Source organism: Modestobacter lacusdianchii (assembly GCF_054177765.1).
In genome coordinates, this window is record NZ_JBJJTJ010000027.1 from 1 (window position 1) to 55,355 (window position 55,355).

General features: G+C 73.6%; 56 protein-coding genes, 2 tRNA genes and 1 pseudogene (1 of these 59 running past the window's edge). 21 read left to right on the top strand and 38 right to left on the bottom strand.

Annotated features, from left to right (window positions below):
- Window positions 1-130 precede the first annotated feature (130 nt).
- Window positions 131-769, top strand: a pseudogene (locus tag ACJTNH_RS16720) (IS3 family transposase); the annotation flags it as partial.
- 473 nt (window positions 770-1,242) lie between these two features.
- Here the strand turns inward: ACJTNH_RS16720 and ACJTNH_RS16725 are convergent.
- From ACJTNH_RS16725 to ACJTNH_RS16740, 4 genes are all read right to left on the bottom strand, one after another.
- On the bottom strand, window positions 1,243-2,355 hold the full coding sequence (locus ACJTNH_RS16725; protein WP_458177654.1) for a YihY/virulence factor BrkB family protein: 1,113 nt from the start codon (window positions 2,353-2,355) through the stop codon (window positions 1,243-1,245).
- 66 nt (window positions 2,356-2,421) lie between these two features.
- On the bottom strand, window positions 2,422-2,985 hold the full coding sequence (locus ACJTNH_RS16730; protein ID WP_458177656.1) for a DUF3618 domain-containing protein: 564 nt from the start codon (window positions 2,983-2,985) through the stop codon (window positions 2,422-2,424).
- Between the two features lie 603 nt (window positions 2,986-3,588).
- Entirely contained in the window at window positions 3,589-4,347 is a 759-nt protein-coding gene (locus ACJTNH_RS16735; RefSeq protein ID WP_113831231.1) for a hypothetical protein, read from the bottom strand.
- Window positions 4,344-4,523, bottom strand: a complete 180-nt coding sequence (locus ACJTNH_RS16740) for a hypothetical protein (RefSeq protein WP_147252390.1) — start codon at window positions 4,521-4,523, stop codon at window positions 4,344-4,346. The genes ACJTNH_RS16735 and ACJTNH_RS16740 overlap by 4 nt, the downstream gene beginning before the upstream one ends.
- Window positions 4,524-4,790: 267 nt before the next feature.
- Between ACJTNH_RS16740 and ACJTNH_RS16745 the strand changes: the two genes are divergently transcribed.
- Window positions 4,791-5,936 carry a site-specific integrase gene (locus ACJTNH_RS16745; RefSeq protein ID WP_113831233.1) on the top strand — a complete coding sequence of 382 codons (1,146 nt, stop codon included), beginning with the start codon at window positions 4,791-4,793 and terminating at the stop codon, window positions 5,934-5,936.
- A 294-nt stretch (window positions 5,937-6,230) separates the two neighbouring features.
- Here the strand turns inward: ACJTNH_RS16745 and ACJTNH_RS16750 are convergent.
- Window positions 6,231-6,303, bottom strand: a tRNA-Asn gene (locus ACJTNH_RS16750).
- 93 nt (window positions 6,304-6,396) lie between these two features.
- Between ACJTNH_RS16750 and ACJTNH_RS16755 the strand changes: the two genes are divergently transcribed.
- Together ACJTNH_RS16755 and ACJTNH_RS16760 are read left to right on the top strand one after the other, a co-directional pair.
- Window positions 6,397-7,521, top strand: a complete 1,125-nt coding sequence (locus ACJTNH_RS16755) for a diguanylate cyclase (RefSeq protein ID WP_458177659.1) — start codon at window positions 6,397-6,399, stop codon at window positions 7,519-7,521.
- A 74-nt stretch (window positions 7,522-7,595) separates the two neighbouring features.
- Window positions 7,596-7,808, top strand: coding sequence for a hypothetical protein (locus ACJTNH_RS16760; protein ID WP_222193290.1), 213 nt, complete (start codon window positions 7,596-7,598; stop codon window positions 7,806-7,808).
- A gap of 21 nt (window positions 7,809-7,829) precedes the next feature.
- On the opposite strand, the gene ACJTNH_RS16765 is transcribed toward ACJTNH_RS16760, so the two are convergent.
- From ACJTNH_RS16765 to dusB, 6 genes are all read right to left on the bottom strand, one after another.
- On the bottom strand, window positions 7,830-8,396 hold the full coding sequence (locus ACJTNH_RS16765; RefSeq protein WP_458177661.1) for a hypothetical protein: 567 nt from the start codon (window positions 8,394-8,396) through the stop codon (window positions 7,830-7,832).
- Window positions 8,393-11,224 carry a DNA primase gene (gene dnaG / locus ACJTNH_RS16770; protein WP_458177663.1) on the bottom strand — a complete coding sequence of 944 codons (2,832 nt, stop codon included), beginning with the start codon at window positions 11,222-11,224 and terminating at the stop codon, window positions 8,393-8,395. The genes ACJTNH_RS16765 and dnaG overlap by 4 nt, the downstream gene beginning before the upstream one ends.
- On the bottom strand, window positions 11,224-11,733 hold the full coding sequence (locus ACJTNH_RS16775; protein ID WP_458177665.1) for a hypothetical protein: 510 nt from the start codon (window positions 11,731-11,733) through the stop codon (window positions 11,224-11,226). Before ACJTNH_RS16775 ends, dnaG begins: the two co-directional genes overlap by 1 nt.
- Window positions 11,734-11,744: 11 nt before the next feature.
- Window positions 11,745-12,365 carry a YdcF family protein gene (locus ACJTNH_RS16780; RefSeq protein WP_458177757.1) on the bottom strand — a complete coding sequence of 207 codons (621 nt, stop codon included), beginning with the start codon at window positions 12,363-12,365 and terminating at the stop codon, window positions 11,745-11,747.
- Window positions 12,366-12,432: 67 nt separating this feature from the next.
- On the bottom strand, window positions 12,433-12,891 hold the full coding sequence (locus ACJTNH_RS16785; RefSeq protein ID WP_458177667.1) for an Rv0361 family membrane protein: 459 nt from the start codon (window positions 12,889-12,891) through the stop codon (window positions 12,433-12,435).
- Window positions 12,892-12,916: 25 nt separating this feature from the next.
- On the bottom strand, window positions 12,917-14,074 hold the full coding sequence (gene dusB, locus ACJTNH_RS16790) for a tRNA dihydrouridine synthase DusB (protein WP_458177669.1): 1,158 nt from the start codon (window positions 14,072-14,074) through the stop codon (window positions 12,917-12,919).
- 362 nt (window positions 14,075-14,436) lie between these two features.
- Between dusB and ACJTNH_RS16795 the strand changes: the two genes are divergently transcribed.
- Window positions 14,437-15,507 (top strand): type IV toxin-antitoxin system AbiEi family antitoxin domain-containing protein, encoded by a 1,071-nt coding sequence (locus tag ACJTNH_RS16795; RefSeq protein WP_458177671.1) that lies wholly within the window; start codon window positions 14,437-14,439, stop codon window positions 15,505-15,507.
- A gap of 99 nt (window positions 15,508-15,606) precedes the next feature.
- On the opposite strand, the gene ACJTNH_RS16800 is transcribed toward ACJTNH_RS16795, so the two are convergent.
- Window positions 15,607-17,019 carry a glycine--tRNA ligase gene (locus tag ACJTNH_RS16800; protein ID WP_458177673.1) on the bottom strand — a complete coding sequence of 471 codons (1,413 nt, stop codon included), beginning with the start codon at window positions 17,017-17,019 and terminating at the stop codon, window positions 15,607-15,609.
- A 143-nt stretch (window positions 17,020-17,162) separates the two neighbouring features.
- Here ACJTNH_RS16800 and ACJTNH_RS16805 point away from each other — a divergent pair, with 143 nt between their 5' ends.
- Together ACJTNH_RS16805 and ACJTNH_RS16810 are read left to right on the top strand one after the other, a co-directional pair.
- A complete protein-coding gene (locus ACJTNH_RS16805; protein WP_458177675.1) occupies window positions 17,163-17,675 on the top strand; it encodes a hypothetical protein in 513 nt (170 codons plus the stop codon).
- Window positions 17,676-17,796: 121 nt separating this feature from the next.
- Window positions 17,797-19,770 (top strand): methyl-accepting chemotaxis protein, encoded by a 1,974-nt coding sequence (locus ACJTNH_RS16810; protein ID WP_458177677.1) that lies wholly within the window; start codon window positions 17,797-17,799, stop codon window positions 19,768-19,770.
- 3 nt (window positions 19,771-19,773) lie between these two features.
- On the opposite strand, the gene ACJTNH_RS16815 is transcribed toward ACJTNH_RS16810, so the two are convergent.
- Entirely contained in the window at window positions 19,774-20,052 is a 279-nt protein-coding gene (locus tag ACJTNH_RS16815) for an antibiotic biosynthesis monooxygenase family protein (protein WP_458177679.1), read from the bottom strand.
- Window positions 20,053-20,117: 65 nt separating this feature from the next.
- On the opposite strand from ACJTNH_RS16815, the gene ACJTNH_RS16820 reads away from it, so the two are divergent.
- Entirely contained in the window at window positions 20,118-20,459 is a 342-nt protein-coding gene (locus ACJTNH_RS16820) for an ArsR/SmtB family transcription factor (RefSeq protein ID WP_458177681.1), read from the top strand.
- Window positions 20,460-20,490: 31 nt separating this feature from the next.
- On the opposite strand, the gene ACJTNH_RS16825 is transcribed toward ACJTNH_RS16820, so the two are convergent.
- The 3 genes from ACJTNH_RS16825 to era are packed head-to-tail and all read right to left on the bottom strand — an operon-like array spanning window position 20,491 to window position 22,968.
- A complete protein-coding gene (locus tag ACJTNH_RS16825) occupies window positions 20,491-21,261 on the bottom strand; it encodes an isoprenyl transferase (protein WP_458177683.1) in 771 nt (256 codons plus the stop codon).
- Window positions 21,258-22,004, bottom strand: coding sequence for a DNA repair protein RecO (gene recO / locus ACJTNH_RS16830; RefSeq protein WP_458177685.1), 747 nt, complete (start codon window positions 22,002-22,004; stop codon window positions 21,258-21,260). Before recO ends, ACJTNH_RS16825 begins: the two co-directional genes overlap by 4 nt.
- Before the next feature lie 46 nt (window positions 22,005-22,050).
- Complete coding sequence (gene era / locus ACJTNH_RS16835; protein ID WP_458177687.1) at window positions 22,051-22,968, bottom strand: GTPase Era; 918 nt, start codon at window positions 22,966-22,968, stop codon at window positions 22,051-22,053.
- A gap of 75 nt (window positions 22,969-23,043) precedes the next feature.
- Here era and ACJTNH_RS16840 point away from each other — a divergent pair, with 75 nt between their 5' ends.
- Window positions 23,044-23,646 carry a hypothetical protein gene (locus ACJTNH_RS16840; protein ID WP_458177689.1) on the top strand — a complete coding sequence of 201 codons (603 nt, stop codon included), beginning with the start codon at window positions 23,044-23,046 and terminating at the stop codon, window positions 23,644-23,646.
- Window positions 23,647-23,820: 174 nt separating this feature from the next.
- Here the strand turns inward: ACJTNH_RS16840 and ACJTNH_RS16845 are convergent, their stop codons facing one another.
- From ACJTNH_RS16845 to ACJTNH_RS16865, 5 genes are all read right to left on the bottom strand, one after another.
- Window positions 23,821-24,159, bottom strand: a complete 339-nt coding sequence (locus ACJTNH_RS16845; RefSeq protein WP_458177691.1) for a cytidine deaminase — start codon at window positions 24,157-24,159, stop codon at window positions 23,821-23,823.
- A gap of 6 nt (window positions 24,160-24,165) precedes the next feature.
- Complete coding sequence (locus ACJTNH_RS16850) at window positions 24,166-25,506, bottom strand: hemolysin family protein (RefSeq protein ID WP_458177693.1); 1,341 nt, start codon at window positions 25,504-25,506, stop codon at window positions 24,166-24,168.
- Window positions 25,503-26,000: an rRNA maturation RNase YbeY gene (gene ybeY, locus ACJTNH_RS16855; protein WP_458177695.1), complete on the bottom strand. Its 498-nt coding sequence runs from the start codon at window positions 25,998-26,000 to the stop codon at window positions 25,503-25,505. Before ybeY ends, ACJTNH_RS16850 begins: the two co-directional genes overlap by 4 nt.
- A gap of 2 nt (window positions 26,001-26,002) precedes the next feature.
- Complete coding sequence (locus ACJTNH_RS16860; RefSeq protein WP_458177697.1) at window positions 26,003-27,133, bottom strand: PhoH family protein; 1,131 nt, start codon at window positions 27,131-27,133, stop codon at window positions 26,003-26,005.
- A 102-nt stretch (window positions 27,134-27,235) separates the two neighbouring features.
- Complete coding sequence (locus ACJTNH_RS16865; protein ID WP_458177699.1) at window positions 27,236-27,607, bottom strand: histidine triad nucleotide-binding protein; 372 nt, start codon at window positions 27,605-27,607, stop codon at window positions 27,236-27,238.
- Between the two features lie 139 nt (window positions 27,608-27,746).
- Here ACJTNH_RS16865 and ACJTNH_RS16870 point away from each other — a divergent pair, with 139 nt between their 5' ends.
- The 4 genes from ACJTNH_RS16870 (at window position 27,747) to ACJTNH_RS16885 (ending at window position 32,744) form a co-directional block, all read left to right on the top strand.
- Window positions 27,747-29,306 (top strand): GAF domain-containing protein, encoded by a 1,560-nt coding sequence (locus ACJTNH_RS16870; RefSeq protein WP_458177701.1) that lies wholly within the window; start codon window positions 27,747-27,749, stop codon window positions 29,304-29,306.
- A gap of 125 nt (window positions 29,307-29,431) precedes the next feature.
- Window positions 29,432-30,400 carry a putative selenate ABC transporter substrate-binding protein gene (locus ACJTNH_RS16875; RefSeq protein ID WP_458177703.1) on the top strand — a complete coding sequence of 323 codons (969 nt, stop codon included), beginning with the start codon at window positions 29,432-29,434 and terminating at the stop codon, window positions 30,398-30,400.
- A 14-nt stretch (window positions 30,401-30,414) separates the two neighbouring features.
- Window positions 30,415-31,143, top strand: a complete 729-nt coding sequence (locus ACJTNH_RS16880) for a phosphonate ABC transporter ATP-binding protein (RefSeq protein WP_458177759.1) — start codon at window positions 30,415-30,417, stop codon at window positions 31,141-31,143.
- The gene (locus ACJTNH_RS16885; protein WP_458177705.1) at window positions 31,140-32,744 is read left to right on the top strand and encodes a PhnE/PtxC family ABC transporter permease; all 1,605 of its coding nucleotides are present in this window, start codon (window positions 31,140-31,142) and stop codon (window positions 32,742-32,744) included. The genes ACJTNH_RS16880 and ACJTNH_RS16885 overlap by 4 nt, the downstream gene beginning before the upstream one ends.
- A gap of 104 nt (window positions 32,745-32,848) precedes the next feature.
- Here the strand turns inward: ACJTNH_RS16885 and ACJTNH_RS16890 are convergent, their stop codons facing one another.
- The 3 genes from ACJTNH_RS16890 to hrcA are packed head-to-tail and all read right to left on the bottom strand — an operon-like array spanning window position 32,849 to window position 35,776.
- Complete coding sequence (locus ACJTNH_RS16890; protein WP_458177707.1) at window positions 32,849-33,601, bottom strand: 16S rRNA (uracil(1498)-N(3))-methyltransferase; 753 nt, start codon at window positions 33,599-33,601, stop codon at window positions 32,849-32,851.
- Window positions 33,598-34,737 (bottom strand): molecular chaperone DnaJ, encoded by a 1,140-nt coding sequence (dnaJ, locus tag ACJTNH_RS16895; RefSeq protein WP_458177709.1) that lies wholly within the window; start codon window positions 34,735-34,737, stop codon window positions 33,598-33,600. The genes ACJTNH_RS16890 and dnaJ overlap by 4 nt, the downstream gene beginning before the upstream one ends.
- Before the next feature lie 16 nt (window positions 34,738-34,753).
- Entirely contained in the window at window positions 34,754-35,776 is a 1,023-nt protein-coding gene (gene hrcA, locus ACJTNH_RS16900; protein ID WP_458177711.1) for a heat-inducible transcriptional repressor HrcA, read from the bottom strand.
- 169 nt (window positions 35,777-35,945) lie between these two features.
- Between hrcA and ACJTNH_RS16905 the strand changes: the two genes are divergently transcribed.
- Complete coding sequence (locus ACJTNH_RS16905) at window positions 35,946-36,191, top strand: hypothetical protein (protein WP_458177713.1); 246 nt, start codon at window positions 35,946-35,948, stop codon at window positions 36,189-36,191.
- Window positions 36,188-36,529, top strand: a complete 342-nt coding sequence (locus ACJTNH_RS16910) for a type II toxin-antitoxin system PemK/MazF family toxin (protein WP_458177715.1) — start codon at window positions 36,188-36,190, stop codon at window positions 36,527-36,529. Before ACJTNH_RS16905 ends, ACJTNH_RS16910 begins: the two co-directional genes overlap by 4 nt.
- Window positions 36,530-37,298: 769 nt before the next feature.
- Here ACJTNH_RS16910 and ACJTNH_RS16915 read toward each other — a convergent pair.
- The 3 genes from ACJTNH_RS16915 to ACJTNH_RS16925 all read right to left on the bottom strand — a co-directional run bounded on the left by ACJTNH_RS16915 (window position 37,299) and on the right by ACJTNH_RS16925 (window position 38,776).
- Window positions 37,299-37,580, bottom strand: coding sequence for a hypothetical protein (locus ACJTNH_RS16915; protein ID WP_458177717.1), 282 nt, complete (start codon window positions 37,578-37,580; stop codon window positions 37,299-37,301).
- 21 nt (window positions 37,581-37,601) lie between these two features.
- The gene (locus tag ACJTNH_RS16920; protein ID WP_458177719.1) at window positions 37,602-38,222 is read right to left on the bottom strand and encodes a hypothetical protein; all 621 of its coding nucleotides are present in this window, start codon (window positions 38,220-38,222) and stop codon (window positions 37,602-37,604) included.
- Between the two features lie 161 nt (window positions 38,223-38,383).
- Entirely contained in the window at window positions 38,384-38,776 is a 393-nt protein-coding gene (locus ACJTNH_RS16925; RefSeq protein ID WP_458177721.1) for a hypothetical protein, read from the bottom strand.
- A 205-nt stretch (window positions 38,777-38,981) separates the two neighbouring features.
- Here ACJTNH_RS16925 and ACJTNH_RS16930 point away from each other — a divergent pair, with 205 nt between their 5' ends.
- Entirely contained in the window at window positions 38,982-39,314 is a 333-nt protein-coding gene (locus tag ACJTNH_RS16930) for a type II toxin-antitoxin system VapB family antitoxin (protein WP_458177761.1), read from the top strand.
- A 79-nt stretch (window positions 39,315-39,393) separates the two neighbouring features.
- Here the strand turns inward: ACJTNH_RS16930 and ACJTNH_RS16935 are convergent, their stop codons facing one another.
- The 4 genes from ACJTNH_RS16935 to ACJTNH_RS16950 all read right to left on the bottom strand — a co-directional run bounded on the left by ACJTNH_RS16935 (window position 39,394) and on the right by ACJTNH_RS16950 (window position 42,846).
- Window positions 39,394-40,002 (bottom strand): response regulator, encoded by a 609-nt coding sequence (locus tag ACJTNH_RS16935; protein ID WP_458177723.1) that lies wholly within the window; start codon window positions 40,000-40,002, stop codon window positions 39,394-39,396.
- Window positions 39,999-41,126, bottom strand: a complete 1,128-nt coding sequence (locus ACJTNH_RS16940; RefSeq protein ID WP_458177725.1) for a sensor histidine kinase — start codon at window positions 41,124-41,126, stop codon at window positions 39,999-40,001. Before ACJTNH_RS16940 ends, ACJTNH_RS16935 begins: the two co-directional genes overlap by 4 nt.
- Before the next feature lie 83 nt (window positions 41,127-41,209).
- A complete protein-coding gene (locus ACJTNH_RS16945; RefSeq protein ID WP_458177727.1) occupies window positions 41,210-41,950 on the bottom strand; it encodes an ABC transporter permease in 741 nt (246 codons plus the stop codon).
- On the bottom strand, window positions 41,947-42,846 hold the full coding sequence (locus tag ACJTNH_RS16950) for an ATP-binding cassette domain-containing protein (protein WP_458177729.1): 900 nt from the start codon (window positions 42,844-42,846) through the stop codon (window positions 41,947-41,949). The genes ACJTNH_RS16945 and ACJTNH_RS16950 overlap by 4 nt, the downstream gene beginning before the upstream one ends.
- A gap of 105 nt (window positions 42,847-42,951) precedes the next feature.
- Between ACJTNH_RS16950 and recQ the strand changes: the two genes are divergently transcribed.
- Window positions 42,952-44,808: a DNA helicase RecQ gene (gene recQ / locus ACJTNH_RS16955; protein ID WP_458177731.1), complete on the top strand. Its 1,857-nt coding sequence runs from the start codon at window positions 42,952-42,954 to the stop codon at window positions 44,806-44,808.
- Between the two features lie 76 nt (window positions 44,809-44,884).
- On the opposite strand, the gene hemW is transcribed toward recQ, so the two are convergent.
- Window positions 44,885-46,117 (bottom strand): radical SAM family heme chaperone HemW, encoded by a 1,233-nt coding sequence (gene hemW, locus ACJTNH_RS16960; protein ID WP_458177733.1) that lies wholly within the window; start codon window positions 46,115-46,117, stop codon window positions 44,885-44,887.
- A gap of 39 nt (window positions 46,118-46,156) precedes the next feature.
- Here hemW and ACJTNH_RS16965 point away from each other — a divergent pair, with 39 nt between their 5' ends.
- Window positions 46,157-46,942, top strand: a complete 786-nt coding sequence (locus tag ACJTNH_RS16965; RefSeq protein ID WP_458177735.1) for an enoyl-CoA hydratase-related protein — start codon at window positions 46,157-46,159, stop codon at window positions 46,940-46,942.
- A 46-nt stretch (window positions 46,943-46,988) separates the two neighbouring features.
- The gene (locus ACJTNH_RS16970; RefSeq protein ID WP_458177737.1) at window positions 46,989-47,144 is read left to right on the top strand and encodes a hypothetical protein; all 156 of its coding nucleotides are present in this window, start codon (window positions 46,989-46,991) and stop codon (window positions 47,142-47,144) included.
- Between the two features lie 30 nt (window positions 47,145-47,174).
- On the opposite strand, the gene ACJTNH_RS16975 is transcribed toward ACJTNH_RS16970, so the two are convergent.
- The 4 genes from ACJTNH_RS16975 to ACJTNH_RS16990 all read right to left on the bottom strand — a co-directional run bounded on the left by ACJTNH_RS16975 (window position 47,175) and on the right by ACJTNH_RS16990 (window position 50,838).
- A complete protein-coding gene (locus tag ACJTNH_RS16975) occupies window positions 47,175-47,549 on the bottom strand; it encodes a PH domain-containing protein (RefSeq protein ID WP_458177739.1) in 375 nt (124 codons plus the stop codon).
- 48 nt (window positions 47,550-47,597) lie between these two features.
- Window positions 47,598-49,343 (bottom strand): selenocysteine-specific translation elongation factor, encoded by a 1,746-nt coding sequence (gene selB, locus ACJTNH_RS16980; RefSeq protein ID WP_458177741.1) that lies wholly within the window; start codon window positions 49,341-49,343, stop codon window positions 47,598-47,600.
- Complete coding sequence (selA, locus tag ACJTNH_RS16985; RefSeq protein ID WP_458177743.1) at window positions 49,334-50,644, bottom strand: L-seryl-tRNA(Sec) selenium transferase; 1,311 nt, start codon at window positions 50,642-50,644, stop codon at window positions 49,334-49,336. Before selA ends, selB begins: the two co-directional genes overlap by 10 nt.
- 98 nt (window positions 50,645-50,742) lie before the next feature.
- A tRNA-OTHER gene (locus ACJTNH_RS16990) sits at window positions 50,743-50,838 on the bottom strand.
- 57 nt (window positions 50,839-50,895) lie between these two features.
- Between ACJTNH_RS16990 and selD the strand changes: the two genes are divergently transcribed.
- Window positions 50,896-51,903, top strand: a complete 1,008-nt coding sequence (selD, locus tag ACJTNH_RS16995) for a selenide, water dikinase SelD (protein WP_458177745.1) — start codon at window positions 50,896-50,898, stop codon at window positions 51,901-51,903.
- 10 nt (window positions 51,904-51,913) lie between these two features.
- Window positions 51,914-52,924, top strand: a complete 1,011-nt coding sequence (locus ACJTNH_RS17000) for a zinc-binding dehydrogenase (RefSeq protein WP_458177747.1) — start codon at window positions 51,914-51,916, stop codon at window positions 52,922-52,924.
- Window positions 52,925-52,930: 6 nt separating this feature from the next.
- Here ACJTNH_RS17000 and ACJTNH_RS17005 read toward each other — a convergent pair whose 3' ends face one another.
- Together ACJTNH_RS17005 and lepA are read right to left on the bottom strand one after the other, a co-directional pair.
- Window positions 52,931-53,557 (bottom strand): MOSC domain-containing protein, encoded by a 627-nt coding sequence (locus ACJTNH_RS17005; protein WP_458177749.1) that lies wholly within the window; start codon window positions 53,555-53,557, stop codon window positions 52,931-52,933.
- Between the two features lie 26 nt (window positions 53,558-53,583).
- Window positions 53,584-55,355, bottom strand: partial view of a translation elongation factor 4 gene (gene lepA, locus ACJTNH_RS17010; RefSeq protein ID WP_458177751.1) — the 3' portion only. The gene runs 58 nt beyond the window's last position; 1,772 of the gene's 1,830 nt are visible here — the last part of the coding sequence; the start codon falls outside the window, past its right edge — the gene reads right to left on this strand; the stop codon is at window positions 53,584-53,586.

Sequence of the window (55,355 nt, forward strand, 5' to 3'; positions counted from 1 at the left end):
GCCTGCACGGCGAGATCGGCCTCGTTCCACCGGCCGAGCACGAGGACACCTTCTACCGGCACAACATCGCGGCGGCTACCGTCGCCGCGTCAGTTCCGAGTCTCCACTGAACCCGGGGCGGGACAGCTGGTGGTCGGCGTTCGGCAAGCCCCGCCGCGGCAAGGCGAAGAAGGCCGGCCCGCCGGTGCACGATGACCTGCTGGCCACCGTCGATGCCCACGGGGTGACCCGTCACCGGTTTATCGCCGCTGCGGCCAACACGGTGTGGTTGACCGACATCTCCGAGCACAAGACCGGCGAGGGCAAGCTCTACCTGTGCGCGGTCAAGGACCTGCACTCCAACCGCATCGTCGGGTACTCCATCGACTCGAGGATGAAGTCCCGGCTCGCGGTCACCGCGCTGGCCAACGCGGTCGCGATGCGCCGTGCCGCCGGCGAGACGGTGGCCGGCTGCATCGTGCACTCGGACCGAGGATCGCAGTTCCGGAGCCGGAAGTTCGTCCGTGCGCTGAGCCGCCACCAGCTGGTCGGCTCGATGGGCCGGGTCGGCGCCTGCGGGGACAACGCCGCCATGGAGTCCTTCTTCAGCCTGCTCCAGAAGAACGTCCTAGACCGGCAGACCTGGACCACCCGCCAGCAGCTACGGATTGCGATCGTCACCTGGATTGAGAAGACCTACCACCGCCGACGACGGCAAGCCGCCCTCGGCCGCCTCACGCCCATCGAATACGAGATGATCGACCCCACACAGGCAACTCAGGCTGCCTGACCCAACCTGTCACCTGTCCGTGCAGCAGTCCCGCTCTCCTGTCGCCCTCGAGCAGCGGGCTGCGGATCGACGCCACGGAGTCCTCCTCGTGGTGGATGACATGCCGCCTCTATGAACGAGCGAGGCATCGACCGTCGCTTGCAAATACCCCCGTCGCCCGAGCGAGGAAACCAGTCTGGCCGGCCCTCGGTCCGGAGAATTGGTGACCTCGCTAGTGCCGACTCATGCACTGGCGTTCACCGTGCCCCGGCCGGACGCTCGATGGGCATCCAGGCAGGCACTGCCCCGCACCGGTCCCCGCGAGGTGGTGGCACCTCACCGTGCCCGCTGAGTCCAGCGGCCGCTCACCGACACCCGACGGAGTTCCATCTGAGTCCAGCCGCCGCTCACCGGCACCCGACGGAGTTCCATGTAGTGAGCGGCTCTGGCATACGGGCCGCGCTGGTCGTGGAAGCGGGTCGGGGCGGGGTCCTTCAATCCTTGGTGGGCTCAGCCGGGTCGGGGAGCGTGTCGGCCATCGTGGCGTCGCGCGAACCCATGGGTTGGGGATCGCCGGTGGTGGTGTCAGCAGCCGTCTGGTGCTCGGCCTCGGAGTTGATCTCCGCGCCGAGCAAGATCAGGTAGCACGTCAGGTACAGCCACAGCATCAGGACGATGACGCCGGCGATGGTGCCGTAGGTCTTGTCGTAGCTGCCGAAGTTGTTGACATAGAGGCTGAACAGCAGGCTGACAACCGCCCAAATGACCGTGACCACAATCGAGCCGAGGCTCACCCACCGCAGCCGCGGGGCATCGCGGTCCGGCGCGACCCGGTACAGCACCGCCAGCGACCCGGCCATGACGAAGAGCAGCAGCCCCCAGCGCACGATCTGCGCGAGCACCGTGCCGAACGGGCCGAGGGGCAGGGCATCGAGCAGCTGCGGGACGACGGCAACCAGCGTGAACGTCAGCAGCACGAACACGATCGCGCCGAGCGTCAGGGCCAGGGAGATCAGCCGCAGCCTGATGAAGCCACGGGTCTCCACCTCATCATAAGCCAGGTTGACCGCGGTGATCAGGCTGTTGACACCACCGGAGGCGCTCCACAGCGCACCTAGCACCGAGGCGACGAGGCTAAAGGTCAGCGCCCCGCCGCTGCTGTCGACGATGTCGCTCAGCTGCTGCTCGATCAGGCTTGCAGCGCTCTGCGGTAGTTGGGCGGAGAGCTCCTCGACCTGGCGGGCCACCGTCTCCGCGGAAGCGACGAGGCCGTAGATCGAGATCATCGCGAGTAAGGCCGGGAAGATCGCCAGGAAGCCGAAGAAGGCGACGCCGCCGGCGATGATCGGCATGTTGTCGGCCTTGTTCTCGGCCCACGCCCGCTTGACGATCTGCTTCCAGCCGCGCCACGGGATGTCGGTCGGCTTCGCCGCTGTGATGCCCGGCAGTCGCTCGGGGCCCGGCGCGCCGGGCGGCGGAGCGTGCGGATCGCTCTGTCGAGGCGGCGCCGCAGCGGTCCCCTTCGCCGCCGCCCGCCGGGCGGCCTTCTCCTCCACCCGTTGACGAATGCGGTCGACGGCGCTCTCTCGGTGATGGGTGCCGGCCATGGATCCTCCTGAAGTGGTGACCGCAACGGCTCGAAGTGGCCGCTTCGGCCCGGGCGCAGATGGCGGTCAGTCGCCCAGCCACGTGCCGTTGAGCTTGCTGAAGCCACGGCCTCCGGCGCGGTCGCTGGGCCTTGGTGGCGGCGAAGATCGCGGCCTGAACGGCCCGGCCAGCACGACCTCCCGCCTCCAACACTCGCTCTGCAGGGCGCCGGGGGCGTCCTCCTGGTCCGCCACCCGTTTCCTGACCTGCTTGAAGATGACTCCGGACACGGTGCCACCAGGACGCCGCCCCGCAGATCTGGCGGCCAGTTCGTCCACGGTGCGGGCCAGCTGCTCGCGGGTGGGCTCGATCTCGGCCTTGATCTGGTCCGGGTCCGCCAGCGCACCGCTCCTCCCCCGATCACCGGCCGGCCGGCTGCGCGAGGCGCTCACCATCGCATCGCCTCCTTGACAGTGGCGATATCGGCCTGGACGGCGACGATCGCTCGGACGGCACCGGCGGCCGTCCCGTTCGCTGACGTCCTTCTTGCCCGGGAGGGCGAGGACGCCGGCAACGGCGCACAGGACGACCGCGCTCGGCTCGAGCTCGGTCAGCACGTACTCGGTCAGCGGGATCCGGGGCTGCTCCACCCGGGCCGGGACCCGACCGCGAGCGGCCGGTCGTCGAGGTGTGGCACCGAGGTCGCCGGCGGCGCCCACTCCAGCCACCGCTCGACCTCGCGCAGCGCCTCCCGGACCCGCTCGACCGGCCCCTCGGTCGATCCTGGTGCTCTGCTTCACCGGAGCATCCCGCTGCCGGTCGTACCGATGAGTCACCGCTCCCCCGTCGTCCCTCTTACAGCGGGGCCGAGACGTCGGCGAGCACGGTGTCCGCCTAGCCCCACGACAGCGCTCCCTGCGTACCGCCGATGGCCGTCGACCACCCGCCGACGCACCACCGGACGACTGCGGACGGCCCACCTGCCCGGCACCCCGAGCGCACGCACCCGCCTGGGCGACCCACAGACTCACCGGACCGCACCGCTACACCTCCAGCAGACCGCCCTCAAGCGACTCCCCCCGAGCCGTCAGTAGCGGCATGAGCCGCTACTGACGGTAGATCAAGATCATGCGCCTCACACCTCGTGCACGCTGGGAGGTGAACCCGGTCGCGGGGCATGGAGTCGGACGAGTCCGCAGCTTCGCCTCTACTCGCGGCCGGTGGGTCGGTGGGTCGGTGGGTCGTCTACCGCGTTACAGCTCACGCAGACGGTCGCGGTTGCCTTGGGGGGCCACCGCGCCGTCGCGTAGATGGATCTCGTAACCCAGCGCCGTCAGCGCTGCGATGGCTTCGCTGGGCGCGTCTCGCACGACGGCTGCGGTCTGCATGCGGCGCCACCGCTCGCGCCCATCCGCGAGCGCGTCTCGCCATGCATGCTCATGATCCACGCCGAGCTCCCGGACCAGCATGTCGAGGACGTCTTCCAGGCAGGGACGGAAGCGGGTTCCACCTACCGGGAAGTGCAGGTCCGACATGCGAGGTACCGCGGCGCCTTGGGCGACCCGTCCGGCCAGTTGCTGACCCCGAGGTGATCCACTACCGGCTCGTGTCATCACGAATGCGAGAGCGTCCCGGTGCCCGTGGATCTGGACGTGGGCTCCGGGAACATCACCTGTCGTCGCGCGGATGTACTCGTACCGAAACAGCGGCTCGCCGGCTGCCTTCGCACCGGCATAGACCTTGACGGCGGACTCGTCGACTGCCAGGAACTGCCCCGGGCTGTCCCAGACGCAGTAGTACTCCGCCGTGAGGTTCAGAAGCGGAGCTCCATTGACGGTCAACGGGATCCCGGTGCGCGGTTCCTGGTGGACGCTGACGTGGTCGAGGCCGGGATGGTGAAGCGCCCGCGCACGAAAAGCTTCGACGTGGTCACCGACCACGGCCCGGACTGTGACGGTCAGGTCAGTGGCGAAGCGCTGCGCTTCGGCTACGAGGGCGTCGCCGGTGGTCACTCCGACAGGAGGAAGTCGAGCTCATCGAGCTCGGTCAGAGCGGCGAGCTCCTCGGCGTTGAGCATGTATCGGGCGGCGCGTTCGCGGAGGTCGCACTCGTCTCCACCCACGGAGGCGAGGACCTCGTCGCGGCGACGTCTCGCCTCCTCCACGGACAGCGTCTCGACGACCGGCATCCCGCTCTCCTCCCTCATTCAGCGTTCACCCCAGTGGACGTCTCCACTATGCCCATCGGCACTGACAGTTTCGTCCTGAAGCGGAGCCCACGGCCTCCAGCTCCCATGAGATCCGTCGACGGGAGTCCGGTCAGGTGCATGTCCACAGGCCCGGGGACGTCCACAGGGCTGGGCCGAAGCGGGACAGCGGATCGCATACTGCGGCGAGAATGCCTGGTCTGACAGCAAGGTGGGCGATTGCGCGCATGCCAGAGCGGAAGGAGTCGCATGGGAAGGCCGCCGCTGCCGGTCGGCACCTTCGGCAAGATCGACTTTCTCGTGCTCGGCAAGAACCGGGTGCGGGCACGCGCGAGCTTTCGGGATTACGACGGCCACCGTCGTCTGGTCACCCGCTACGGATCCAGCCGCGCGCACGCCGAGCGGCGGCTCCGCGAGGCGCTGCGTGACCGCGGCACCGGGGACGATCCGGTCGCCAGCGCTACCAGTCGGCTCAGCGAGGTGGCGGCCCTCTGGCTCGCCGAGGTGGACGACAGCGACCTGGCCTGGGGCACCAAGCGGCTGTACCGGTTCACCGTCGAGTCCTACATCCTGCCCGGACTGGGCGAGCTGCGACTGCGCGAGGTGACCGTCCCCGCCGTCAACCGGCTACTCGCCGCGGTGAGCAGCAGCCACGGGGCCGCCGCGGCCAAGTCCACCCGCAGCGTCCTGTCCGGCGTCCTCGGCCTGGCCGTGCGCCACGGGCTGCTGCCCGCCAACCCGGTCCGGGAAGCCGCGAGCCGGCGCGCACCCCGCACGTCCCGCGGCCCCCGGGCGCTGACCGTCGAGGAGACCCGCCAACTGCGGGCCCGACTGGCCGCCGACCCCGACGCGGTGCGCCGGGACCTGCCGGACCTGGTCGACTTCATGCTCGGCACCGGCGTGCGCATCGGCGAGGCGTGCGCTGTCCAGCCCTCCGCGGTCGACCTCGAAGCGGCCACCCTCACGGTCGATGCCACCGTCATCCGTATCCGCGGGCTGGGACTGGTTATCCAGGACTCCCCCAAGTCCACCGCGGGCCGCCGCACCCTCGTGCTTCCGTCAGCCGTTGTCGACCTGCTCCGCCGCCGACTCGCCGTCCACCCGAGACCTGACGCGGACCCTTTGGTCATCTTTCCCAGCCCGCAGGGCCGATTGCGCGATCCGAGCAACACCAGCGGCGACCTGCGCGCGGCTCTCGACCGCGCCGAGTTCCCGTGGGTCACCTCGCACGTGTTCCGCAAGACGGTCGCGACCCGGCTTGACGACGCCGGCCTGTCCGCTCGGCAGATCGCCGACCACCTCGGGCACAGCCGGCCCAGCCTCACCCAGGACGTCTACCTGGGGCGCGGTCACGCGAGCCCCGAGGCCGCTGCAGCGCTCCAGCGGTCCCGCTAGCAGGCCCGTCCCCCGGTCTTCCAACCGAGCGCCTTCCGGACGACCTGTCAGGCAATTCGCGCCACCTCACCGTGCTCACGGTGAGACCACGTGCCGCCGTCTCCGGGGACCGTGGCGGTCCGGCGTGCCAGAACAACGGCCCCCGTCTGCAAGCGCGTCCCGACACCGTCCCGGGGGTCCTGATCAAGGATCGACAGCAACCCGCCGACCGGTCGTGGCAAACGTATCTTGGTCGTTCTTTGGACATTTTATCCGCACGGGTTGACCAGACTTGTCGGCTGACCTGCGCTTTTGCTCCCCCGACTGGACTTGAACCAGTAACCCTGCGATTAACAGTCGCATGCTCTGCCAATTGAGCTACGGGGGAACGGCGGGTGGTGTGCCCGCGCGCTCGTAGAGGTTACCCCACCGCCGGCGGTGCTCCCGGCGGGGGTCTCCGGGCGCGTCGTCCCCCACCAGGGTGACGACGCTCCAGTCACGACTCACCGGTGCCGACGTCCTCTCCATGGGGACGGCGTGGCGATCGGTGGTGGCGAGGGCCACCGCCCACGCGGAGTGGGGTGCCGCCACCCTGTTCGCCATCTGCCTCACCGCCGCGCTGCCGCTGTACGCGCTCAGCGCCTACCGGTGGTCGGTCGGGGCACTCGGCGACGCCCGCCTCGGCGCCGCCGGCGCGACGGTGTGGACGGCGATGGCCGGCTACGTGGCGCTGCGCCGCCGGCTCGGCCCCCGGGACAGCGGCACGCTGATCGCCCTGGCCACCACCGTGATGGTCGTCCTGGGCATCGGCCTCGACGACCTCAACGTCCGCTGGATGTGCGCCGCCGCCCTGGTCGTCGTCCCGGTGGCCTCGGCCATGCTGCTGCGGGCCCGCGGCGTGGCCCTCACCACCGCGGTCGCCGTCGCGGGTGTGGTCGTCATCAGCCTCAGCCTCCCGGCACCGCCGGTGCTGCGCGTCTACGCGGCGCTGACCATGGTCGCCATGGTGGTCGCGCCGATCAGCGTCGTCACCATCCTGGTCCGCCGCATGCAGGCCGCCCGCGACCTGGCCCGCACCCTCGCCGTCACCGACCCGCTCACCGGGCTGGCCAACCGGCGTGGGATCGAGGAGCGCGCCGGCGCCCTCCTGCGCGCGGCCGCCGCGGTGGGCGAGCCGGTGACCGTGATGGCCATCGACCTGGACCACTTCAAGAACGTGAACGACACCCACGGCCACGCGGTCGGCGACCGGGTGCTCACCGCCGTCGCCCAGACGCTGACCCGGGTGGCCCGCGCCGACGACCTGCTGGTCCGGCTCGGTGGCGAGGAGCTCGGCTGGGTCGCGCACTTCCCGGCCGCCGCGGACGTCGTCGCCGCCGCCGAGCGGCTGCGCACCGCGGTGCACGAGACCACCGGGCCCGACCTGCCCGCGGTCTCGGTCAGCGTCGGGGTGGCCACCGCCCACCTGCCCACCGACTCCGACCCGGCGGCCGCTGTCCTCGGGCTGCTCAGCACCGCCGACCGGGCGCTGTACGCGGCCAAGCGCGCCGGGCGCGACCGCGTCGTCCACGCCCGACGAGACCGTGATGCGGCGCTCGCCCGGTGACCTGCGGGCTCACCGGGTGACCTCCGGGGCCGGCCGGTAGCGTCATCGCTTCCCCCGAACCCAGGAGGTCCCCCGTGGCCAAGCTGTCCTTCCTCGCCGGCTTCGGTGCCGGCTACGTCCTCGGCGCCCGGGCCGGCCGCGAGCGCTACGAGCAGATCCGCCGCGTCTACCAGCACGCCAAGGACGACCCGCGCCTGCAGACCGCCGCCGGCATGGCCCAGGCCCGCGCCGACGCCGCGGTCGACTCGGTCAAGACCCGGCTGGGCAACGAGACCGGCCCCCGCTGACCCGCTGAGGCGGCCCGGGGGTCAGCGGGTGGGGTCGTCGGCGTCGACCGCCGCGGCCAGCCGCTGCCGGGCCGCCTCGCGGGCCGCCGGGTCGTCCCGGTCGGCGTCGTCGTCGAACACGACCGTCCACTCCCGGGCCGCCTGACCCGGCACCCGCCGGGCCACCAGCAGCACCGCGCCACCGCCGGGCAACGGGTGCCGCTGGCTGGTCACCACGGTGCGGTCGACCCGGGTGCGCAGCACGCCGGGCAGCTCACCGGCGGTGCGCAGCACGTGCCGCTGCGCCGGCTGCCGGGCCTGCACCCCCAGCTCCACCTCGGTCAGCGGCACCACCGTGAACGTGCCGCCCGCCCCGGCCGCCGCCCACCGCGCGGTGCCGATCTCGTGCCACCCCAGCACCGGGACGTCGGAGTGCTCGGCCCCCGCTGGCGGGACGACGCGCAGCCCCCGCGAGGTGGCGACCGTCCAGCCGCCGTCCACCCGCTCCCCCCAGGCCAGCACCCGCTCGTCGGCGGCCGCGTCGACGGCGGCGCGCACCGGCTCGGGCGGGCGGGCGAACCGCGCGCGCACCAGCCCGAGCAGGCTCACGGCGTCAGGCCGCCGGCCGCGCGCTTGCGCAGCGAGATGGCCAGCTGCTCGAGGTCCATCAGCTTCTTGAACGCCCGCATGTACTCGTCCTGGGCCTCGATCGGGTTGGTGCGCTGCAGCTTGCCCTTCAGCGCCGCGATCTCCCGGACCGTCGCCATCTCGTGCAGCCGGGCCATCAGCGCGTTCACGTAGGTGGGGTCGTTCTCCCCCACCGCGTGCAGCGGCTCGACCGCCAGCGCGGTGAGCATCGCCTTCGCCGACTCCCGGTCACAGTGCGCCGACACCTCGTCCAGCCAGGCCGGCCCGGTCGCCGTCGCCCCGGCCGCTCCCCCGGCGGCCTGCACCGCCGCGGCCACCGCCGCGTAGTCGGGGTGGGTGTAGGAGCCCGGCTCCACGGCGTCGAAGGACGGCCCCGCGATCTCCGGGCACTGCAGCGCAGCCTTCACCGCCTCGCGCTCCACCTCCACCGCCGCGTCGTCCGGGGTGCGCTGCGGGGTGCGCGGCCGCTGCTTGGGGCGGCTGCCGCCGGTGTCCCCCGTCAGTGCCCGCACCCGCGCCACGACCTCGCTCTCGTCGGGCAGGCCGAGCAGGCCGGCCAGCCGGCGGGCGTAGGCCGGGCGCAGCGCGTGGTCCTTGATCTGGGCCAGCAGCGGGGCGGTCTTCTCCAGCGCGGCGACCCGGCCCTCCACGGTGTCCAGGTCGTACTCGCCCAGCATCGTCCGCAGCACGAACTCGATCAGCGGGGTGCGCCGGGCGATCAGGTCGCGCACCGCGGCGTCGCCGTGCGCCTGGCGCAGCTCGCATGGGTCGCGGCCCTCCTGCTCGACCGCGACGAAGGTCTGCGCGACGAAGCGCTGGTCCTCCTTGAACGACTTCATCGCCGCCGCCTGGCCGGCCGCGTCGCCGTCGAAGGTGTAGACCACCTCCCCGCGGAACTCGTCCTGGTCCATCAGCAGCCGGCGCAGCACGTTGATGTGCTCCGGGCCGAACGCGGTGCCGCAGGAGGCGACCGCGGTGGTCACCCCGGCCACGTGGCAGGCCATCACGTCGGTGTAGCCCTCGACGACCACGGCCTGGTGGTTGCGGGCGATGTCGCGCTTGGCGCGCTCCACGCCGTAGAGCACCGAGCTCTTCTTGTAGAGCGGCGTCTCCGGGGTGTTGAGGTACTTCGGGCCCGGGTCGTCGTCCATCAGCTTGCGGGCGCCGAACCCGATCACGTCACCGGTGAGGTCGCGGATCGGCCAGATCAGCCGGCGGTGGAACCGGTCGATCAGCGTGCCCCGCGACGACTCCTTGGCCAGCCCGCCGGTGACCAGCTCCTCCTGCGTGTAGCCCAGCCCGCGCAGGTGCCGGGTCAGGGTGTCCCAGCCGCCGGGGGCGTAGCCGCAGTGGAAGTCCAGCGCCACCTGCCGGTCGAAGCCCCGGTCGGCGAGGAAGCTGCGCGCCGGCGCGGCCTCGGGGGTCATCAGCTGCGCGGCGTAGAACTCAGCGGCCGCGGTGTTCGCCGCGACCAGCCGGGCTCGCTGCCCGGCGTGCGCCCGGTCCGGGCCGGCGGTGGCGCGGCCACCGTCGTCCTCGTACTTCAGCTGCACCCCGGCCCGGCCGGCCAGCATCTCGACCGCCTCGGAGAAGGACAGGTGGTCGATCTCCTGCACGAACCGGATGACGTCGCCACCGACCCCGCACCCGAAGCAGTTGCCGGTGAGCAGGTTGTCCTCGAGCGTGAAGGCGTGCGTGCCGGGCACCTCGGCGCAGTAGACCTCCTCGACCCGGTCGCTCCACTCGACCGACTGGACGACCCAGTTCTTCCGCTCGTACTTCTTGTCCCAGGCCAGGTGCCGCTCGCGGTGCTGGTCGATCAGGAAGAACGACTCGGGCAAGCCCTTGGTCATGAAGCGCAAGTTGTAGATGTCGCTCGGGACGCCGTCGATGCCGACCCGGTTCTGCTTCGCGATGCCGAAGGTCCCGATGCCCAGCCGGGTGCACAGCCGCCGCACGTACTCCAGGTCGTCCGGGTTCGCGGAGTTGAGGATCGCGTCGCCGTCCTCGGCCACGCAGCCGTCGGCCGCGAAGTAGCCGGCCAGCCAGCCGAGCAGGTACGAGGTGTCGTCGTCCAGGGACGGACGCTCGTCCTTGAAGTAGGCGGGCAGCCCGTAGAAGCGGGTGCCCCGCTCGTCGGACCAGCTTCGGCAGCCATCGAAGAAGTGCGCGAGCTGTGCGTCCTTGTCGCCGTAGAGAACGGCGATCGAACCTCGTCCGTCACGGGTGCCGTCGCCGTAGACCAGCCCACGCGCCACGCCGAACGGCGAAGGCCGGGTGGCCGGGTTGAGCACGCGGCTGACCGGGAACGAGTGCGAGAGGCGGTCGCCTGGCCGCAGGTCCTTGGTGAGCTTCTCGCAGCGCTGCTGTCGCAGGCCGCCCGACGGGACGAACCACCGGTGCTCGTCCGTCGCGTGCACGACCTTCGTCCGGCCGTTGCGGGTCAGCGTCAGGCGCATCAACCGCTGGACGCCGTAGCTACGGAACGGCGCCTCGACCCAGCCACCGTCGCCGTTCAGCACCCGCACGGTCTTGCCGGCGAGCTCGCGGATCGGGATGGTGCCGTCCTCGGTGAGCACCCCGGTCTCGCCCGCCAGGCAGTGGTAGAGCCCTCTCGACGGGGTGACCTGGAAGGACGGCGACTTCTCGTCGTGGAACGGGCACAGCCCCTTCAAGCTGCCGCCGCCGGCGCGCTTGAGCTGCAGGTGCTCGCCGATGATCTCGTCGATCTTGGTGCGCTCGCGGACCAGCGCGATGTCCGCAGCGCGGATGCGTCCCCGGCCGGCCATCAGCTGGTCCCGCCGATGACCGCCGCGGACGTCGCGCCGAGGACGACGGCGTTGTTCCGCCGGGTGACCACCAGCTCGATCCAGAGCAGGAACACCCGGGTGGCCAGCGGCAGGTCGTCGTCCGCGGTGAGCGTGGGCCGGGGCGACCAGCCACCGGTGGTGCCGCTCTCGGCCACGGTGCGCCCGCCGGCGGTGTAGCGGTGCGTGCCCCGCCACCACGAGCTGCTGGTCATCTCCACGGTCGCGCCGTCGAGCTCCAGCTGCCAGGTGCCCTTCCACAGCGACGTCTGCCGCGCGCGCAGCCGCACGGCGTCGTCCGGCTCGGCCTCCCAGCGGGCCGTCAGCTCACGCCCCTGCTTGCCGAACACCCAGGTGCGGTCGCCGATGACGGCGGTCGCGGCCTCCTTCCAGTTGGCCGCCCGCAGCGTCGCCACCACGGCCTCGCCCTCCAGCACCGGCACGGTGCCCTTCGCGGCGCCGTGCGACCCGCTCTTGCCCAGCTCCAGCACGGTCCTCCTCCTCAGCCGATCCCCGGCGCCCCGGCGACGCTCTCGCCGGTGGCGCGGTAGAGCAGGTACGCGGCGGTCTCGCGCAGGATGTACCTGAACTGCGTCGTGCGGGTGTGCACCGCCGGGCCCTGCCGGGTCGGCGAGCTGCTGGCGGTGATGCCGGCGTCCTCGGCCATCCGTTCGGCGCGCATGACGTGCCACGGGTCGGTCACCAGCACGGCGGTCTGCCAGCCGCGGTCGTCGAACTCCGCGCCCACCGCCCGCATGCTCTCCAGCGTGTCGACGCCCTCCTCGACGGCGAGCAGGGCGTCGTCGTCCACCCCCGCCTCGGCCAGGTACTGCCGGCCGGCCTCGGCCTCGCTGAACTCGTCACCGGCGGCGCGGCCGCCCACGGTGACGATCCGCGGCGCGACGCCGTCCTCGAACAGCCGCAGGGCGTGCTCCAGCCGGGCCTCGAAGATCGACGAGGGGACGCCGTTGTACTGGGCCGAGCCGAGCACCACGATCGCGTCGGACCCCGGGCGGGCGTCCTGCCGCGCCGTCCACCAGATGGCCAGCGCCGTGGACCCGGTCAGCAGCACCGCCGCCGTCACCAACGCCCCCAGCACCCGGACGGCCAGCCGCCCCGCCATCCCTGCCACCCGTCATGGGTACCACGCCCGGCTGACGTCGGTGCCGGGCCTGGGGACGGCGTGCCGCTCAGCCCGCCGCGCTCGTGCCGCAGACCTTCGTGCCGCCCTCGGGGACGACGGTCAGCTCGGTCGTCGTGACCGCCCCACCGTCGTCCCAGCGCACCTGGACCAGCTGCGCCGGCTCGCCGTCGACCTCGGTCTCGCGCGACCCGGTCACCTCCGGGGTGCCCGGCTGCAGGAACTCCTCCACCAGCTGGTCGGGGGCCACCCGGGCCCGGACGTCGTCGCAGATCAGCCCGTAGGCGGTCTCGACGTCACCCTGGGACAGCGCGGCGGCGAAGACCCCGGCCACCTCGCGCGACTGGTCCTCCCCCGACCCCTTGTAGAGGGTCATGCCGCCCACCATGAGCACCGCGATCAGCACCGTGGCGCCGAGCAGTGCCAGCAGCGTGCCGTTGCGGTTGCGCGGCGTGCCGGTGTGCAGCGGCGCCGGGTCGTCGTCGTAGAGGAAGGGGCCCTGCGTCACTGGTCGGCTCCTGTCCCGGTGGGGGTCATCCGCCGCCCACCAGCAGTTCGGCCCCGGCCGGTGGGCGCGGGTCGTCGCGGTCGTCCAGCCAGCCCTCGGGCAGCGCCACCGGCCGCGGCGGGCTGGTGCGCCCGCGCGGGGCACCGAGCACCGCCTCCGGGTAGGGCTGGTCGGGGATGCGGCCGAGCAGCTCGGCCAGCTCGTCCAGCCCGGACACCATGGCCAGCGCCCGCCGGACGTCGGAGCCGACCGAGAACCCCTTGAGGTACCAGGCGACGTGCTTGCGGAAGTCGGTGCAGCCGTGCACCTCGCCCTGGTCGGCGGCCAGCAGCGTGGCGTGCCGGTGCATGATCGCGGCGACCTCGCGGAAGGTCGGCAGCGTGCGGCGCGCCGAGCCGGCGAACGCGGCCGCCAGGTCGCCGAACAGCCACGGCCGACCCAGGCAGCCGCGGCCGACCACGACGCCGGCGCAGCCGGTCTCGGCCACCATCCGCAGCGCGTCGTCGGCCTCCCAGAGGTCACCGTTGCCGAGCACCGGGATGTCGACGGTCTCGACCAGCCGGGCGATGGGTGCCCAGTCGGCGGTGCCGCTGTAGAGCTGGTCGGCGGTGCGGCCGTGCAGGGTGATCGCGGCGGCGCCCTCGTCCTGGGCGATCCGGCCGGCGTCGAGGTAGGTGACGTGGTCGGCGTCGATCCCGATCCGGGTCTTGATCGTCACCGGGACGTCGCGGGCGGCCCCGACCGCGGCACGGACGATGTCGCGCAGCAGCACGCGGTGCCAGGGCAGCGCCGAGCCGCCGCCCTTGCGGGTCACCTTGGGCACCGGGCAGCCGAAGTTCAGGTCGATGTGCGCCGGACGGGTGCCGGCGACGTGCTCGTCGACCAGCATCTCCACGGCGCGCCCCACGGTGGCCGGGTCGACGCCGTAGAGCTGCACGCTGAACGCGTCGGCCTCACCGGGCGCGGCCTGCACCATCTGCAGGGTCTTCTCGTTGCGCTCCACCAGCGCCCGCGTGGTGATCATCTCGCAGACGTAGAGGCCGGCGCCGAACTCCCGGCACAACGTGCGGAACGCCGGGTTGGTGATGCCGGCCATCGGCGCGAGCACCACCGCCGGGTCGACGGTGAGCCCGCCGAGCTGCAGCGGGGGCAGCGCCGCCGTGCGCTCGAGGGTGCTGGTCACGCCGTCCAGGGTAGGTGGCTGCGCCGTGTGCCCGGGCTCACGGCCGGGCCGGCTCGGCTAGGCGGGTCAACCCGGGCGACCTGAGGTTGAGCCGTGCCGTGGCACGGCTCCACCTCAGGTGCAGAGGGTTGACCCGGTCGGCGGCTCATGGCTGGGGTCCAGGACGGCGGGGCGGGTCAACCCGGCTGGCCTGGCCTCGAGCCGTGCCGTGGCGCGGCTCGACATCAGGTGCAGAGGGTCGACCCGGTCGACGGCTAGCAGGCCGACGGCCGAGGCGCCCGCCGATGTCCCCGGGTGAGCGGCCCGTCCACCGGTGGTCCCGAGCACCCGTCCCGCACGCTGCGGCCGGTCAGGCTGCCGGGATGACCGTGCCGGTGCCCGTCCCGATGGCCGTCGACGAGCCCGGACGCCGTCGGTTGGGCATATTCACCACCGCCGATCTCGCTGGCGCGGGGATCGCGGAGAGCGAGGTCCGGACGGCGGTGCGGGCCGGGGCGTGGGTGCGGCTGCGCACCGGGGTCTTCGTCACCGCGCACGACCTGGCCGAGGTGGAGCGGACAGCACGGCGTCCCGGGCTCGACGCCCTGGCAGTCACCGCGGGCCTGGCCCGGCCGTCCGCCGTCCTGAGTGGTGCGACGGCTGCGTGGGTCTGGGGCCTGCCCCGTCCGAGGTCCGTCCCGCCGACGGTCGAGCTGACCGACCCGCACCGGTGGCGCCGGGGGCGTGGGTGGCTGATGACCCGGGCCGAGCTGCCTGCCGACGAGGTCACCGTGCGCGGCGCCTACCGGGTCACGACCCCGGCGCGCACCGTCGTCGACCTCGCCCGGGACTGGCCGGAGCTGTACGCCGTCGCCGCCGTCGACGCCGCCCTGCTGCGCGGGCTGACCACGAGGGACGAGCTGGCCCGGGTGCTGGAGCGGCAGGCGTGCGTGCCCGGCGTGCCACGGAGCGTTCGGGCAGTCGCGCTCGCCGACGGCCGGGCCGAGTCGTGGTTGGAGACCCACGGCCGGTTGACCATCGCTGCGCTCGGCCTGCCGCCGTACGTCCCGCAGGTGGAGCTGCACGTCGACGGCAGGCTGGTGAAGGTCGTCGACGGCTGGTACCCCGAGCAGGCCGTGGCCCTCGAATTCGACGGCCGGGTGAAGTACCGCCGTCCGGCGTTCGGGCGGACCCCGAACGACGAGCTCTGGCAGGAGAAGCGGGCCGAGGACGAGCTCCGGTCCCGGGGCATCCGGTTCGTCCGTGCCGCCGCCGTCGACCTGGACAGCCGGCGCGCAGACTTCGACCGCCTGGTCCGGCGGATGCTGTCCACCCCCGGTCCACCGACTCGGGACTGGACCGAGGTCCCGCGACCCACCGGCCGGCACCGGAACCCGTCGGACGGGGACGACGGTTGGCTGATCCGGGCCGACGACCTGGTCGGGGGGGGGTGAGCCGGTCGACCTGACGTTGAGCCGCGCCGCGGCACGGCTCAACGTCAGGTCAGCCGGGTTGACCCGGGCGGCAGCAGCCCAGCCCGGGCGGCGACCCGGTCAGCAGCCGGGGAGGCGGGACCCCAGGTAGCTGACGACCTGGGAGAGGGCGACCCGCTCCTGGGACATCGTGTCGCGCTCGCGGATGGTCACCGCGTCGTCCTCGAGGGTGTCGAAGTCGACGGTGATGCAGAAGGGCGTGCCGACCTCGTCCTGGCGACGGTAGCGGCGGCCGATCGCGCCGGCGTCGTCGAAGTCGACGTTCCAGTTCGCGCGCAGCTCGGCGGCCAGGCCGCGGGCCTTCGGCGAGAGGTCGGCGTTGCGCGACAGCGGCAGGACGGCGGCCTTCACCGGCGCCAGTCGCGGGTCGAGCTTGAGCACCGTGCGGGTGTCGACGCCGCCCTTGGCGTTGGGCGCCTCGTCCTCGGTGTAGGCCTCGACCAGGAAGGCCATCAGCGAGCGGGTCAGCCCGGCCGCCGGCTCGATGACGTACGGCGTCCAGCGCTCACCGGAGGCCTGGTCGAAGTAGGACAGGTCGGTGCCCGAGTGCTCCGAGTGGGTCTTCAGGTCGAAGTCCGTGCGGTTGGCGATGCCCTCGAGCTCGCCCCACTCCGAGCCGGTGAAGCCGAACCGGTACTCGATGTCGACGGTGCGCGTCGAGTAGTGGCTCAGCTTCTCCTTCGGGTGCTCGTAGTGCCGCAGGTTGTCCGGGGAGATGCCCAGGTCGGTGTACCAGCGGGTGCGCTCGTCGATCCAGTACTGGTGCCACTCGGCGTCCTCGCCGGGCTTGACGAAGAACTCCATCTCCATCTGCTCGAACTCGCGGGTGCGGAAGATGAAGTTGCCGGGGGTGATCTCGTTGCGGAAGGACTTGCCGATCTGGCCGATGCCGAACGGTGGCTTCTTCCGGGCCGCGCCCATCACGTTGGCGAAGCTGACGAAGATGCCCTGCGCGGTCTCCGGGCGCAGGTAGTGCAGCCCCGACTCGTCCTCGACCGGGCCGAGGTGGGTCTTCAGCATCATGTTGAAGTCGCGCGGCTCGGTCCACTGGCCCTTGACCCCGCAGTTGGGGCAGGTGATGTCGGCCAGGCCGTTCTCCGGGGTGCGGCCCTTCTTCTCCTCGAACTCCTCCTCGAGGTGGTCGGCCCGGAAGCGCTTGTGGCAGTTCTGGCACTCGGTCAGCGGGTCGGTGAACACCCCGACGTGACCGGAGGCCACCCACACCTGGCGGGGCAGGATCACCGAGGAGTCCAGGCCCACGACGTCGTCCCGGCTCTGGACGACGGTGCGCCACCACTGCTTCTTGATGTTCTCCTTCAGCTCCACGCCCAGCGGCCCGTAGTCCCAGGCGGAGCGGGTGCCGCCGTAGATCTCACCGGAGGGGAAGACGAACCCCCGGCGCTTGCAGAGGTTGACCACCTTCTCCAGGCGGGCGGGGTCGGCGGTACGGGCGGGGGCGGTGTCGCTGGGCACGGGGGCTCCATCCGGCTGGGGTGTCGGCGAGTGACCCCCAGACGGTAGTCGGCGCCCCGGCCCGGGTCCCGGCCGCACCGGCCACCGGGAGTTCACCGGGATGCGGTGGCCGTCGACCTCGCGGCGTCCCTACCGTCCGGCGCGTGACCGCCACCGGGACGACCGTCCTCCCCACCTCCCGTCCGGCAGCCGTCGACCAGCGGCTGGCCCGGGCCACCGCGGAGCTCTGCCGTGACCACCCGGGCACCGCCGCGGCGGTGCGCGGGGTGCTCGCCCCGCTGCGCGACCGGCTCCGCCGGGTGCACGTGCAGTGCCAGGAGGCGGAGGCCGCTGCCTGGGCCGTGTACACCGCCGACCTGGACCGCGGCCTGGACGAGCTGTCGGTGGAGATCGGCCGGGCGGCCGAACAGCCCGGCCGCGTGGTCGACGAGGTGCTGGTCACCGCCGCCGTCCGCCTGGAGCTGCGGGCGTTGCAGCTGCGGCTGCGCACCCTGCGCGGCGAGGGCCGGGAGGTGCGCGAGGCGGAGCAGCTGGCCGACTCGCTGGACCAGCGACTGGCCGGGTCGAACGACGTCACCACCGCGCTGGCCGACGACCTGACCGCCCTCCGGCAGGCCGTCACCACCGTCGAGCGAGCCGAGCCGATCCGGAACTGAGTGGTCTTCTCGCAGGTCAGCTGCCTGTTCGGGTCACGCCGGGCGGGCGGACTGCCGATCTCCCGGCTGTACACCTGCGCCCGGGCTCCCGGAGCGAGGTGGCGTCCCGGAGCGAGGAACGATGATCGGCCACCGCATCACGACGGCCCTGCGACTGCGCTCCCTGCGTGTCCTGCTGGTGCTGGTCGTGCTCGCCTGTTCCACCGTCCCGCTGGCCGGCCTCGGCGTCTTCGCCTGGCAGCGCAGCGAGGGCGACTGGGTCCGCAACTCCGGCGAGCTGCTGCAGAGCGAGGCCCGCTCCACGATCGACAAGATCGACCGGAACCTGTTCGAGCGCTACGGCGACGTGCAGGCCTTCGCCTTCAACCCCGACGCCGCCGCCGACCCGGCCACCGTCGCCGCCGCGGCGGACTTCTACAGCACCAACTACGTCATCTACGACCTGCTCCTGGTGGTCGACCTGAGCGGCCGGGTGGTCGCCGGCAACAGCGTCACCGGGGACGGCGAGGCGATCGACCCGGCCGGCTACGCCGGTGCCGACCTGTCCACCCGCCCGTGGTTCGCCGAGGCGCTGGCGCTGCCCGCCGGCAAGACCTACGTGCAGGACCCCGAGGTCGACCCGCTGGTCGCCGCGGCCACCGGCCGGGACGACGCCACCCTGGTGTTCGCCGCGCCGGTCTACGGCGCCGACGGCAGCGTGCAGCGGCTGTGGGTCAACTGGGCCTCGGTGCCGCGGGTGATCGGGCAGATCATGGACGAGCAGGTCGCCGGGCTGCAGACCCGCGGCCTCGACGTGACCGCCCAGATGCTGCGCAGCGACGGCGTCGTGCTGGTCGGGCCGGGCGCCGAGGACGGGCTGGACCTCACCGCCGGCGACTCCCCCGCCGCGGCCGCGCTCGTCGCCGGGGAGTCCGGGCACGGCACCGACGACCTCGCCGACGGCACCGGCTCCGAGGTGGAGAAGGTCCGCGGCTGGTCGGCGTCCCAGGGGGCGCTCGGGTTCGCCGGCTACGGCTGGGGCGTCGTGCTGAGCGAGGACCTCGCCGACGCGGTCGCCCCGGCGTCGTCCCTGCTGCGCGCGGTGCTGCTGGTCGCCGTGCTGGTGGCCGCGGTCGTCGCCGTCGTCGCGCTGCTGGTGGCCCGTGCCCTCACCCGGCCCCTCGACCGCGCCGTCACCGCGCTCGAGCAGGTCGCCGACGGCGACCTGCGGCCCCGGCTGCCGGAGTCGGGCACCGATGAGGTGCGCACGCTCGCGGCCGCGCTGAACCGGTCGCTGGAGGACATGGCCGGCGCGCTGAACGCCGTGCGCGACCGCACCAGCGACCTCTCCGGCGCCTCCGAGCAGCTGCGCGGGCTCTCCGAGGACGTCGCCCGGGACGCCGCCCGCGGCACCGAGCTCGCCGGCACGGCCCGGGCCGCCACCGAGGCGGTCAGCGACAACGTGCGCACCGTCGCGGCCGGCGCCGAGCAGATGGGCGCCTCGATCCGGGAGATCGCGCACTCGACCTCCGAGGCCGCCCGGGTCGGCGCCTCGGCCGTGGCCGCCGCCCAGGAGACGACCGCGATGGTCGCCCGGCTCGGGGAGTCCTCCCGGCAGATCGGCGACGTGGTCGGGGCGATCACCTCGATCGCCGAGCAGACCAACCTCCTCGCCCTCAACGCGACGATCGAGGCCGCCCGCGCCGGTGAGGCGGGCAAGGGCTTCGCGGTGGTGGCCAACGAGGTCAAGGAGCTGGCCCAGGAGACCCAGCGGGCCACCGAGGACATCGTCCGGCGGGTCGAGGCGATCCAGGCCGACACGGCCGGCGCGGCGGAGTCGATCGCCGGCATCGCCGCGGTCGTCGGGCAGGTCAACGACTTCCAGCAGACCATCGCCTCGGCCGTGGAGGAGCAGAGCGCCACGACCGCGGAGATGAGCCGCAACGTCGCCGAGGCCGCCAGCGGCACCGACGGCGTCAGCGCCAACGTGCGGTCGGTGACCGAGGCGGCCCGCTCGACCGCGGACTCCACCGAGTCGACCCGGGAGACGGCAGCGGCGCTGGCGTCGATCACCGAGGAGCTGCGCGGGCTGGTCGCCCGGTTCGAGCTGCCCTGAGCCTCAGTCGGTGAGGTAGACGCCCGGCTCGTCCAGGGCGTGCACCCACACCGGCGCCCCGGCGATCTTCACCTCGGCCGCGGACAGGCCGCGGCGGTAGGCGCCGACGCCGTCCCAGGTGGTGCACAGCGCGAACAGCAACGGGTCGTCGGCGGACCGGCCCAGCTCACCGCGGACGAAGCCGGGGCGCTCGCGCAGCGCGGCCAGCAGTTCGCCGGCCGCGGTCAGGAACGCCGGGACGGCGGCCTCGTCGGACACGCGCAGACGAGTGACGGCGAACACCGCGGACAGCCTCCTCGTGGGGGACAGAGTTGACAACGGTTCTCAGCCGCTCGGACGATGGTCCCATGTCCGCGTCCGTGACCCCGTCGACCCGGCCGGGAGCCCGGACCGTGCCCGCCGACGTCCAGGCCGCCAGCGAGCTGCTCGCCGCGCTGGCCTCACCGCTGCGGATGTCGATCGTGACGCTGCTCGACGAGCACGGCTCGCGCTGCGTGCACCAGCTGGTGGACGCGCTCGGGGTGCCGCAGCCGCTGGTCTCCCAGCACCTGCGGGTGCTGCGCGACACCGGCCTGGTGACCGGGGTGCGCCGGCACCGGGAGGTCGACTACCGGCTGGTCGACGGGCACGTGGCGCACATCGTCCGCGACGCCCTCGCCCACGCCGCCCACGGCACCGAGACCACCTGAGGGAGGACCCCCTCGCAGGGCGAGGGGATCGCTAGGCGCTGCCGAAGCGGCGTTGCCGGCTGGCGTACTCCTCGCAGGCCTGCCACAGGTGCCGGCGGTCGAAGTCGGGCCACAGCGTGTCCAGGAAGACCAGCTCGGCGTAGGCCGCCTGCCAGAGCAGGAAGTTGCTGGTGCGGTTCTCCCCGGAGCTGCGCACGAACAGGTCGACGTCGGGCATGTCGGGTTCGTCGAGGAACCGGGCGACGGTCTCCTCGGTGATCTTGTCGGGCTTGATCCGCCCGGCGGCGACCTCCCGGGCGATCGCCGCGGCTGCGTCGGCGATCTCGGCCCGGCCGCCGTAGTTCACGCACATCGTGAGGGTCAGGACGTCGTTGTCCTTGGTCAGCTCCTCGGCGATCTCCAGCTCCTTGATCACGCTGCGCCAGAGCCTCGGACGACGCCCGGCCCAGCGCACCCGCACGCCGAGCTCGTGCATCTCGTCGCGGCGGCGGCGGATCACGTCACGGTTGAAGCCCATCAGGAAGCGGACCTCCTCGGGGCTGCGCCGCCAGTTCTCGGTGGAGAAGGCGTAGGCGCTGATCGCCCCGATGCCCAGCTCGATGGCGCCCTCGACGCAGTCGAACAGCGAGGCCTCGCCGGCCTCGTGCCCGGCCGTGCGCGGCAGCCCGCGCTGCTTGGCCCACCGGCCGTTGCCGTCCATCACGATCGCCACGTGGTGCGGCACCTTGTCGGCCGGGATGGCCGGCGGCCTCGCCCCCGACGGATGGGCGTTCGGCTGCTTCACCTCGCGCGCCGGGCTCACGTGCGGTCCACCAGCGGCAGCGAGCGCAGCCCGCGCTCCAGGTGCCACTGCAGCAGGGCGGCGACCAGGCCACTGCCCTCCCGCCGGTTGGTGCCGAGGCTGGCCTCGGCGTGCGCCCAGTCGCCGGACAACAGCGCCTCCATGAGCTCGATGGTGACCGGGCTCGGCATCGCCGAGCCGGTGGGCCGGCAGGACGGGCAGACGGTGCCCCCGGCCGGGACGGAGAAGTGCCGGTGCGGGCCGGCCTCGCCGCAGCGGGCGCAGTCGCCCAGCGCCGGCTCCCAGCCGGCCACCGACATCGCCCGCAGCAGGAACGCGTCGAGCACCAGCGCCGGCGGCTTCTCGCCCTCGGCCAGGGTGCGCAGCGCACCCACGACCAGCAGGAACATCCGCAGCGACGGTTCCTTCTCCTCCACCGTCAGCCGGTCGGCGGTCTCCAGCACCGCGGTACCGGCGGTGTAGGCGCGGTAGTCGCCGACGATCTCGGTGCCGTAGGCGCGAATCGACTCGGTCTGGCTGACGATGTCGAGGTTGCGGCCGGTGTAGAGCTGCAGGTCGACGTGGCTGAACGGCTCGAGCCGGGCGCCGAACTTGCTCTTGGTGCGCCGCACGCCCTTGGCCACCGCCCGCACCTTGCCGGTGCGGCGGGTGAGCACCGTGACGATCCGGTCTGCCTCACCGAGCTTCTGGGTGCGCAGCACGATGCCCTCGTCGCGGTAGAGCGACTGCGGGGTGGTGCTCATCGACGGCCCTCAGCGGTGCCGGACGCCGGAGTGCTCACCGGCCGCCTCAGTAACCCAGCCGCTGGAGCTTCTTCGGGTCGTCCTGCCACTCCCCCAGCACCGTCACGTGCAGGGCCAGGTGCACCCGGCCGCCGAGCAGCGTCTCCAGCCCGACCCGGGCCTCGGTGCCGATCGCCTTGATCGTGGCCCCGCCCTTGCCCAGCAGCATCGGCTTCTGGCTGGGGCGCTCGACGTGCAGCAGCGCGTGCACCTCGGTGAACACGGCGTCGGGGTCGCGCGGGTCGGGCCTGCGGTTGATCTCCTCGACGGTGACCGCCAGGGAGTGCGGCACCTCCTGGCGCACCTTCTCCAGCGCCGCCTCACGCACCAGCTCGGCGATCTGCCGCTCGACGTCCTCGTCGGTGGTCTGCTCCTCGGGGTACATCGGCGGACCTTCGGGCAGCAGGCCGATCAGCAGGTCCTCCAGCAGCTCGACCTGGTCGCCGGCGACCGCGCTCACCGGCACGATCTCGCGGGCCTCGACCAGCTTGCTGGCGGCGACGAGCTGCTCGGTGACCTGCTTCTTGCTGGCCGCGTCGGTCTTGGTCACCACCAGCACGACCGGGGTGGTGACCTCCTTGAGCTGCCGGGCGATGAACGCGTCACCGGTGCCCACGGGCTGGTCGGCGGGGATGCAGAAGACGATCACGTCGACCTCGGACAGCGTGTCCCGGACGACGTCGTTGAGCCGCTGCCCGAGCAGGCTCTTGGGCTTGTGCAGCCCAGGGGTGTCGACGAGCACCAGCTGGCCGGCCGGGCGGTGGACGACGCCGCGGATGGCGTGCCGGGTGGTCTGCGGCCGGTTGCTGACGATGCCGACCTTCTCGCCGACCAGGGCGTTCGTCAGCGTGGTCTTGCCGGCGTTGGGCCGGCCGACCAGGCAGGCGAAGCCGCTGCGGTACGGCGGCTGATCGGAGGAGGTCACGCCGTCCAGTCTCCCACTGCGCACCGACAGCACCGCTGCGGCAGGCACCGGGCCGCTCCTGGGATCATGAACCGCATGCCCCCCCGGTCGCGACGCAACGACGGCGAGCCCCTGGTCGTGACCGCGGCCCGGGCCCGCGAGCAGCACGTCACCCAGGTGACCAGCTACGGCTACTTCGCCGGCCGCGGGCCCAAGCGCAGCGTCACGGTCACCCCCCGGGCGTTGCGCTACTGGCAGTACGACCCGGCGGGCCCGGTCGTCGTCGGGCTCACCGTGCTCGCGGTCGCGGCGTGGCTGGGCTTCCTGGCCTGGCGGGACGGCGGCGCGGCGGTCGCCGACGAGGCCCCGATCGCGCTGGGCCTGGGCCTGCTCGTGCTGGTCGTCTCCACCGGCCGGTTCACCATCGGCGACCACGCGCTGTCCACCGACATCGCCGGACTGCGGCAGACGTCGTCCTTCGGCATCGTGCCGCTGGCGCTGGTCACCGACGTGGTCGCCGGCCCCCCGCCGTCCGGCTGGCCGAAGGCGAAGCGCCGGGGCGGCTGGCGGCCGGGCCGCCGGAAGATCAGCGTGCGGCACCTGGGCATGGACGGCCAGACCGACGAGGCCTTCACCCGCTGGGTCCGCGACCCCGCAGCCGTCGCCGACGCCCTGAACCGCCCACTCACCCGCGCCTGACCTCGCCCACCCGCGCTTGATCGCGCGAAAGCGCACGCGCTTTCGCGCGATCAAGCGCACGACCCTTCGCGCGATCAAGTGCACGAGCTCTCGCGCGATCAAGCGCAGGAGCCTTCGCGCGACAGAGCGCGGGGCTCGCGCTCTCGCGTGGCCGGGCGAGGCGGGTGGGGACGGTCAGGCGGTGGTGCGGACGGTGCCGTCGGGGCCGGCGAGCAGCACCGGCGCGGACGGCGTCAGGTCGTGCACCGCGGCCAGACCGGCCTGCTCGACCGACTCCGCGACGCTGACCACCGCCGCCGCCTCCAGGCCCTCGACCCCGCTGGAGACCGCCGCGGCCACCGCGGCCTGCAGCGCGGACAGCTGCAGCGAGGGCAGCGACACGGTCGCGGCGAGGTAGGTGCGGCCGTCGGTGTCGCGGACCGCGGCGCCCTCGGCGGCACCGGTGCGGCCGCGGGCGGAGCGGGCCAGCGTGATCAGCTTGGCGTCCTCGGGGTGCAGCTCAGCAGAGGTCACGAGGTGTCAGCCTTCCACGGCGGCCGGCTCGGGCTCCCGCGCGGCCTCCTCGGCGTCGTCCTCGTCACCGGGCTCGGGCACCCGGCAGACCAGGATGGTGTCGATCTGGTTGCGGCGCCCGCCGGTGCTCTCGGCGACCAGCCGCAGCCCACCGACCACCGCCTCGGAGCCCTCGATCGGCACCACGCCCAGCTCGCGGGCCAGCAGGCCGCCGACGGTCTCGACACCGTCGTCGTCGGGGAGCTCGACCTTGAACAGGTCGGCGAGGTCCTCGACCGGCAGCCGGGCGGTGATCCGGGCCGAGCCGTCCTCGAGCTCCTCGATCGGGGGGCGCTGCACGGTGTCGTGCTCGTCGTCGATCTCGCCGACGATCTCCTCGAGGATGTCCTCGATGGTGACCAGCCCGGCGAAGCCGCCGTACTCGTCGACCACGACGGCCATGTGGGTGCGCGAGGCCTGCATCTCCCGCAGCAGCTCGTCGACCGGCTTGGACTCGGGCACGAAGCTGGCCGGGCGGAGCAGGTCCTCCACCTTCGGCTCGGTGGCCCGGGAGTCCGAGGAGCCCTGCGAGCGGCGCACGAGGTCCTTCATGAAGACGACGCCGATGATGTCGTCGACGTTCTCGCCGATCACCGGCAGCCGGCTGAACCCGCTGCGCAGGCAGAGGGCCAGCGCCTGGCGCAGGGTCTTGCCGCGCTCGATCCAGACGACGTCGGGCCGGGGCACCATGACCTCGCGGGCGATCGTGTCGCCCAGCTCGAAGACGCCGTGGATCATGTTGCGCTCGCCGGACTCGACGACGCCGCGCTCCTCGGCCATGTCGACCAGCTCGCGCAGCTCGACCTCGCTGCTGAACGGGCCGTCGCGGTACCCCTTGCCCGGGGTGATCGCGTTGCCGATGAGGATCAGCAGGGTGGCGACCGGGCCGAGCACCCTGCCCAGCAGCCGGATCAGCGGCGCGGCGGCCAGTGCCACCGGGTAGGCGTGCTGCCGGCCGACGGTGCGGGGACCGACCCCGACCAGCACATAGCTGACCACGGTCATCACGGCGATGGCGACGATCACGCCGAGGGTGAAGCCGTCGAGCAGCACGTAGAAGATCAGCGTCACCAGCACGGTGGCCGCGCTCTCGCAGACGATCCGCAGCAGCAGGAGCAGCGCCACGTGCCGGGCGCGGTCCTCCATGACCAGCACCAGGGCGCCGGCACGCTTGGCGCCGTCCCGGCGGAGCTCGTCGACCCGGGCCTTGGACAGCCGCTGCAGGGCGGCGTCGAGCGCGGCGAAGACGCCGGCGACCAGCACCAGGACGACGGCGATCACCAGCAGGACGATCGACGTCGAGCTCATCGCTGTTCGGACTCCGCCGGCTCGCCGGTCACCGGCTCCCGCGGGGTGGAGCGCCAGCCCTCGAGCAGCTTGGACTGCAGGCCGAACATCTCCTTCTCCTCGTCGGGCTCCATGTGGTCGTAGCCCAGCAGGTGGAGCACTCCGTGGGTGGCCAGCAGCAGCAGCTCGTCGGCCATGGAGTGGCCGGCGGCGCGGGCCTGCCGGACGGCGACGGCCGGGCAGAGCACGACGTCGCCGAGCAGTGCCGGACCCGGGTCGGGGTCGTCGGGACGGCCCGTGTCCAGCTCGTCCATCGGGAAGGCGAGCACGTCGGTGGGGCCCTTCTCGCCCATCCACCGCTCGTGCAGGCTGGCCATGTAGTCGACGTCGACGCAGAGCACGGAGAGCTCGGCGAGCGGGCTGACCTCCATGGCGTCGAGCACGTACCGGCAGACCCCGGCCAGCGCGCCCTCGTCGACGGAGATCTCGGACTCGTTGACGACCTCGACGGCCACGCTCAGCTCCCCTGCTGCCGGGTCGGACGGGCGGGCCGGCCGGCGCGGGCCGGTCCGGCGCCCGGGGCGGGCTGCCGAGCGGCGTCCCAGCGCTCGTAGGCGTCGACGATGTCGCCGACCAGCCGGTGCCGGACGACGTCGGTGCTGGTCAGCGTGGCGAAGTGCACGTCGTCGATGCCCTCGAGGATCTCCCGGACGACCCGCAGGCCGCTCTGCGCACCACCGGGCAGGTCGACCTGGGTGACGTCACCGGTGACGACCATCTTGGAGCCGAAGCCGAGCCGGGTGAGGAACATCTTCATCTGCTCGGCGGTGGTGTTCTGGGCCTCGTCGAGGATGACGAACGCGTCGTTGAGCGTGCGGCCGCGCATGTAGGCCAGCGGGGCGACCTCGATGGTGCCGGCCTGCATGAGCCGCGGGATCGACTCGGGGTCGACCATGTCGTGCAGCGCGTCGTAGAGCGGGCGCAGGTAGGGGTCGATCTTCTCCGACAGCGAGCCGGGCAGGTAGCCCAGCCGCTCGCCGGCTTCCACCGCGGGGCGGGTGAGGATGATCCGGTTGACCTGCTTGGTGGTGAGCGCCTGCACGGCCTTGGCCATCGCCAGGTACGTCTTGCCGGTACCGGCCGGGCCGATGCCGAAGACCACGCTGTGGCTGTCGATGGCGTCGACGTAGCGCTTCTGGTTCAGCGTCTTGGGCCGGATGGTGCGGCCCCGGCGGCTGATGATGTCGAGGCTGAGCACCTCCGCGGGGCGCTCGGAGCCGCCGGCGCGGAGCATGCCGACCACGCGGCGCACCGAGTCCGGGCGCAGCGCCTGGCCGGTGGCCAGCAGCGCGATCAGCTCGTCGAAGACCCGGACGGCGAAGGCGTTGTCGGCCGGCTGCCCGGTGATCGCGATCTCGTTGCCGCGCACGTGCACGTCGGCGGCGAGCTCGGTCTCGACCAGGCGGAGGAGCTCGTCCCCGGAGCCCAGCAGGGCCACCATGGACACGGTCTCGGGAACGGTGATGGAGGTGCGGACGTCGGCCGGCACGGCCGGGCTGTCCGGGACGCCGGCTGCCGCGGCACGCGCGGAGAGCTCACGGGAGGACGCGATGGTCTCCGGTGCGGCGTCTGGTGAGGTGTCGGGCAAGAACGCTCGACCCTGCCTTCCTGCGACGGGGTTGTGACCTGGGCCAGCGTACCCGCGCAGGCCACCCCGATGCCCCGCTCGACCCGGCCGGGGTCGCGGGGCTCAGCCGGGCGGCCAGCCGAGGCCGCGGCCACCGAGCACGTGCAGGTGCACGTGGTGCACCGTCTGCCCGGCCTGCGGGCCGCTGTTGGCCACCAGGCGCCACCCCGGCTCGGGGCCGTCGTCGGTGACGAGCCCCTCCTGGTGGGCGACCGCGTGCGCGGCCGCGACCAGCTCGGCGGTCAGCTCCGGGTCGGCCTGGGCGAGCGCCCCGAGGGTGGGGTGGTGCTCCTTCGGGACCACCAGCACGTGGGTCGGCGCCTGCGGGTTGATGTCGCGGAAGGCGAGCGTGCGGTCGGTCTCCCGGACGACGTCCGGCGGGATCTCCCCGGCCACCATCCGGCAGAACAGACAGTCGCTCGCGGGCTCGGTCATGCCCTCGACCCTAGGCCGAGCACCGTCCGCGACGGCAGACCGGCCGGGGCCGGAACGAGACAGTCCGGTTGGATCGCGCACAATTCGATGGCTGGACTCAAGCCCTCACCGGACCGGCCGAGGAAGGAGAGGACCGGCCATGCGCTTCACCTCGTCCCGCCGCAACGACACCGGCCAGTCCGCGGAGCTGGCCGAGGCCCGGTCCGACGTCACCGCCGTCACCCGGGTGCTGGCCGCCCTCGACCGGGCCGGCACCGCCGAGGAGGTGGCCCGGGTCGCGCTGGACACCGTGCGGGACTGCTTCGGCTGGGCGTACGGCTCCTACTGGCGGATCGTGCCCGAGGACGGCCGGCTGCACTTCGCGGTCGAGTCCGGCGACGCCGGCCAGGAGTTCCGCCAGGTCACCCTGGCCGCCTCGTTCGCCGAGGGCGTCGGGCTGTCCGGCCGGGCGTGGAAGGCGCGCGGCCTGGTGTTCGTGCCCGACCTCGGCGAGCTGACCGACTGCGTGCGGGCACCGGCGGCCCAGCGCGCCGGGGTGCGCAGCGGCGTGTGCTTCCCGGTCGTCCGCCGCGGCGCCGTGGTCGGCACCATGGACTTCTTCACCACCGAGACGCTGGCCCCCTCGACCGAGCGGCTGGCCGCGCTGCGCGCGGTCGGCCAGCTGGTGTCGCAGGCGTTCGGCCGGGTGGCCGAGGCCGAGGACCAGCGCCGGGCGGCCGGGGACGTCGCGGCGATCAACAGCCTGCTCCGCGAGCTGAGCGGCGCCCGGACCGCCGAGGAGACGGTGAGCACCGCGCTGGCCACCATCCGGCGGGAGTTCGACTGGCACTACGGCTCGTACTGGACGCTGGACGACGCGGGCACGGCGCTGACCCTCTCGCTGGAGTCCGGTGACCTGGGCGCGGAGTTCAAGGCGGTCAGCCGGGAGGCCAGCTTCGCCAAGGGCGTCGGCGTGGCCGGCCGCACCTGGGCCGCCGGCGACCTGGTGTTCGTGGAGGACCTCGGCGAGGTCACCGACTGCGTCCGCGCGCCGGCCGCCCGCAACGCCGGCGTGAGGTCGGGGGTGTGCCTGCCGATCACCGTCGACGGCCGCATCGTCGGCACGATGGACTTCTTCGCCACCCGCACCCTGATCATGAGCGACAGCCGGCGCGACGCGCTGCGCAACACCGCCTTCCTGATCTCCCAGACCGTGCAGCGGCTGGCGGCGGCCGGCCGGGTGGCCGAGGCCGGCCGTGAGCTGGTCGCCTCGATCGACGAGGTCGAGCGCAACGTCGCCGAGGCGACCCGGGTGGCCGGCGACGGGCAGCGCGTCGCCGGCGAGGCGACGGAGTTCGTCGCGGGCCTCGGCCGGTCCAGCGCGGAGATCGACAAGGTGGTGAAGGTGATCACCGGCATCGCCGAGCAGACCAACCTGCTGGCCCTCAACGCGACCATCGAGGCGGCCCGGGCCGGCGAGGCCGGCAAGGGCTTCGCGGTGGTCGCCGGCGAGGTCAAGGAGCTGGCCCGGGAGACCGCCCAGGCCACCGAGGACGTCAGCAGCCGGGTCGCCACGATCCAGGGCGACGTGCAGAACGTGGTCGGCGCGCTGGCCTCGATCCGGGAGATCGTCGAGCGGATCAACGAGACCCAGCACCTGATCGGCGGGGTGCTCACCGAGCAGGCGGCGGTGACCCGCAGCATCGTCGACCTGGCCTGACCGCCGGGGGCTCTCCGGGTGGCCCCTCCCGGCCGGCCGGGGGCGTGGGCGAGGATGGGCCGGCAACCGTCGTCCGTCTCCCCGGAGGTCCCCGTGTCCGCACCCCAGCCGCACCCGAGGACGTAGTGAGCAGCCGTCGCGCCGTCCGGTCGGGTGGCTCCCCACAACAGTTCCGCTCGCTCTCCCGCCGTGGCTTCCTCACGGGCGCCGCGGCCACCGCCGCGGCCGTCCTCGCCGCCTGCGGTCGCACCTCCCCCGTGTCGTCGTCCGGGGGCCCGGCCGGCTCGTCGTCCGGCTCGCGGGGCTCGCTGACCATCGGCGCGATCCCCGACCAGGACCCCGAGGTGCTGCAGCGCCTCTACGGCACGGTCGCCGACTCGATGTCCACCGCGCTCGACCTCGACGTCAGCTACACCCCGGTCACCGACTACGGCGCCGCGGTGTCCCTGTTCCGCACCGGCGACCTCGACCTGGTCTGGTTCGGCGGCCTCACCGGCGTGCAGGCCCGGCTGCAGACCCCCGGCGCCGAGCCGATCGCCCAGCGCGACATCGACGAGTCGTTCACCTCGGTGTTCATCGTCAACACCGACACCGGGCTCGCCCCCGCCGACGACCTCACCCCGCTGGCCGGCCTCCGGTTCACCTACGGCAGCGAGACGTCGACGTCCGGGCGGCTGATGCCGGCCTTCTTCCTCACCGAGCAGGGCGTCGACCCGCAGGGCTTCCCCGGCGGGCCCGGGTTCTCCGGCTCGCACGACGCGACGATCTCGCTGGTGGCCAGCGGCAGCTACCAGGCCGGCGTGCTCAACGAGCAGGTGTGGGCCTCCCGCACCGAGGACGGCACGGTCGACCCGTCCGCCGTCGTCCAGTACGCCCGGACCCCGGAGTACCACGACTACCACTGGCTGCTCGGGCCGCAGGCCGTCGAGCGGCTGGGCGACGACCTGCCCGACCGGCTGCTGGCGTACTTCACCGGCCTGCCCGCCGGGGACGAGGTGCTGGAGCTGTTCGGTGCCGGGTCGTTCATCCCGACCGAGGCGTCGAACTACACCCAGATCGAGGCGATCGGCCGCGACCTGGGGCTGATCAGCTGACCGCCGTCCTCCGGCTGGACGGCGTCACGGTCCGCTACGGCGGTACCACCGCGCTCGCCGGCGTCGACCTGACCGTCGGCGCCGGCGAGCGGGTGGCCGTCGTCGGACCGTCGGGCGCCGGCAAGTCGACGCTGCTCGGGCTGGCCAACGGCGCGGTGCTGCCCTCGGCCGGGTCGGTGCGGGTGCTCGGTGCGGACCCCACCGCGCTGCGCGGCCGGGCGCTGCGGGAGCTGCGCGCGCGGGTGGGCACCGTGCACCAGCACCTGGAGCTGGTCGGTCAGCTGCGGGTGGTGCACAACGTCAACGCCGGCCGGCTGTCGAGCTGGCCGGCCTGGCGGGCGGCCTGGTCGCTGGCCCGGCCGCAGGGGCTGCCCGAGGTGCTCGACGCACTGGCCCGGGTGGGGCTGGCCGACCGGGTGTTCGAGCGCACCGAGCGGCTCTCCGGTGGGCAGCGGCAGCGCGTCGCGGTGGCCCGGGTGCTCGTGCAGCGACCCGAGCTGGTGCTCGCCGACGAGCCGGCCTCGGCCCTGGACCCGCTGCTCGCCGGGCGCACCCTGGAGCTGCTCGCCGGGCTGGCCGCCGAGCGCGGCGGCGCACTGGTCGCGTCGCTGCACGACCCGGTGCTGGCGCTGCGCCACTGCACCCGGGTGGTCGGCCTGGTCGACGGCCGGATCGCCCTCGATGCCCCGGCCGCATCGCTCACCGCGGGCGACCTGGCCGACTTCTACGGCGCCCCGCGGTGACCACCGTGCTCGACCGGCCGCCCGTGCTGCGCCGGGTGCGGGCCCGCTGGGGCTGGGGCCTCGGCGCACTCGCCCTGGTCCTCTGGTCGCTGGCCGGCGCGGGCGCCTTCGCCGGCGAGGTGGTCAACCCGGCCGGGACGGCGCAGTTCGGCCGGTTCGCCGCCGCCGCCCTCTCCCCCGCGCTGGACGGCGAGTTCCTGCGGGTGTTGGCCGGGTCGGTGCTGGTCACCGTCGCGTACGCCGTGCTGGGCGCCGCGCTGGCCGTCGGGCTCGGCGCGGTCGGGGCGGTGGCACTGGCCCGCACCACCTGGGGACGACGCCGACTGTGCTGGACGCTGGCCCGGGGCGCACTCGCCGTCCCGCGCGGGCTGCACGAGGCGGTGTGGGGGCTGCTGCTGGTCAACCTGCTCGGGCTGGACCCGTGGGTGGGCGTGCTGGCGATCGGCATCCCGTACGGCGCGGTGACCGCGAAGGTGTTCGCCGACCTGCTCGACGAGGTGCCCCGCGGTGCGTACTCCGCGCTGCTCGCCGCGGGCGCGGGCCGGGCGACCGCGGCGCTGTACGGGCTGCTGCCCCCGGCGTCGGGCGGGCTGCTGTCGTACTCCTTCTACCGGCTCGAGTGCGCCGTCCGGTCGGCGGTGGTGCTGGGGCTGATCGGCGCCGGCGGGCTGGGCTACCAGCTGTCGCTGTCGTTCAGCTCGCTGCGCTGGGCGCAGGTGTGGTCCTGCGTCTACGCCCTCGCCCTGCTCTGCCTGGCCGCCGACGTGGGTGGCCGGGCGGTGCGCCGGCGGGTCGCGGCACCCCGCGCGTCCGGCGACCGGCTGCGCCGCGACCCCGCGCTCACCGCCGCCGTCGCCGTCGTGCTGCTCGGAGTGGCCTGGTCGTGGTGGTATCTGGCGATCTCCCCGGCGACGCTGGTCAGCGACCGCACCGGTGCACAGCTGGCCTACGTGCTCTCGGCCGCCTGGCCCCCGGACGTCGACGGCCCGCTGCTGTCGGCGGTGGCGCGGGCCGCGGTCGACACGGTGCAGATGTCGGTGATCGCCATCGCGGTGGCCACGGTCGGCGCGGTGCTGCTGGCCGGGGTCGCCGCCCGCCCCGCCCGGGCCTCGGCGGGACGGCGGGTGGCCGGTGCCGTCGTCCGGCTGGGGTTGCTGCTGCTGCGCGCGGTGCCGCCGCCGGTGTGGGCGCTGGTGCTGCTGTTCGTGCTGCTGCCGGGCGTGCTGCCCGGCGCGCTGGCGCTGGGCGTCTACACCCTGGGCGTGCTCGGCCGGCTGGCCGCAGAGGCGACCGAGGAGCTGGACCCCCGGCCTCGGGCGGCGCTCACCGCGCTGGGCGCGGGGCCGGTGGGCAGCTGGCTGTACGGGGTGCTGCCCGCCGCGACCGGGCCGGTGCTGGCGTTCGCGCTGTACCGCTGGGAGGTGGCGATCCGGGACACCGTGCTGGTCGGCCTGCTCGGCGCCGGCGGGCTCGGGGCGCTGCTGGCCAGCCGGGTGGCCGCCTTCGACTGGGGCGGGGTGACCACGGTGCTCGCCGCCCTGGTCGTGCTGACCGCCGCCGTCGACCTGGTCAGCGCCCGTGCCCGGGCGGCCCTGCGCTGAGCCTGCCCCCGGGCCCGTTGATCATGGGCGTTGCGCCGACCGCCGCGCCGCCGTCCGGCGTGTCATCGGCAACCCGCCCATGATCGACACCGGGAGGGGGGCGGCTACGCCCAGCGGGTGCGGGCGGAGAGGGCGGCGAGGGCGGCGGCCCCGGCGGTCGACGTCCGCAGCACCTCGGGGCCGAGGCGCACCGAGTGGGCGCCGGCCGCGCGGAAGGCGACCACCTCACCGTCGGTGAGCCCGCCCTCGGGGCCGACGATCACCGCGATCCTGCCGGTGGCCGGCACATCCAGCTTCGCGAACGGCTGGCGAGCCTGCTCGTGCAGCACCAGCGCCAGGTCGACGTCGGCGAGCATGCCGCACACCTGGCGGGTGCTCATCGGCTCGGTCACCTCGGGCACCCGCGGCCGGCGCGCCTGCTTGGTGGCCGCACGGGCGGCCGAGCGCCACTTCGCCAGGCCCTTGTCGACCCGGTCCTCCCGCCACTTGGTGACGCAGCGGGCCGCCGTCCAGGGCACGATCCGGTCGACGCCGAGCTCGGTGGCGAGGTCGACGGCGAGCGGCCCGCGGTCGCCCTTGGGCAGCGCCTGCACCAGCACGAACTCCGGCTGCGGGGCCGGGACGTCGTGCCGGGCGAGCACCTGGACCCGCAGCGCCGACCCCTCGGCGGCGAGCACCGAGCCCTCGACCAGCAGCCCCTGCCCGTCGCTGACCCGCACCCGCTCCCCGGCGGCGAGCCGTAGCACGTCGACGGCGTGCCGGCCCTCGGCACCGTCCACGGTGAGCACGTCACCGTCGGGCACCTCGTCGAGCAGGAACAGCGGGGCGCCGTCGGCCTCGGGGCCGGCCGAGGTCATCGGCCGTTGAACGCGTCGCGGACCCGGGTGAACAGGCCGCCGTGGTGGGCACTGCTGCCCTCGGTGAGGTCCTCGCCGCGCAGCCCGGCCAGCTCGCGCAGCAGCTCGGACTGGCGGGCGTCGAGCCGGGTCGGGGTCTGCACGTCCAGGTGCACCATCAGGTTGCCGCGGCCGGTGCCGCGCAGCCGCGGGGCGCCGTGGGCGCGCAGGGTGAGCACGCTGCCGGACTGGGTGCCCGGCTTGATCGTCAGGTCCTCGTTGCCGTCGAGGGTCTCCAGCTTCAGCGTGGTGCCCAGCGCGGCGGCGGTCATCGGCAGGGTGACCCGGCAGTGCAGGTCCTCGCCGTCCCGGGTGAAGACGTCGTGCGGGCGCTCGTGCACCTCGACGTACAGGTCACCGGCGGGGCCACCGCCGCGCCCGACCTCGCCGTAGCCGGCGAGCCGGATCCGCATGCCGTCCTCGACGCCGGCCGGGACCTTGATCGGGATGGTGCGGCGGGCCCGCACCCGGCCGTCGCCACCGCACTGCGCGCAGGGGCTCGGGATGACCTGGCCGGTGGCCTGGCAGGTGGGGCACGGGCGGCTGGCGATGACCTGACCGAGGAAGGAGCGCTGCACGCTCTGCACCTCACCGCGGCCGTTGCAGGTCGAGCAGGTCTCCGGGTGGGTGCCCGGCGCCGTCCCCGCGCCGGTGCACACGTCGCACAGGACGGCGGTGTCGACGGTGATGTCGGTCGTCGTCCCGAAGACCGTCTCGTGCAGGTCGAGGTCGACCCGGATGAGCGCGTCCTCGCCCTCGCGGGTGCGGCTGCGCGGCCCGCGCGCGCCCCCGGCGCCGCCGAAGAAGGCGTCCATGATGTCGCCGAGGCCGCCGAAGCCCGCGGCGTTGCCGAACGGGCTGCCACCACGGCCGCCGCCGGTGTCGTAGGGGTCACCGCCGAGGTCGATGATCCGCCGCTTCTCCGGGTCGGTCAGCGCCTCGTAGGCCCGGCTGACCTCACCGAACTTCTCCTTCGCACCCGGGTCGGGGTTGACGTCGGGGTGCAGGTCGCGGGCCATCTTGCGGTAGGCGCGCTTGATCTCGGTGTCGCTGGCGCCCTGCGACAGGCCCAGCACGCCGTAGTAGTCGGTTGCCATTCGGTGGTCTCAGTCCTCAGCTCTCGGCCAGCAGGTGGCCGACGTAGCGGGCCACGGCTCGTACCGCGGCGATGTTCCCTGCGTAGTCCATCCGGGTGGGCCCGACGACACCCAGGCCGCCCAGGGCCTGGTCACCGGACCCGTAGCCCACGGAGACGAAGGACGCGGCGGTCAGCGCCTCGTGCTCGTTCTCCTCACCGATGCTCACCGTCACCGTGCTGGGCCCCACCTCGGCCATCAACCGCAGGACGACCACCTGTTCTTCCAGCGCCTCCAGCAGCGGCCGGAAGGTGCCGGGGAAGTCCAGCGCGCTGCCCTGCGCGAGGTTCGCCGTCCCGCCGATGACCAGCCGGTCCTCCGAGGGCTCGACCAGGGTCTCCAGCAGGGTCGCGCTGACCGCGGCGACCAGCGGGCGCAGGTGCGGTGCGGCGTTCTCGACCAGGCCGGCGACCTTGTCGCTGGCCTCGCCGAGCTTGGCGCCGGTGAAGGCGGCGTTGAGCGTGCTGCGCAGCTCGGCGACCGTGTCGGCCTCGGTGTCGACCGGCACCTCCACCATCCGCTGCTCGACCCGGCCGGTGTCGGTGATCAGCACCATCAGCAGCCGGGACGTCGACAGCGGCACCAGCTCGAGGTGCCGGACGGCGCTGCGCGACAGCGTCGGGTACTGGACGACGGCGACCTGGCGGGTCAGCTGGGCCAGCAGCCGGACGCTGCGGCCGAGCACGTCGTGCAGGTCGACCGCGCCGTCGAGGAACTTCTCGATCGCTTTGCGCTCGGCGGCCGACAGCGGCTTGATCGCGCTGAGCCGGTCGACGAAGAAGCGGTAGCCCTTGTCGGTGGGCACCCGGCCGGCACTGGTGTGCGGCTGGGTGATGTAGCCCTCCTCCTCCAGCACCGCCATGTCGTTGCGGATGGTGGCTGGTGAGACCCCGAGGTCGTACCGCGCGGCCAGCGCCTTGCTCCCCACCGGGTCGTTGGTGGAGACGTAGTCCTGGACGATCGCCCGCAGCACCCGCAGGCGCCGGTCGTCGTGCGCCACGGCTGACACCTCCCGTACCGGATCGACGGGCCCACGCACGGTCGGCCAGGACGCGTCCTGGCACTCACGCGAGCCGAGTGCCAGCATACGACCGGCCCCCGCGACCGTCCCCCGGCTCGCGGGCGTGGACTACTGGACGGTCGCGGTATGACTCAGTCATACTCGCCGCGTGAAGACGGCGATCTCCCTGCCCGACGACACCTTCGACCGGGCCTCGCAACGGGCCACCGAGCTGGGCATGAGCCGCTCGGAGTTCTTCGCCACCGCAGCGCGCCGCTACCTCGACGAGCTCGACGCCGAGTCCCTGACGGGCCAGATCGATGCAGCCCTCGACGTGGCACCCGAACCCGACACCTCGACCGCCGAGGCCGTCACCGCCGGACGGCGACTGCTCGACACCAGCGAGGACTGGTGATCGAACGCGGCACCATCCACTGGGCGGACCTGGGGCCGGCGACCGGCAGCCGGCCGGCCAAGCGTCGTCCGGTGCTGGTCATCCAGGCCGATGCCTACAACGCCAGCCGGCTGTCCACGGTCCTCACCGCGGTCATCACGTCGAACACCGCACTGGCCGCCATGCCGGGCAACGTGTTCCTCCCCGCCGCCGCCACCGGGCTCCCCCGCGACTCGACCGTCAACGTGACCGCACTGGCCACCCTCGACCGCCACGACCTCGACGGCCTGGTCGGCCACGTGCCCGCCGCACTCATGCAAGACGTCGACCGCGGGCTCCGCCGCGTTCTGGCCCTTTGACTCACCTGACCACTCGACGACGGCGCCCTGGCGGGTCATCTGCGCCAACAGCCGGACACTGCGAACCAGCACGTCGTGCAGGTCGACCGCGCCGTCGAGGAACTTCTCGATCGCCTTGCGCTCAGCGGTCGGCGGTGGCTTGATCGCGCTGAGCCGGTCGACGAAGAAGCGGTAGCCCTTGTCGGTGGGCACCCGGCCGGCACTGGTGTGCGGCTGGGTGATGTAGCCCTCCTCCTCCAGCACCGCCATGTCGTTGCGGATGATGGCAGGACCCACACCCCAAGGTCCTACAGGCCAGCACCCCGTCAGTGACGGAGTGACGGAGCGGTGCGGCTCGATCGATTGGAGCACCCACAGCAACCGGTCGCCGCGCGCCACCGCTGGCACCTCCGTACCCCGGGCAACGTGATCGACAGTGGCTGCAAAGGCGAATCGCCTAGCAATTGCGCAGACCAAGTGCCAACCGGCAGTGATCGAGACGGCTGGGACGATGGACCAACTCGACGCGGCGCACGTCAAGTTCCCGCAGGCCCATCCTCGCCACTCAACGCATACGGGATACCCGAGATCATTTCCCCAACTCCCACCCCTTCGCAGTCGACCAGCAGCATTCGACTGCTTTCCAAGCCCACAAAGAGCAGTTCTTCGAACTCTCCGGCGATTAGATCTCGCGCATAGCCGATGAGTGCGTCAACGGGCCCAGCGACCACGCCCGCTTCGTCCCCCAAGGCTCGACACTCGCCGTGCAACCATCGTCACTGGCCCGCTGCTACGTGCGGGTGGCCGGCGACTGGTTGGCGTCGTACCCCACGTCCAGCCGCACGCCACCGGGCAGAGACTGGCTGGTCAGCTGACCGTCGGGCCCGTAGACCGCCGAGAGGGTGCCGGCCACCGAGTCCTGCACCGACGTCACGAACCCGCGGGGCTCGATCGACCGGTCGTAGCTGGAGGACGTCGTCGTTCCGATGCTGTCGCTGACCTTCGTCGGCTTGCCGAACTGATCGAAGACGCTGGTGGTCACGCCACCGGCGGCGTCGGCGTACCGGGTCATCGCTGAGCGGCGCCCAGACGATCAGGCGATCGTCACAGCGTCGTTCGTGATCAGGTTGCAGCTGAGCGATCCAGCACTGCGTACGACCAGCGGCTCGCGCGGAGTGATGCTGACCTGTCGGAGACCGGGAGACCCAGCAAGATCCGCGAGGTCCAGCTCGCCGCCACCTACTCGATCGAGCGAGAGGACTTGGAGTCTGGGCGCCACGAGCCCTTGGAAGGTCGAGACGCTCCCCTTCGCCAACCGAAGGCGTTCCAGACCAGGCAAGCGAGCGGTGAAGTCGACGACTGTTGCAGGCCGACTCGCCAGCTGCAGGGACTTCAAGCGCTCGGCCCCCTCGAAGAAGTCCAGGTCCCGCTTGTTGCAGTACAGCTCCGCCGTCCGTAGCGCATCGCCGCGAGTGAAGTCCAGTCCTTCTCGGTCGTCGACCATCAGCACCGACAATCGGCTGGTGCCTGTCAGGTCGAGCTCGTTACGTGCTCGTGTCGTGGCATCCACGAACCGGAGACCCGGCATGCCTGCGAGAGCACCATCGTCCACGGCCGTCCGACTGGCGCGAACGCGCACGAAGACCAGCGCGTCCGCCAGCGCCAGCAGTGGGTCGCACGTACGCCCCGAGTCGCCGTCCATGTACCACTGCACTCCGTCGCACCCCCGATCCCGGGCCAGCTGGACCCACTCGTCCTGCCACGCGCCGGACACCTCGAGCACCGTGACGAGCCCGACGGCCGTCCTGGTCTTCCGGACTCGCGCAGCTCCCACGCCCCCTCTTTCCTCTGCCATCGTGGTGCCCGATCGACTGCTCAGGGGAGCTGGCCGGTGGTGGACCGGCCGGTGACCAGGAATCGCTCGAACTCGGCGGGAGTCAGCGAGTACAGGATCCGGCCTCCACGGGACTCGAGTCCGAAGACGGCGACGCCCTTCTCGACCCAGCTGCCCAGCTTCTCCAGGAGAACGGCGACCGGATGGGCCACCGGCCCCTCCCCCGGCCCGGCGTCCTCGTCCGCGTTCTCCTCGCTTGCCCGCTCGGCGGACCTCCAGAAGACCAGCGTCAGGCGGCCCTGGCGGTCCTCCCAGGGGATGAGCCCGCCGTCGGCCCCCCAGCCCCAGAGGACACCCTCTGTCCGGACGCTCTCCCGGAGCTCGCGGAGCTCCCTGCTCCTGGATCCCTCTCGCTCCGGCGCCTCGTCGGGCATCGGGCCTCCTCCCGGTCGCGGTCTGCGCACGACGATCGCAGTTAGGCCCAGGAGGCGACAGCGCCGCGCCGCAGAGGTGCCTCGATCGGGCCCCATGGGATCGATACCGCTGCGGCGGGCGTCGGCGACGGGCATCGAATCCCACTAGGGTGGTTCCGGTCGACGGACCCCACCAGGGGGCCGGGGAGCGGGAGGCTCAGCCCTGATCTTCAAGGCGGTGCGCGACGGACGCCCCTATCCCGACCACGGCTTCTCCACCCGCGACTGGGCGATGATCCCGCCCCGGCAGATCCGGATGGACACCCTCGTCACCACCAAGCGCGAGCTGGCCCTCGACGCGCTGCTGGCCGACGACTCGACCTTCTACGGCGACCTGTTCCCGCACGCGGTGCAGTGGCACGGCGAGCTGTACCTGGAGGACGGCCTGCACCGCGCGCTGCGCGCGGCCCTGCAGCAGCGCAACGTCATCCACGTCCGCGTGCTCGACCTGGACGCGCTGATGCCCGCCGAGCAGGCCACCACCGCCGAAGCGCACTGACAACCGGACCCCGCTGTACCGGCCCCCTCGCAGGGGCCCGCCCCGAGCGGAGCGAGAGGTGGGGGGCGAGGGGGTCCTTCTAGAGCCAGCCCTTCTCCTCCGCGACCCGCGCTGCTTCGACCCGGGTGCGCGCGCCGGTCTTGCCGATCGCCGAGGACAGGTAGTTCCGCACCGTCCCCTCGCTCAGGAACAGCCGGCCGGCGATGTCGGCGACCGTCGCGCCGTCCGCGGCGGCGCGCAGCACGTCGGCCTCGCGCACCGACAGCGGTGTCGCGCCCAGCGCCAGCGCCGCCGCGGCCAGGTCGCGGTCGATCACCCGCTCCCCCGCCACCACCGCGCGGATCGCCTTGGCCAGCTCCGCGACGGGTGAGTCCTTCACCAGGAACCCGGCCGCGCCGACCTCCATCGCCCGGCGCAGGAACCCCGGCCGGCCGAACGTGGTGAGGACGACGGCGCGCACCCCCGGGAGCTCGGTGGCGAGCTCGCGGGCGGCCTCGATGCCGTCCTGCCCGGGCATCTCGATGTCCAGCAGCGCGACGTCGGGCCGGTGCTCGCGGGCGGCGGCCAGCACCAGGTCACCGCGGCCGACCTCGGCGACCACCTCGATGTCGTCCTCCAGGTCCAGCAGGGTGCGCAGCGCCCCGCGCACCATCGCCTGGTCCTCGGCCAGCAGCACCCGGATCGTCACGCGCTCACCCGTCCGGCGGGCGCCTCGGCCGGCAGCAGCGGCACGGTGGCGCGCACCCGGTAGCCGCCGCCGTCCAGCGGCCCGGCTTCCAGGTCGCCGCCCAGGGCGCCGACCCGCTCGCGCAGCCCGGCCAGCCCCGACCCCGACGAGCTCCCCAGCACGGTCATCCGCTCCCCCGCTCCCGGGACGCCGTCGTCGGTCACCGTCAGCACCGCCCGGACGCCGTCCTCGGCGAGGTCGACGGTCACCGTGCCGGCCCCGCTGTGCCGCAGCACGTTGGTGGTCGCCTCGCGCACCACCCAGCCGAGTGCGGCGTCGACCCCGCCGGGCAGCGCGGGCACCCGGTCGGGCAGCCGCACGGTGATCCCGGCACCGGTCAGCGCCGCCCGCGCCTCGGCGAGGGCCTGCCCGCAGCTGACCTGCCGGTAGCCGCTGACGGCGTCCCGCACCTCGGCCAGCGCCCGCCGGGCGGCCTCCTCGACGTCGGCCATCTCCTGCTGCGCGCGGGCCGGGTCCCTCTCGGCGAGCCGGCGGGCCACCTCGCTCTTCAGTGCGATCAGGGACAGCGAGTGGCCCAGCAGGTCGTGCAGGTCGCGGGCGAAACGCAACCGCTCCTCGGCGACGGCGTTGCGGGCCAGCTCCTCGCGGGCCTCCTGCAGCTCGCGGTTGACGGTGATCAGGTAGCCGGTGCCGCGGATGCCGAACGCGGTGAGCAGGCAGATCGGCGGCAGGAAGAACAGCCCCGAGCCGTCGTCGGCGACGAGCACCGCCAGGCAGACCAGCGCCGCGGCGCCCACCGCCGGCCACACCCAGCGCCACGGCAGCGCGGCGGCGGCCGCGGCCGACACGTAGATCATCAGCCCGGCCCAGTTGGCGCCGAAGCCGACCGCGAGCGCGACGGCGAGGCCGGTCATCACCGCGAAGTCCGGCCGCAGCGCCCGCGGCCGGCCGAGCTGGCCGATCACCCGCAGGTAGACCACGGTGAAGGCCACCAGGCCCAGCCCGCCGACCCAGCGGGCCGCGGTGGGGCGGTCGGTGGTGACCAGGTCGGCGACCGGGAAGAACTGGAACAGCAGCCAGGGCACCGCCCAGAGCGCCTGACCCCACCAGCTCGACCGGTTCACCGGGTGGACGCTAGCGCCCTTCGGCCCCGCTGCCGGGAGCCCGCCGCGAGCGTGCGAGTGGTGAGGGGGAGTGGGGTCCTCCATCAGCCCACCACCGCGTGCAGCGGGCGCCGCCGGGCGACGGCCAGCGCCGCGACGGCGAACAGGACGCCGTAGGCGCCCAGCAGCGCCACCGGCGCACCGGTCGGCGTCCCGTCCGCCACGTCGCGACCGAGCTCGGCGAACCAGTAGGAGGGCAGGGTCCGCGCCACCGTCGCCATCCCGTCCGGGAACTGCTCGACCGGGAACCACAGCCCGCCCAGCGCGGCGAGCACCGTGCCGAGGATGCCGATCGCCGCACCCGCGGCCTGCGCGTCCAGCGCCAGCCCGACCGCCACGCCGAGGGCGACGAACACCACCGAGCCCGCCCACAGCGAGCCGACCAGCGCCAGCCAGGTGCCCAGACCGAACTGGACTCCGTTGACGAACCGGCCCACCAGCGCCACGACGACCAGGCTCGGCAGCACCAGCAGCGCACCGACGGCGACGTCGACGGCGAACACCGACCCGCTGGGCACCGGCGTCACCCGCAGCTGCCGCAGCCAGCCGGAGGAACGGTCGAAGGCGATCCGGATGGTCGCGCCCAGCGCCGCGCCGATCGCGCCGTAGGCCAGCATCGAGACCAGCACGGAGCCGGCGACGTCCTGGTAGTCGCCCGGTGCCAGCTGTCCACCGATGACCTTGGTGAAGAAGACGGTGAACAGCGCCGGCAGCAGCACCGTGAAGAACAGGTACTGCCGGTTGCGGCCCACCCGGCGGAGCTGGAAGAAGAGCAGGTCGGTCATCGGAGGGCCCCGTTCTGGGTCGTGAGGTGTAGGAAGGCCTGTTCGAGGCTGGCGCCACGCACCTCCAGGTCGGGCAGCCCGGTGCGGGTGCCCAGCAGCGCGCGCAGGGTCGCCTCGGCGTCGGTGGTGGCGAGTTCGACGAGGTCACCGTCCCCGCCGATCCCGGTCACGCCGGGCAGTGCGGCCAGCCCGTCCCGTGGGCCCGGGCAGCGGAACCGGACGGTGCGCCCGGCGATCCGCGACTTGACCTCCGCCGCCGTCCCGTCAGCCAGGATCCGCCCGCCGGCGACGACCACGACCCGGTCGGCGACCGCGTCGGCCTCGTCGAGGTGGTGGGTGGCGAAGACGACGGTGTGGCCGCGGTCGGCCAGCCCGCGCATCGTCGTCCAGAAGGCCTGCCGGCCGGCGACGTCCATCGCCGAGGTGGGCTCGTCGAGCAGCAGCAGCGGCGGCGCACCGGCGAGGGCGAGGGCCAGCAGCACCCGCTGCCGCTGGCCGCCGGAGAGCGCGTCGACCCCGCGGTCGAGCAGCCCGGCGATGCCGGCGGTGGTGGCCAGGTCGTCCAGCGGCCACGGGTCGGCGTGCCGCCGGCGGACCAGCGCCAGCACCTCACCGACGCGGGCCTCGCTGGGCAGGCCACCGTGCTGCAGCATCGCGCCCACCCCGCCGGCCTGCACCGCCTCGGCCGGCGCGCGGCCGAGCAGCCGGACCTGACCGGCGGCCGGGTGGAACAGACCGAGCGCGGCGTTGACGATCGAGGACTTGCCGGCGCCGTTCGCGCCGAGCAGGGCGACCGTCTCGCCGGCGCCGATCCGCAGGTCGAGCGCGTCCACGGCCAGCGTCGCGCCGTAGCGGACGGTCAGTCCGGCGGTCTCCAGAACCGGTGTCGAGGGCATGGCACGAGCCTGGCGCCCGGACCGGTGCCGGCGGCAGTGCGAGACGTCGTCCACACCGTCTGACGGATGTCAGATGAGGGGCTCGGGCCCGCCTACCCTCGCCTCGTGGACGGAACCGAGGCCCTCGTGCTCGATGACCGCGCGCGCACCGATCCCGCGCTCGAGGTGCTGGAGCGGGTGTTCGGCTACGACGCCTTCCGCGGCCCGCAGCGCGAGGTGGTCGACCACGTGGTCGCCGGGGGCGACGCCCTCGTGCTGATGCCGACCGGTGGCGGGAAGTCGCTGTGCTACCAGGTGCCGGCGCTGCTGCGCGAGGGCGTGGGCGTCGTCATCTCCCCGCTGATCGCGCTCATGCAGGACCAGGTCGACGCGCTGCGCGCCCTCGGGGTGCGGGCCGGGTTCCTGAACTCCAGCCAGGACAGGGACGAGCGCCGGGCGGTCGAGGAGGCGTTCCTGGCCCAGGAGCTCGACCTGCTCTACGTCGCACCGGAGTCCCTCGGCGGTGGCTCCTCGCCCACCGCGCGGCTGCTGGAGCGCGGGAGGATCGCGCTGTTCGCCATCGACGAGGCGCACTGCGTCGCGCAGTGGGGCCACGACTTCCGGCCCGACTACCTGGCCCTGTCGATGCTGCACGAGCGCTGGCCCGACGTCCCGCGGATCGCGCTCACCGCGACGGCGACCCCGGCCACGCACACCGAGATCAGCACCCGGCTCCAGCTGGACGACGCGCTGCACGTCGTCGCCGGCTTCGACCGGCCGAACATCCAGTACCGGATCGCGCCGAAGAACGAGCCGCGCAAGCAGCTGCTGGACCTGCTGCGCACCGAGCACCCCGGTGACGCCGGCATCGTCTACTGCCTGTCCCGGGCGTCGGTGGAGAAGACCGCGGAGTTCCTGGTCGGCCAGGGCGTCCCCGCCCTGCCCTACCACGCCGGCCTCGACCAGCAGGTGCGTGCGCGGAACCAGTCCCGCTTCCTGCGCGAGGACGGGCTGGTGATGGTGGCGACCATCGCGTTCGGCATGGGCATCGACAAGCCCGACGTCCGCTTCGTCGCCCACCTCGACCTGCCCAAGTCGGTGGAGGGCTACTACCAGGAGACCGGCCGCGCCGGCCGCGACGGGCTGCCGTCGACGGCGTGGCTGGCCTACGGGCTCGCCGACGTCGTCCAGCAGCGCAAGATGATCGACTCCTCCGAGGGCGACGCCGCGCACCGCCGGGTGCTGTCGGCGCAGCTCGACGCGATGCTGGCGCTCTGCGAGACCGTCGAGTGCCGGCGGGTGCGGCTGCTGGCCCACTTCGGGCAGGAGAGCGAGCCCTGCGGCAACTGCGACACCTGCCTGAGCCCACCGGAGTCCTGGGACGCCACCATCCCCGCGCAGATGCTGCTGTCGACGGTGCTCCGGCTGCAGCGGGAGCGGGGCCAGTCGTTCGGCGCCGGCCAGTCGATCGACATCCTGCTCGGCAAGCGCACCGACAAGGTCACCCAGCACCGGCACGACGAGCTGACCGTCTTCGGCATCGGCACCGACCTGTCCGAGGGCCAGTGGCGCGGCGTCGTGCGGCAGCTGCTGGCCCAGGGGCTGCTGGCGGTGCAGGGCGAGTACTCGACGTTGGCGCTGAGCGAGGGCAGCGGGCCGGTGCTGCGCCGGGAGCGCGAGGTGCTGATGCGCCGCGAGCCCGACCGCCCGGCCCGCTCCGCGCGGACGCCGAAGGGCAACCGGGCCGGCGCGCCGGAGCTGCCCGCCTCGGCCGCCGGCGCCTTCGAGCGACTGCGCGCCTGGCGCGCCGCGACCGCCAAGGAACAGGGCGTGCCGGCCTACGTGGTCTTCCACGACGCGACGCTGCGGCAGGTCGCCACCGAGGAGCCGGCCGACCTGGCGGCGCTGGGCACGGTCAGCGGTGTCGGCGCGGCCAAGCTCGAGCGCTACGGCGAGTCCCTCCTCGCCGCCCTGCACGGCTGACGAAGGACCCCGTCCTCCGGCCCCGTCCAGAGGCTCGCCCTGAGCCTGCGAAGGGTGAGGAGGACGGGGTCCTTCGTCAATCGGTGAGGTCGCGGACGACGGCGTCGGCGAGCAGCCGGCCGCGGTCGGTGAGCACGGCGAGCCCCGCCTCGTGCGGCCCGGCCGCCAGCAGTCCCCGGACGACGGACTCCGCCGCCCGCGCCCGCCCGGCGTCGCTCAGCGCGGCCAACGGCAGGCCGTCACGCAGCCGCAGGCCGAGCATCACCCGCTCCAGCGCCTGGTCCTCAGGCGTCAGCAGCTCGGTGTCCGCGGCCGGGTGCAGGCCGGCGGCCAGCCGGTCGGCGTAGGCGGCCGGGTGCTTGACGTTCCACCAGCGCAGCCCGCCGACGTGTGAGTGCGCACCCGGCCCGATGCCCCACCAGTTGGCGTTGGCCCAGTACAGCTCGTTGTGCCGGCAGCGCGCGGCGCGGTCGCGGGCCCAGTTGGACACCTCGTACCAGCCGAGCCCGGCGCTGCCGAAGGCCCGGTCGGCCTGCTCGTAGCGGTCGGCCAGCACGTCGTCGTCGGGCATCGGCAGCTCGCCGCGGGTGACCCGGCGGGCCAGCCGGGTGCCGTGCTCGACGATGAGCGCGTAGGCGCTGACGTGGTCGACCGGCGCGGCCAGCACGGCGTCGAGCGAGGCCTGCCAGTCGGCGTCGGTCTCCCCCGGCGCGCCGTAGATCAGGTCGAGGTTGACGTGCTCGAACCCGGCGGCCCGCGCCTCATGGGCGGCCTGCACCGCCCGGCCGGGGGTGTGCCGACGGTCCAGCACGGCGAGCACGTGCTCGGCGGCGGACTGCATGCCCAGGCTGATCCGGGTGAATCCGCCCTCGCGCAGCACGGCCAGCGACTCCGGCGTCACCGACTCGGGGTTGGCCTCGGTGGTGACCTCCATGTCCGGGGCGACCGGGAAGAGCTCACGGACGGCGTCCATGACCGCCACCAGGTCGTGCGCCGGCAGCAGGGTCGGGGTGCCGCCGCCGACGAAGACGGTCTGCACCGCCGGCCAGTCCGGGCCCAGCACCTCGGCGGCCAGCCGCAGCTCGGCGATCGCCGTGCCGGCGTACTCGCTGCGGTTGGCGCCGGGACCCAGCTCGTCGGAGGTGTAGGTGTTGAAGTCGCAGTAGCCGCAGCGGGTCGCGCAGAACGGCACGTGCACGTAGAGCCCGAACGGCGTCGTCCCGAGGGTGTGGCGGGCCGACGCCGGGAGCATCGAGGGGTCCGCGGGCAGCGCCGGGGTCTGGCCGAGGAGAGGGAGGGTCGTGGTCATCGCTGCTCCCAGTGTGACGGCTCCCGGCAGGATGGCGGCGTGACCTCCGCGACCGATGACGCCCGCGTGCTCTCCGTCGACGTGTCCGCCGGCGTGGCCCGGCTGACCCTCGACTCCCCCGCCAACCGCAACGCCCTCTCCCGCGCGCTGCGCGCCCAGCTCCGTACGGCCCTCACCGAGGCGCTCGCCGACGACGCCGTGCGGGTGGTGGTGCTCGACCACACCGGCCGGGTGTTCTGCTCCGGCATGGACCTCGCCGAGGCCACCGGCGGCTCGGCGGCCGACCAGGGCGTCAACGAGTTCCCCGAGCTGCTGCAGCTGATCTGGGAGGCGCCCAAGCCGGTGCTCGCCGCCGTCCGCGGCCCGGCGCGCGCCGGCGGGGTCGGCCTGGCCGCGGCCTGCGACGTGGTGGTGGCCGGCGCGGGCGCGACGTTCGCGTTCAGCGAGGTGCGGATCGGTGTCGTGCCGGCGGTCATCTCCGCGGTGTGCCGGCCGCGGATGCTGCCGCACGCCGTGCACCGGCTGATGCTCACCGGCGAGGTGTTCGACGCCGCGACCGCCGCCGCGAGCGGGCTGGTCGACCTGGCGGTGCCGGACGACGAGGTCGACGCCACCGTCGCCGCCCAGGTCACCGCACTCGCCGCCGGGGCACCGACCGCGCTGGCCGAGACCAAGCGGCTGCTGCGCTCGGGGACCGACCTGGCCGGCCAGTTCCCGGCGTTGCTGGAGCTGTCGGCGCGGTTCTTCGCCGGCGAGGAGGGCCAGGAGGGCATCGCCGCCTTTCGGGAGAAGCGGCCCGCCCGCTGGGTGCCCACCGGCAGCTGACCCGGGGACCCCTACCGAGCGGCGCCGGCAGCGGCACCATGAGGCGGTGACCGAGGACGACCCGCGCGCGCAGTACCGCCGGCTGCCCGAGCCGGTGCGGCCGGAGGACGCTGTCGAGACCGAGGAGGCGTCCGCGCGCCGGGTCGTGGAGACCCCACCCGAGATCGCCCTGCGGATCATCGCCGGCGGCAGCTCCGGCTGACCTGACCGGGCGGCCGGCCGCCGTCCAGGATCAGAGCACGTACGTGGCGATCATCTGACCGAGCTGGCGGATGTCGGCGTTGCCCTTGAACTCCAGCCGGACCTTGCCCAGCCCGCTGAACCACAGGTCGAGCTCGGCGTCGAGGTCGAAGGTGCCCGCCGTCTCGATGGAGAAGGCCTGCACCTTGCTGTACGGGAGCGAGGTGAAGTCCCGCTTCTTGCCGGTGATGCCCTGGACGTTGACGGCGATCAGCCGCTTGTCGGTGAAGACGACGAAGTCGCGCACGCCCTTGAAGGTGGCGGCGAACTGCTCGCCGGGCACCAGCAGCGGCGCGACGGCCGGCGCGATGTCCTGTGGGTTGCAGGGGCTGAGCTTGAAGACGGAACCGTTCGAGAAGTCGATCACCGCGTCACCGTAGGGAGCCGGCCGTGCAGCGGCCGGCTCCCACGCCGGTCAGCGCAGGCGGCGGGTGTTGTCCGGCTGGCGCACGGTGACCCCGCGGGCGTCCAGCCACTCGGCCAGCGGGACGGCGACCCGGCGGGTGGTGTCCCAGGCCCGGCGGGCCTCGCTCAGCGTGAACGGCTGCGGCAGCGTGGCCAGCCGGGCGCGGGCCTGCTCGGCGACGCCGGGCGCCAGGTAGATGCCCTCGGCGATCCGCAGCAGCTGCTCGTCGCGCACCGCCGCCGCCAGCTCCCTCGGCCCCAGCCCGGCGGCCACCAGGTCACCGGCCTCGGGCGCGGCGAACGGCGCGGCCGCCAGCCGGGCGCGGATCCCGTCGACCGCGCGCTGCACCTCCGGGGGCAGCGCGGCCGCCCCGGCGACCACCCGGCCGTCGCGCAGGGCGAGCGGCTCCCGGACCAGGGCAGGCACCAGCTCGACGTCGGGCAGCTCCAGCGCCGAGCGCAGCACCGCGGTCGGCGGGCCGGGCTCCAGCGGGCGCAGCTGGCGGTAGCGGGCCACCACCTGCGGCACCCGGGCGGCCAGCTCGTCGGCCAGCCCAGGGGCGATCAGCCACGGGCCGACCTCCGTCGTGCCGGCGGGCACCGGCCAGCCCATCGCCACGAAGTCGGCGCGGCGCACGAAGCGGCGCCGCCGCAGGTCGGCGAGCGCGCCGCCCTCCCCGGTGGGCTGCTCGGCCAGCTCGGCGGCCCGGGTGCGGGCGGCGCCGCGACGGCGCAGCTCCGGCGGGTCGACGTCCCGCACGTCGGCCCCGAACACCCGGCGGGCACCGGGGTCGCGCAGCAGCAGCCGGTCACCGACCCGCAGCGGCAGTTCGGCGGCCAGCCGCAAGCGCAGCGCCGCGCCGTCCAGCGGGCGGACCCGGGCGGCCACGGTGGCCGAGCCGATGTGCACCACCAGCTCGGCGGGCAGCTTCTCCTCCACCGGCCGCACCAGGGTGACGTCGAGGTCGGCCGTGCGGCGGAACGCCTCCGGAGTGAGCAGCGCGTCGCCGCGGGAGAGCTCCTCGACCGCGACGCCGCGCAGGTTCAGCGCCACCCGCGCGGTCGCCGCCGCCGACTCGACCGGCTCGCCCAGCGACTGCAGCCCGCGCACGGTGACGGCCCGCCCGGCCAGGTCCAGCCGGTCACCGGCCCGCACCGTCCCGGCGGCCAGCGTGCCGGTCACCACCGTGCCGGCGCCGCGGATGGTGAACGCCCGGTCGACCCACAGCCGCACCGGCGCGGCCGGGTCGGGCGCCGGGAGGCCGGCGAGCACCTGCTCCAGCGCGACCGACAGCTCGGGCAGCCCGGCGCCGGTCCGGGCGCTGACCGCCACCGCCGGCACCCGGCCCAGCGACGTGCCGGCCAGCCGCTCGCCGGCGTCGGCGAGCACGGGGTCTGCATCGGCGAGGTCGGCCTTGGTGACCGCGAGCAGCCCGTGGCGCACCCCGAGTGCGTCCAGCACCGCGACGTGCTCCTCGGTCTGCGCCGACCAGCCGTCGTCGGCGGCGACCACGACCAGCGCGGTGGGCACCGAGCCCACCCCGGCGAGCATGTTGCCGACGAACCGCTCGTGCCCGGGGACGTCGACCACAGCCACCCGCCGGCCCGAGGGCAGCGTCGTCCAGGCGAACCCCAGGTCGATGGTCAGCCCGCGCCGGCGCTCCTCCTCCCAGCGGTCGGGCTCCATCCCGGTCAGCGCCCTGACCAGCGTCGACTTGCCGTGGTCGACGTGGCCGGCGGTGGCGATCACGTCCACCGGTCGGACACCTCCCGCACCGCGGCGACCAGCCGGGCGTCGTCGTCCGGGGCGAGGCTGCGCAGGTCGAGCAGCGTCCGGCCGTTCTCCAGGTAGCCGACCACCGGCTGGGTGCCGCGCCGCAGCGGCTCGGCGAACCGGGCGTCCAGGGCCACGGCCGCGCTGGGCAGCTCGAACTCCGGCGCCCCTCCCCCGCCGACCCGCGCCGTGGCCGGCACGGCCTCCGCCGCGACGCCTGCGGCCTGCAGCGCGTCGGCCACCGCGGCGGCCCGGGCCTGCAGCCCGGTCAGGTCGGCGTCCAGCATCGCGCGCACCGGCGGCACCGGGCCGCGCAGCGTCGCCTCCAGCGCCGCCAGCGTCGTCTTGTCCACCCGCAGCGCGCGGTACAGCGGGTGCCGGCGCAGGCGCTGCACCAGGTCGGCGCGGCCCAGCACGATGCCGGCCTGCGGACCGCCGAGCAGCTTGTCGCCGCTGCACAGCACCAGGTCGGCCCCGGCGGCCAGCGTGGTCTGCAGGTCAGGCTCGTCGGGCAGCGCCGGGTGCGGGCGCAGCAGGCCGCTGCCCACGTCGGCCACCAGCGGCACGCCGGTGCCGGCCAGCGCCGGGGCCAGCTCGGCGACCTCCACCGCCCGGGTGAACCCCCGGACGACGAAGTTCGACGGGTGCACCTTGAGCACCGCGCCGGTGTCCGGGCCGAGCGCGGCGGTGTAGTCGGCCAGCGCCGCCCGGTTCGTCGTGCCGACCTCGCGCAGCCGCGCGCCGGTGGAGACCAGCAGCTCGGGGATCCGGAACCCGTCGCCGATCTCCACGAGCTCACCGCGGGCGATGACCAGCTCGCCGCCGAACGCGGTGGCCACCAGTGCGAGCGCCGCCGCGCAGTTGTTCACCACGATCGCGGCCTCGGCGGCAGGGACGGCCGCCAGCAGCGCGTCGAGCGCGCCGGCACCGCGCGGACCCCGGCGGCCGGTGCCCAGGTCGAGCTCGACGTCGGTGGTGCCGCTGGCCGCCACCACCGCGTCGACGGCGGCGGCCGACAGCGGGGCCCGGCCGAGGTTGGTGTGCACCAGCACCCCGGTGGCGTTGAGCACCGGCGACAGGCTGCTGGCGGTGCCCGGCAGCTCGCGCAGCACGGTCGCAACGACGTCGTCCGGGCCGACCTCGCCGTCCCGGACCCGTTGCTGCACCGACTGGACGACGCCCTTGACCAGGCCACGCCCCAGTCGCTGGACGGCGGTCGCCAGCTGCGGGTCGGCCAGCAGCGCGTCGGTGCGGGGGACGGCGCGGCGCACGTCCGCGGTCACGGCAGCGGGCTCAGGTCGGCGGGCACGCCGACGAGCCTAGGTCGGCCCCGGACGCGGACCGGCCGGCCAGGTCGGGGAGACCGGGCCGGCCGGGGAGCTGGCGGAGGCGGACGGGAATCGAACCCGCCTGGCCGAGATGCTCGACCACGTCGGCTTTAGAGGCCGCGGGGGCCACCAGACACCCTGACGCCTCCACCGCCGAGCCTACGCACGGGGCGCACGACCGGCCCGGGCACCTAGATTGGTCCGACGTGACCACCAGCACCGCTCCCGTCCGGCTCACCCAGTACGCGCACGGCGGCGGCTGCGCCTGCAAGATCCCGCCCGGTGAGCTGGAGGCGGTGGTCGCCGGCCTGACCCACACCGGCCCGCGCGATCCGGCCGCCGAGCTGGTCGTCGGCCTGGACGACGGAGACGACGCCGCGGTGGTGCGCACCGCCGGCGGGCAGGGGCTGGTGCTGACCACCGACTTCTTCACCCCCGTCGTCGACGACGCGTACACCTTCGGCCGGATCGCCGCGGCCAACGCGCTGTCCGACGTCTACGCCATGGGCGGCACCCCGGTGATGGCGGTCAACCTGCTGGGCTGGCCGCGGGACGTGCTGCCGGCCGAGCTGGCCGCCGAGGTGCTGCGCGGCGGCCTGGAGGTGGCGCACGAGGCCGGTTGCCACGTCGGCGGCGGCCACTCCATCGACGACCCGGAGCCCAAGTACGGCATGGCGGTCACCGGCCTCGTCGACCTCGACCGGCTGATCCGCAACGACGCCGCCACCCCCGGGACGCCGCTGTCGCTGACCAAGCCGCTGGGCGTGGGCGTGCTCAACAGCCGGCACAAGAACACCGGCGAGGTGTCCGCGGAGGCGGTCGCCTCGATGACCGCGCTCAACGCGAAGGCCTCCGTCGCCGCCGTCGCCGCCGGGATCCGGGCGGGCACCGACGTCACCGGCTTCGGCCTGCTCGGCCACCTCTACAAGATGGCCCGGGCCAGCGGGGTGACCGCGGTGGTCGACGCCGCGGCCGTCCCGTACCTGGCCGGCTCGCGGCAGGCGCTGGCCGACGGCTGGGTCTCCGGCGGCACCCGGCGCAACCTGGACTGGGTGCGCCCGCACGCCGACCTGTCCGCGGTCAGCGAGGACGAGGCGCTGCTGCTGGCCGATGCGCAGACCTCGGGCGGGCTGCTGCTCGGCGGTGAGGTGCCCGGCGCTCCGGTGATCGGTGAGTTCGTCGCCCAGCAGGAGCACGCCGTCGTCGTCCGGTGAGCCTCCCGGCGTGACCCACGTCGCTGTCGTCGGCCGGCTCGGTTACGTTGCGGACATGCTGGCTGCCTTCGTCTCCACCCCTGCCCCGAAGGACCCGCTCTCCGTGCTGGAGGTGGGCGACCGCCCCGAACCGGAGACGCCCGAGGGCTGGACGACGGTGCAGGTGAAGGCCGCCTCGCTCAACCACCACGACCTGTTCAGCCTGCGCGGTGTGGGCCTGCCGGCCGAGCGGATGCCGATGACCCTGGGCTGCGACGCCGCCGGCCTGGACGAGGACGGCAACGAGGTGGTCGTGCACGCGGTCGTCTCCTCCCCCGGCTGGACCGGCGACGAGACGATGGACCCCAAGCGCTCGCTGCTGTCGGAGGTGCACCAGGGCACGCTGGCCGAGCGGGTCGCCGTCCCCCGGCGCAACCTCGTGCCCAAGCCCGCCGAGCTCTCCTTCGCCGAGGCCGCCTGCCTGCCCACCGCCTGGCTGACCGCCTACCGGATGCTCTTCGTCCGCTCCGGCCTGCGCCCCGGGTCGACGATCCTGGTGCAGGGCGCCAGCGGTGGCGTCGCGACCGCGCTGATCAGGCTGGGCAGCACGGCCGGCTACCGGGTCTGGGTCACCGGCCGCAGCGAGGAGAAGCGGACGGCGGCGCTCGCGCTCGGCGCGGACCAGGCGTTCGAGTCCGGTGCCCGGCTGCCCGAGCGGGTGGACGGCGTGATGGAGACCGTCGGTGAGGCCACCTGGAGCCACAGCATCAAGTCGCTCAAGCCCGGCGGCGTCGTCGTCACCTGCGGCGCGACCTCGGGCTTCAACCCCGGGGCCGAGCTGAACCGGGTGTTCTTCACCCAGCTGTCGGTGATCGGGTCGACGATGGGCACCCGCGACGAGCTCGACGACCTCATCCAGATGTGCCGGATCACCGGCGTGCGACCGGCGATCGACGTCGAGCTGCCGCTGAGCCGGGCCCGCGAGGGCTTCGAGCGGATGCTCGAGGGCCGCACCGCCGGGAAGATCGTCTTCACGCTCTGAGAGCGGTCAGGCCCGGGCGGCGGCCCGCTCGATCTTGGCGGCGAGCACCGGCCGGTCCTTCTCCGCGAGGAACGGCAGGATCGGGGCCAGCTCGGGCAGCCGCGCCTTCTGGGTCATCACGATCCGGAAGGCGGTCTCGACGGTGATGCCGTGGTCGGGGCGGGAGAGGACTTCCACCGCGTCACCGGCGCCCACGTCGCCGGTCTCGAGCACCCGCAGATAGGCGCCGGTGGCGCCGTGCGCGGCGAAGCGCTTCACCAGGTCGGGCACGCCCCAGAAGCGGGCGAAGTTGGCGCACGGGGTGCGCCAGGCGGTCACCTCGAACCGCGCCGTCCCGGCCTGCCACTGCTCGCCGATGACGGCGTTGCGCAGGTCGAGCCCGGTGGTGCGCAGGTTCTCGCCGAACCGGCCCGGCGGCAGCTCCCGGTCGAGCTCGGCCGCCCACCAGTCGGCGTCGGCCTGGGCGTAGGCGTAGACCGCCTGCCCCTCCCCGCCGTGGTGCTTGCGGTTGACCTGGACGTCGCCGTCCAGCCCCAGCGGGTGGACGGCGACCCGCCCGGCCACCGGCTTCTTGTCGATGCCGGAGCGGTTCGGGCGCTTGTCGGGCAGCGGCAGCAGGTCGTTGCCGCTCACGCAGACCGCCTCGACCCGCCCGGTGGTCACTTCTTGGTGGCGGTCGGCTCGGCGGTGGAGAGCGCGGCGACGAACGCCTCCTGGGGGACCTCGACGCGGCCGACCATCTTCATCCGCTTCTTGCCCTCCTTCTGCTTCTCCAGCAGCTTGCGCTTGCGGGTGATGTCACCGCCGTAGCACTTGGCCAGCACGTCCTTGCGGATCGCCCGCACCGTCTCGCGGGCGATCACCCGAGAGCCGACGGCGGCCTGGATCGGCACCTCGAACTGCTGGCGCGGGATGAGCTCGCGCAGCTTGCCGGCCATCAGGACGCCGTAGCTGTAGGCCTTGTCCTTGTGCACGATCGCGGAGAACGCGTCGACGGCCTCGCCCTGCAGCAGGATGTCCACCTTGACCAGCGCGGACTCCTGCTCGCCGGCCTCGGCGTAGTCCAACGAGGCGTAGCCGCGGGTGCGTGACTTCAGCGCGTCGAAGAAGTCGAAGATGATCTCGCCGAGCGGCAGCGTGTAGCGCAGCTCCACCCGGGTCTCGGAGAGGTAGTCCATGCCGGTGAGCGACCCGCGACGGCTCTGGCAGAGCTCCATGATCGCGCCGGTGTAGTCGCTGGGCGCGATGATCGTGGCGTTGACGACCGGCTCGAAGATCTTGTCGATCTTGCCGGCCGGCCAGTCGCTGGGGTTGGTCACGGTGACCTCGGACCTGTCCTCCATCACCACCCGGTAGACGACGTTGGGCGCGGTCGAGATGAGCGACAGCCCGCCCTCGCGCTCCAGCCGCTCGCGGACGATCTCCAGGTGCAGCAGGCCCAGGAAGCCGACCCGGAACCCGAAGCCCAGCGCGGCGGAGGTCTCCGGCTCGTAGACCAGGGCGGCGTCGTTGAGCAGCAGCTTGTCCAGCGACTCGCGCAGCAGCTGGTACTCGCTGCCGTCGATCGGGTAGAGGCCGGAGTAGACCATCGGCTTGGGGTCGCTGTAGCCGCCGATGGGCTCCTCGGCGGGCTTGTGCTGCAGCGTCACGGTGTCACCGACGCGGGACTGGCGGACGTCCTTCACCCCGGTGATGAAGTAGCCGACCTCGCCGACGCCCAGCCCGTCGACCGGCTTGGGCTCCGGGGAGATGACGCCGATCTCCAGCAGCTCGTGGGCCGCACCGGTGGACATCATCTTGATCCGGTCGCGACCGCTGATCCGGCCGTCGACGACGCGGACGTAGGTGATGACGCCGCGGTAGATGTCGTAGACCGAGTCGAAGATCATCGCGCGGGCCGGGGCGTCGGCCTCGCCGACCGGGGCGGGGATCTTGGCCACGATGGCGTCGAGCAGCTCGGCGACGCCCTCACCGGTCTTGCCGCTGACCCGGAGCACGTCCGAGGGGTCGCAGCCGATGATCCCGGCGATCTCCGCGGCGTACTTCTCCGGCTGCGCGGCCGGCAGGTCGATCTTGTTGAGCACCGGGATGATCGTCAGGTCGTTCTCGATCGCCAGGTAGAGGTTGGCCAGCGTCTGGGCCTCGATGCCCTGCGCGGCGTCGACCAGCAGCACGGCGCCCTCGCAGGCGGCCAGCGAGCGGGACACCTCGTAGGTGAAGTCGACGTGCCCCGGGGTGTCGATCATGTCCAGGACGAACTCGTCGTCCCCGACCGTCCAGGGCAGGCGCACGTTCTGCGCCTTGATGGTGATGCCGCGCTCGCGCTCGATGTCCATCCGGTCGAGGTACTGGGCGCGCATCTGCCGCGCCTCGATGATCCCGGTGACCTCGAGCATGCGGTCGGCCAGCGTCGACTTGCCGTGGTCGATGT

Coding starts and splice junctions, on each gene's coding strand:
- ACJTNH_RS16725 (WP_458177654.1), bottom strand. CDS start 2,355: ATGGCCGGCACCCATCACCGAGAGAGCGCCGTCGACCGCATTCGTCAA.
- ACJTNH_RS16740 (WP_147252390.1), bottom strand. CDS start 4,523: ATGCCGGTCGTCGAGACGCTGTCCGTGGAGGAGGCGAGACGTCGCCGC.
- ACJTNH_RS16745 (WP_113831233.1), top strand. CDS start 4,791: ATGGGAAGGCCGCCGCTGCCGGTCGGCACCTTCGGCAAGATCGACTTT.
- dnaG (WP_458177663.1), bottom strand. CDS start 11,224: ATGGCCGGCCGGGGACGCATCCGCGCTGCGGACATCGCGCTGGTCCGC.
- ACJTNH_RS16780 (WP_458177757.1), bottom strand. CDS start 12,365: ATGGCGGGGCGGCTGGCCGTCCGGGTGCTGGGGGCGTTGGTGACGGCG.
- ACJTNH_RS16795 (WP_458177671.1), top strand. CDS start 14,437: ATGACCGTGCCGGTGCCCGTCCCGATGGCCGTCGACGAGCCCGGACGC.
- ACJTNH_RS16810 (WP_458177677.1), top strand. CDS start 17,797: ATGATCGGCCACCGCATCACGACGGCCCTGCGACTGCGCTCCCTGCGT.
- ACJTNH_RS16820 (WP_458177681.1), top strand. CDS start 20,118: ATGTCCGCGTCCGTGACCCCGTCGACCCGGCCGGGAGCCCGGACCGTG.
- recO (WP_458177685.1), bottom strand. CDS start 22,004: ATGAGCACCACCCCGCAGTCGCTCTACCGCGACGAGGGCATCGTGCTG.
- ACJTNH_RS16840 (WP_458177689.1), top strand. CDS start 23,044: ATGCCCCCCCGGTCGCGACGCAACGACGGCGAGCCCCTGGTCGTGACC.
- ACJTNH_RS16850 (WP_458177693.1), bottom strand. CDS start 25,506: ATGAGCTCGACGTCGATCGTCCTGCTGGTGATCGCCGTCGTCCTGGTG.
- ACJTNH_RS16865 (WP_458177699.1), bottom strand. CDS start 27,607: ATGACCGAGCCCGCGAGCGACTGTCTGTTCTGCCGGATGGTGGCCGGG.
- ACJTNH_RS16870 (WP_458177701.1), top strand. CDS start 27,747: ATGCGCTTCACCTCGTCCCGCCGCAACGACACCGGCCAGTCCGCGGAG.
- ACJTNH_RS16890 (WP_458177707.1), bottom strand. CDS start 33,601: ATGACCTCGGCCGGCCCCGAGGCCGACGGCGCCCCGCTGTTCCTGCTC.
- dnaJ (WP_458177709.1), bottom strand. CDS start 34,737: ATGGCAACCGACTACTACGGCGTGCTGGGCCTGTCGCAGGGCGCCAGC.
- ACJTNH_RS16915 (WP_458177717.1), bottom strand. CDS start 37,580: ATGACCCGGTACGCCGACGCCGCCGGTGGCGTGACCACCAGCGTCTTC.
- ACJTNH_RS16925 (WP_458177721.1), bottom strand. CDS start 38,776: ATGCCCGACGAGGCGCCGGAGCGAGAGGGATCCAGGAGCAGGGAGCTC.
- ACJTNH_RS16945 (WP_458177727.1), bottom strand. CDS start 41,950: ATGACCGACCTGCTCTTCTTCCAGCTCCGCCGGGTGGGCCGCAACCGG.
- ACJTNH_RS16950 (WP_458177729.1), bottom strand. CDS start 42,846: ATGCCCTCGACACCGGTTCTGGAGACCGCCGGACTGACCGTCCGCTAC.
- hemW (WP_458177733.1), bottom strand. CDS start 46,117: ATGACCACGACCCTCCCTCTCCTCGGCCAGACCCCGGCGCTGCCCGCG.